Annotated in this window: 51 protein-coding genes (1 of these 51 only partly in view); 32 read left to right on the top strand and 19 right to left on the bottom strand. The window is 60.2% G+C overall.

The genetic code is table 11. The annotated features are described in order from the left end of the window. The first annotated feature begins 71 nt into the window (after positions 1 to 71). The 3 genes from CAL20_RS11580 (at position 72) to CAL20_RS25615 (ending at position 1,365) form a co-directional block, all read left to right on the top strand. Positions 72 to 455 (top strand): DUF6152 family protein, encoded by a 384-nt coding sequence (locus CAL20_RS11580; RefSeq protein WP_094838374.1) that lies wholly within the window; start codon positions 72 to 74, stop codon positions 453 to 455. After that, positions 455 to 919 carry a DUF6644 family protein gene (locus tag CAL20_RS11575; protein ID WP_094837937.1) on the top strand — a complete coding sequence of 155 codons (465 nt, stop codon included), beginning with the start codon at positions 455 to 457 and terminating at the stop codon, positions 917 to 919. Before CAL20_RS11580 ends, CAL20_RS11575 begins: the two co-directional genes overlap by 1 nt. Before the next feature lie 278 nt (positions 920 to 1,197). Further along, entirely contained in the window at positions 1,198 to 1,365 is a 168-nt protein-coding gene (locus CAL20_RS25615; protein ID WP_176456495.1) for a hypothetical protein, read from the top strand. Positions 1,366 to 1,593: 228 nt separating this feature from the next. On the opposite strand, the gene CAL20_RS11570 is transcribed toward CAL20_RS25615, so the two are convergent. Then, entirely contained in the window at positions 1,594 to 2,388 is a 795-nt protein-coding gene (locus CAL20_RS11570) for an AraC family transcriptional regulator (protein ID WP_094837936.1), read from the bottom strand. Positions 2,389 to 2,539: 151 nt separating this feature from the next. Here CAL20_RS11570 and CAL20_RS11565 point away from each other — a divergent pair, with 151 nt between their 5' ends. From CAL20_RS11565 to arsH, 6 genes are all read left to right on the top strand, one after another. Next, positions 2,540 to 3,667 (top strand): MFS transporter, encoded by a 1,128-nt coding sequence (locus CAL20_RS11565; RefSeq protein WP_256981454.1) that lies wholly within the window; start codon positions 2,540 to 2,542, stop codon positions 3,665 to 3,667. Positions 3,668 to 3,785: 118 nt separating this feature from the next. After that, positions 3,786 to 4,112 (top strand): ArsR/SmtB family transcription factor, encoded by a 327-nt coding sequence (locus tag CAL20_RS11560; RefSeq protein ID WP_440898647.1) that lies wholly within the window; start codon positions 3,786 to 3,788, stop codon positions 4,110 to 4,112. 13 nt (positions 4,113 to 4,125) lie between these two features. After that, positions 4,126 to 4,671 (top strand): ArsI/CadI family heavy metal resistance metalloenzyme, encoded by a 546-nt coding sequence (locus tag CAL20_RS11555; protein ID WP_256981453.1) that lies wholly within the window; start codon positions 4,126 to 4,128, stop codon positions 4,669 to 4,671. A gap of 5 nt (positions 4,672 to 4,676) precedes the next feature. After that, on the top strand, positions 4,677 to 5,756 hold the full coding sequence (gene arsB / locus CAL20_RS11550) for an ACR3 family arsenite efflux transporter (RefSeq protein WP_094821143.1): 1,080 nt from the start codon (positions 4,677 to 4,679) through the stop codon (positions 5,754 to 5,756). 97 nt (positions 5,757 to 5,853) lie between these two features. Then, entirely contained in the window at positions 5,854 to 6,276 is a 423-nt protein-coding gene (gene arsC / locus CAL20_RS11545) for an arsenate reductase (glutaredoxin) (RefSeq protein ID WP_094821142.1), read from the top strand. Next, positions 6,269 to 6,994, top strand: coding sequence for an arsenical resistance protein ArsH (gene arsH / locus CAL20_RS11540; RefSeq protein ID WP_094821141.1), 726 nt, complete (start codon positions 6,269 to 6,271; stop codon positions 6,992 to 6,994). Before arsC ends, arsH begins: the two co-directional genes overlap by 8 nt. Positions 6,995 to 7,035: 41 nt before the next feature. Here the strand turns inward: arsH and CAL20_RS11535 are convergent, their stop codons facing one another. Continuing rightward, positions 7,036 to 7,617 (bottom strand): SMI1/KNR4 family protein, encoded by a 582-nt coding sequence (locus tag CAL20_RS11535; protein WP_094821140.1) that lies wholly within the window; start codon positions 7,615 to 7,617, stop codon positions 7,036 to 7,038. Between the two features lie 76 nt (positions 7,618 to 7,693). Further along, positions 7,694 to 8,296: a hypothetical protein gene (locus tag CAL20_RS11530; RefSeq protein WP_141217675.1), complete on the bottom strand. Its 603-nt coding sequence runs from the start codon at positions 8,294 to 8,296 to the stop codon at positions 7,694 to 7,696. A 65-nt stretch (positions 8,297 to 8,361) separates the two neighbouring features. Here CAL20_RS11530 and CAL20_RS11525 point away from each other — a divergent pair, with 65 nt between their 5' ends. Then, positions 8,362 to 8,547: a hypothetical protein gene (locus tag CAL20_RS11525; RefSeq protein ID WP_094821138.1), complete on the top strand. Its 186-nt coding sequence runs from the start codon at positions 8,362 to 8,364 to the stop codon at positions 8,545 to 8,547. Positions 8,548 to 8,734: 187 nt separating this feature from the next. Then, entirely contained in the window at positions 8,735 to 9,103 is a 369-nt protein-coding gene (locus tag CAL20_RS11520; protein ID WP_141217674.1) for a hypothetical protein, read from the top strand. 18 nt (positions 9,104 to 9,121) lie between these two features. On the opposite strand, the gene CAL20_RS11515 is transcribed toward CAL20_RS11520, so the two are convergent. From CAL20_RS11515 to CAL20_RS11460, 12 genes are all read right to left on the bottom strand, one after another. Beyond that, on the bottom strand, positions 9,122 to 9,829 hold the full coding sequence (locus CAL20_RS11515; protein WP_143277060.1) for a lytic transglycosylase domain-containing protein: 708 nt from the start codon (positions 9,827 to 9,829) through the stop codon (positions 9,122 to 9,124). Between the two features lie 214 nt (positions 9,830 to 10,043). Then, positions 10,044 to 10,514 carry a hypothetical protein gene (locus CAL20_RS11510; protein ID WP_094837933.1) on the bottom strand — a complete coding sequence of 157 codons (471 nt, stop codon included), beginning with the start codon at positions 10,512 to 10,514 and terminating at the stop codon, positions 10,044 to 10,046. Between the two features lie 158 nt (positions 10,515 to 10,672). Beyond that, positions 10,673 to 11,296, bottom strand: coding sequence for an isochorismatase family protein (locus CAL20_RS11505; protein ID WP_094821134.1), 624 nt, complete (start codon positions 11,294 to 11,296; stop codon positions 10,673 to 10,675). Continuing rightward, positions 11,293 to 12,348 (bottom strand): 2,5-dihydroxypyridine 5,6-dioxygenase, encoded by a 1,056-nt coding sequence (locus CAL20_RS11500; protein ID WP_094837932.1) that lies wholly within the window; start codon positions 12,346 to 12,348, stop codon positions 11,293 to 11,295. The genes CAL20_RS11505 and CAL20_RS11500 overlap by 4 nt, the downstream gene beginning before the upstream one ends. Positions 12,349 to 12,357: 9 nt before the next feature. Next, positions 12,358 to 13,188 (bottom strand): alpha/beta fold hydrolase, encoded by an 831-nt coding sequence (locus CAL20_RS11495; protein ID WP_094837931.1) that lies wholly within the window; start codon positions 13,186 to 13,188, stop codon positions 12,358 to 12,360. 38 nt (positions 13,189 to 13,226) lie between these two features. Further along, the gene (locus tag CAL20_RS11490) at positions 13,227 to 14,180 is read right to left on the bottom strand and encodes an amidohydrolase family protein (protein WP_094837930.1); all 954 of its coding nucleotides are present in this window, start codon (positions 14,178 to 14,180) and stop codon (positions 13,227 to 13,229) included. A 97-nt stretch (positions 14,181 to 14,277) separates the two neighbouring features. After that, positions 14,278 to 15,939, bottom strand: a complete 1,662-nt coding sequence (locus tag CAL20_RS11485; RefSeq protein WP_094837929.1) for a TRAP transporter large permease — start codon at positions 15,937 to 15,939, stop codon at positions 14,278 to 14,280. Between the two features lies 1 nt (position 15,940). Next, complete coding sequence (locus tag CAL20_RS11480) at positions 15,941 to 16,492, bottom strand: TRAP transporter small permease subunit (protein WP_094837928.1); 552 nt, start codon at positions 16,490 to 16,492, stop codon at positions 15,941 to 15,943. A 63-nt stretch (positions 16,493 to 16,555) separates the two neighbouring features. Further along, complete coding sequence (locus CAL20_RS11475; RefSeq protein WP_094837927.1) at positions 16,556 to 17,746, bottom strand: xanthine dehydrogenase family Fe-S subunit; 1,191 nt, start codon at positions 17,744 to 17,746, stop codon at positions 16,556 to 16,558. Next, a complete protein-coding gene (locus CAL20_RS11470; RefSeq protein WP_094837926.1) occupies positions 17,743 to 18,630 on the bottom strand; it encodes an FAD binding domain-containing protein in 888 nt (295 codons plus the stop codon). Before CAL20_RS11470 ends, CAL20_RS11475 begins: the two co-directional genes overlap by 4 nt. Further along, positions 18,627 to 21,059 (bottom strand): xanthine dehydrogenase family protein molybdopterin-binding subunit, encoded by a 2,433-nt coding sequence (locus CAL20_RS11465; protein WP_094837925.1) that lies wholly within the window; start codon positions 21,057 to 21,059, stop codon positions 18,627 to 18,629. The genes CAL20_RS11470 and CAL20_RS11465 overlap by 4 nt, the downstream gene beginning before the upstream one ends. Positions 21,060 to 21,100: 41 nt before the next feature. Then, positions 21,101 to 22,186, bottom strand: coding sequence for a TRAP transporter substrate-binding protein (locus tag CAL20_RS11460; RefSeq protein ID WP_094837924.1), 1,086 nt, complete (start codon positions 22,184 to 22,186; stop codon positions 21,101 to 21,103). Between the two features lie 381 nt (positions 22,187 to 22,567). Here CAL20_RS11460 and CAL20_RS11455 point away from each other — a divergent pair, with 381 nt between their 5' ends. The 7 genes from CAL20_RS11455 (at position 22,568) to CAL20_RS11425 (ending at position 28,476) form a co-directional block, all read left to right on the top strand. Next, a complete protein-coding gene (locus tag CAL20_RS11455; protein WP_094821124.1) occupies positions 22,568 to 22,879 on the top strand; it encodes a non-heme iron oxygenase ferredoxin subunit in 312 nt (103 codons plus the stop codon). A 3-nt stretch (positions 22,880 to 22,882) separates the two neighbouring features. Next, on the top strand, positions 22,883 to 24,154 hold the full coding sequence (locus tag CAL20_RS11450) for an NAD(P)/FAD-dependent oxidoreductase (RefSeq protein ID WP_094837923.1): 1,272 nt from the start codon (positions 22,883 to 22,885) through the stop codon (positions 24,152 to 24,154). A gap of 28 nt (positions 24,155 to 24,182) precedes the next feature. Further along, positions 24,183 to 25,472, top strand: coding sequence for an aromatic ring-hydroxylating dioxygenase subunit alpha (locus CAL20_RS11445; RefSeq protein ID WP_094837922.1), 1,290 nt, complete (start codon positions 24,183 to 24,185; stop codon positions 25,470 to 25,472). A gap of 13 nt (positions 25,473 to 25,485) precedes the next feature. Next, positions 25,486 to 26,001: an aromatic-ring-hydroxylating dioxygenase subunit beta gene (locus CAL20_RS11440; RefSeq protein WP_094837921.1), complete on the top strand. Its 516-nt coding sequence runs from the start codon at positions 25,486 to 25,488 to the stop codon at positions 25,999 to 26,001. Positions 26,002 to 26,048: 47 nt separating this feature from the next. Next, the gene (locus CAL20_RS11435) at positions 26,049 to 26,591 is read left to right on the top strand and encodes a MarR family winged helix-turn-helix transcriptional regulator (RefSeq protein WP_094837920.1); all 543 of its coding nucleotides are present in this window, start codon (positions 26,049 to 26,051) and stop codon (positions 26,589 to 26,591) included. A 78-nt stretch (positions 26,592 to 26,669) separates the two neighbouring features. Beyond that, positions 26,670 to 27,374 (top strand): SDR family oxidoreductase, encoded by a 705-nt coding sequence (locus tag CAL20_RS11430; RefSeq protein ID WP_094821119.1) that lies wholly within the window; start codon positions 26,670 to 26,672, stop codon positions 27,372 to 27,374. Positions 27,375 to 27,477: 103 nt separating this feature from the next. Next, positions 27,478 to 28,476, top strand: coding sequence for an SDR family oxidoreductase (locus tag CAL20_RS11425; RefSeq protein ID WP_094821118.1), 999 nt, complete (start codon positions 27,478 to 27,480; stop codon positions 28,474 to 28,476). On the opposite strand, the gene CAL20_RS11420 is transcribed toward CAL20_RS11425, so the two are convergent. Further along, positions 28,473 to 30,194 carry a hypothetical protein gene (locus CAL20_RS11420; RefSeq protein ID WP_094837919.1) on the bottom strand — a complete coding sequence of 574 codons (1,722 nt, stop codon included), beginning with the start codon at positions 30,192 to 30,194 and terminating at the stop codon, positions 28,473 to 28,475. The genes CAL20_RS11425 and CAL20_RS11420 overlap by 4 nt on opposite strands. A gap of 149 nt (positions 30,195 to 30,343) precedes the next feature. Between CAL20_RS11420 and CAL20_RS11415 the strand changes: the two genes are divergently transcribed. From CAL20_RS11415 to CAL20_RS11360, 12 genes are all read left to right on the top strand, one after another. Further along, complete coding sequence (locus CAL20_RS11415; protein WP_094837918.1) at positions 30,344 to 30,859, top strand: CinA family protein; 516 nt, start codon at positions 30,344 to 30,346, stop codon at positions 30,857 to 30,859. Beyond that, on the top strand, positions 30,852 to 31,919 hold the full coding sequence (locus CAL20_RS11410) for a mechanosensitive ion channel family protein (RefSeq protein ID WP_094837917.1): 1,068 nt from the start codon (positions 30,852 to 30,854) through the stop codon (positions 31,917 to 31,919). The genes CAL20_RS11415 and CAL20_RS11410 overlap by 8 nt, the downstream gene beginning before the upstream one ends. A gap of 53 nt (positions 31,920 to 31,972) precedes the next feature. Continuing rightward, positions 31,973 to 33,511, top strand: a complete 1,539-nt coding sequence (gene glgA, locus CAL20_RS11405) for a glycogen synthase GlgA (RefSeq protein ID WP_094837916.1) — start codon at positions 31,973 to 31,975, stop codon at positions 33,509 to 33,511. Positions 33,512 to 33,518: 7 nt separating this feature from the next. Then, positions 33,519 to 36,617 carry an alpha-1,4-glucan--maltose-1-phosphate maltosyltransferase gene (locus CAL20_RS11400; protein ID WP_094837915.1) on the top strand — a complete coding sequence of 1,033 codons (3,099 nt, stop codon included), beginning with the start codon at positions 33,519 to 33,521 and terminating at the stop codon, positions 36,615 to 36,617. After that, positions 36,614 to 39,895, top strand: a complete 3,282-nt coding sequence (gene treS, locus CAL20_RS11395) for a maltose alpha-D-glucosyltransferase (RefSeq protein WP_094837914.1) — start codon at positions 36,614 to 36,616, stop codon at positions 39,893 to 39,895. Before CAL20_RS11400 ends, treS begins: the two co-directional genes overlap by 4 nt. Further along, positions 39,892 to 42,039 (top strand): 1,4-alpha-glucan branching protein GlgB, encoded by a 2,148-nt coding sequence (glgB, locus tag CAL20_RS11390; protein WP_094837913.1) that lies wholly within the window; start codon positions 39,892 to 39,894, stop codon positions 42,037 to 42,039. Before treS ends, glgB begins: the two co-directional genes overlap by 4 nt. An 18-nt stretch (positions 42,040 to 42,057) precedes the next feature. Further along, complete coding sequence (glgX, locus tag CAL20_RS11385) at positions 42,058 to 44,154, top strand: glycogen debranching protein GlgX (RefSeq protein WP_094821111.1); 2,097 nt, start codon at positions 42,058 to 42,060, stop codon at positions 44,152 to 44,154. Then, entirely contained in the window at positions 44,151 to 45,905 is a 1,755-nt protein-coding gene (gene treZ, locus CAL20_RS11380) for a malto-oligosyltrehalose trehalohydrolase (RefSeq protein WP_094821110.1), read from the top strand. Before glgX ends, treZ begins: the two co-directional genes overlap by 4 nt. Then, positions 45,902 to 47,989 (top strand): 4-alpha-glucanotransferase, encoded by a 2,088-nt coding sequence (gene malQ, locus CAL20_RS11375; RefSeq protein WP_094837912.1) that lies wholly within the window; start codon positions 45,902 to 45,904, stop codon positions 47,987 to 47,989. The genes treZ and malQ overlap by 4 nt, the downstream gene beginning before the upstream one ends. A 41-nt stretch (positions 47,990 to 48,030) precedes the next feature. Beyond that, positions 48,031 to 49,077: a DNA topoisomerase IB gene (locus tag CAL20_RS11370; protein WP_094821413.1), complete on the top strand. Its 1,047-nt coding sequence runs from the start codon at positions 48,031 to 48,033 to the stop codon at positions 49,075 to 49,077. A 51-nt stretch (positions 49,078 to 49,128) separates the two neighbouring features. Beyond that, a complete protein-coding gene (locus CAL20_RS11365) occupies positions 49,129 to 49,416 on the top strand; it encodes a hypothetical protein (RefSeq protein ID WP_094821108.1) in 288 nt (95 codons plus the stop codon). A 299-nt stretch (positions 49,417 to 49,715) separates the two neighbouring features. Beyond that, entirely contained in the window at positions 49,716 to 50,819 is a 1,104-nt protein-coding gene (locus CAL20_RS11360; RefSeq protein ID WP_256981447.1) for an FUSC family protein, read from the top strand. A gap of 32 nt (positions 50,820 to 50,851) precedes the next feature. On the opposite strand, the gene CAL20_RS11355 is transcribed toward CAL20_RS11360, so the two are convergent. The 3 genes from CAL20_RS11355 to ku are packed head-to-tail and all read right to left on the bottom strand — an operon-like array spanning position 50,852 to position 54,636. Continuing rightward, positions 50,852 to 51,109, bottom strand: coding sequence for a DUF1488 family protein (locus CAL20_RS11355; RefSeq protein WP_094837911.1), 258 nt, complete (start codon positions 51,107 to 51,109; stop codon positions 50,852 to 50,854). Positions 51,110 to 51,148: 39 nt separating this feature from the next. Next, positions 51,149 to 53,698 (bottom strand): DNA ligase D, encoded by a 2,550-nt coding sequence (gene ligD / locus CAL20_RS11350; RefSeq protein WP_094837910.1) that lies wholly within the window; start codon positions 53,696 to 53,698, stop codon positions 51,149 to 51,151. A gap of 2 nt (positions 53,699 to 53,700) precedes the next feature. Further along, positions 53,701 to 54,636 (bottom strand): non-homologous end joining protein Ku, encoded by a 936-nt coding sequence (gene ku, locus CAL20_RS11345; RefSeq protein WP_094837909.1) that lies wholly within the window; start codon positions 54,634 to 54,636, stop codon positions 53,701 to 53,703. An 89-nt stretch (positions 54,637 to 54,725) separates the two neighbouring features. Between ku and CAL20_RS11340 the strand changes: the two genes are divergently transcribed. Both CAL20_RS11340 and CAL20_RS11335 read left to right on the top strand, forming a co-directional pair. Further along, entirely contained in the window at positions 54,726 to 55,127 is a 402-nt protein-coding gene (locus tag CAL20_RS11340) for a YkvA family protein (RefSeq protein ID WP_094837908.1), read from the top strand. A gap of 340 nt (positions 55,128 to 55,467) precedes the next feature. Then, positions 55,468 to 57,671, top strand: partial view of an NADP-dependent isocitrate dehydrogenase gene (locus CAL20_RS11335; RefSeq protein WP_094838372.1) — the 5' portion only. Its footprint extends 25 nt past the window's final position; the window shows 2,204 of its 2,229 coding nt (coding positions 1-2,204); its start codon is at positions 55,468 to 55,470; its stop codon lies off the right edge, out of view.

Below are 57,671 nucleotides of genomic sequence, written 5' to 3'. Positions count from 1 at the left end.
GTTCACACGCCGGCTGGCGCCGATTCATTGCCAGTTGATGAATAGTGAAGCACAACGTCAAAGGTGTCGTCATGTCTCACCGCCTCATCGCAGCCAGCACGCTATGCGCGGCCGCTTCCGTCTTCATTGCCATGCCCCAGGCGCTCGCGCACCACGGCTGGTCATGGGCCGACGCCGAGCAAATCAAGCTCACGGGCACGGTCAAGCAAGTGCAGGTCGCGCCGCCACATCCTTGGCTGGATGTCGAAACTCAGGATGGTCTGTGGCGCGTAGAGCTGGGCAATCCCAACCAGACCAGCCGCGCCGGGTTTGATGAGTCATCCGCCAAACCGGGCGATACGATTACTGCGACAGGTAACCGCGCGCAGGATCATGCGGAGAAACGCATGAAGGCCGTGCAAATCACCGTAGGCGGCAAAACCTACGATATTTATCCGGACCGTATTAAAAAATAATGCTGGACTGGATCGCTGGCTGGCCTCTGGCCGCTATGCTGCGGCGTTCCGGCACCGCCTATTTGCTGGTCAACGCAGGGCATGTCGCGTCGATCGGTCTGCTTTTTGGGGCTATTGCGGCGCTGGATTTGCGCCTGTTGGGGGCCGCACGCACCTTGCCATTGGCCACGGCAGGGCCTTATCTGTCGCGCCTGGCAGCTGCTGGACTGCTAGCGGCGCTGTTAACAGGAATGTGCCTGTTCGCCGTCAATCCTCAGAACTACCTGGATAACTCTGCGTTTCTCGCCAAACTGGGATTGCTGGCCTTGGGAATCGCGAATGCTCTGTGGCTGCATTACGGGGGACCATGGCGCCAGGCCATGCAGAGCGAATCGATACCAACGAGAGTTAAGCTGCACGCGGCGATGTCGCTGTTTGTCTGGCTGGGTGCCATCGTTGCGGGACGGTGGATCGGTTTTTTATAGTGCGCCAGGTATCAATCAGGGCATATACAAACGCGGGCCGAAAAGGACGTGGCCAATGATTTCACAGGATCGAGATGAGGCCTGCCCGATACCTATCCAATAACCGCATAATGTATATTATGTAAAGTAATGGATTTAGCAAAATCGCGTGGCCGCCCGGGCGGTACCCCGTCTGTTCAAAGCAAACCACAATTTCCACTGTCTGCTCCCTGCTTCGCAAGAAAAAACTAAGTGAATGTGGAACAATACCGGGTTTAACCAAACCAGAGAGATTTTCCATGGGCAACAAGATCGTTACGGAAGCCGACCGCAAGCGCACTCCCGCTCCCGTCGCTCCCAAGGGCGTGACCTTTAAGAAACAAGGCGGCGGCCAGCGTTGCAGCCTGGAGCGTGGCTCGCATACCCACCACAAGAAAAATCCCGGTAAGCGCCCGCACTCGGGTTAATTTCCGGCTGCAGTTCGCCTCCAGCATCCTTCAGCCCGCCTAATGGCGGCGCTGAACCGGCTTGACCCGGGATAGGCCCACCGTACTCGCTGGGCCTAACATCGGCCCAAGTTGCTACCAATCTCCCGCCTGCGTCGTCTGTTCAAGACAATCAATACGCACTGCAAAGCCCGACTAAATAGTCGTACGGCCACCAAATGGACCCTGACGCAGCCACGCACCCTGCTTTTACCGCAACGTAGAAAAGTACTGCGCCGGCGGTTGCCCTAGAGCCTTCTTGAACATCGTAATAAACGCCGTGACCGAGTCGTAGCCGAGATTCCCGGCAACTTGCTGGACGGTCGTTCCTGCCGCCAACTGACGCAACGCAACGATGAGATGGAGCTGTTGTCGCCAGCGCCCGAACGTCAGTCCAGTCTCTCGCATGACCAGACGCGCCAAGGTTCGTTCGCTCATCGCCAATCGATCACCCCAATCTGCCAAGGTAGTCCGATCAGACGGATCTGCAGCCAGCGCATCGGTAATGCGACGAATCTTTGGATGTTGGGAAATCGGCAAATTCAACTGCTCAATAGGCGCCGCCGAAACCTGGTCAAGCAGCACTGCTGCCAATCTGGCGGTCGGCCCGTTGTCTGGGTAATCGGGCCCTAGATCCGCAAGATACTTGATCATTTCCCGCAGCATCGGCGAGATCGCGACCGTGCAGCATTCCTGCGGCATTCGGGCAGCTGTCGGCTCAATGAATAGAAAGTAGATCCGAGCATTGTCGGTCGCCCGATTGCTGTGCGGCATTCCGCCCGGTATCCAGACGGCATGATGCGGCGGAACCATCCACATTGCTTTTGGCACCTCGCACGTAACGCCGCCGTGCAGCGCCATAATGAGCTGGCCTTTTCGATGCGTATGCACGGGTTGTTCGGCTTCGTTTTGCTCGACTTCGATACGCCAGGCAATGACAGGCCGGTCGATCTCATCCGGATCGAAATGGCACAGCGTCTGGTCCAACGGGGCACGTGTTGTCATTTTTTAGAGATTAATTGTCATTCATTCTCTATTATGATCGCCGTCTTGAGGCGTAGAGTTAGGGAATTCCCTAATACTCCCTCAGAACTTCATGACGACATCAACACACGGTCGAGCCTCAACGTACCCTATTCTGTTCATCGGAATCCTCTTGATTGCCGCAAATCTGCGCGCGCCGATCACGGGATTGCCCCCGCTCCTGGACGCTATTCGCGCCGATCTGGGGCTGAGCACCGCGGCCGCTGGCGCTCTCACCACCCTTCCCTTGCTCGCATTCGCCCTGCTTTCCCCCTTCAGCGCACTTTTTGCCCGTGAGTACGGGTTAGAGCGCACGTTGTTCGGGGCAATGATCGCCATCGCTGCCGGCATCGCGATCCGGTCAGCCGAATCGATCTGGAGCCTGTATCTCGGCACGTGGATCATCGGGATGGGTATTGCGGTAGGAAACGTGCTGCTGCCAAGCCTGGTCAAACGCGATTTTCCGCACAATGTCACGGCGATTACGAGCGCGTATGCGCTCGCGATGGGCGTTGCTGCTGCGTTAGGATCCGCCGCTATTGCTCCCCTCGCACATGCATGGGGATGGACCACGGCTCTGTTGGCTTTCCTCATCCTGCCGGCGGCGGCGATCGCCGTGTGGTCCACGCAATTGGCGGGGCATTCGCGGCCCGCCCCAGGTACAGCCACCCCACCCCACGGCGGCACGGTCTGGCGTTCCCGTCTGGCGTGGCAGGTCACGCTGTTCCTTGGCCTGATCTCGACGATTTACTACGTGGCGATTGGATGGCTGCCCACCATCCTGACCGAATCAGGAATGTCGCCAAACCAGGCAGGATCGCTGCATGGCGTATTGCAGTTGGCCACGGCAATACCGGGTTTTCTGCTCACACCGATCATGCGCCGAATGCGGGACCAGCGCTTGGCGGCGGCGGTCGTCGCGCTATGCTCGGCGACCGCGCTTGGCGGGTTTATGGTAGCCCCTGGAATCGCGCTCGTTTGGTCGATTCTCTTCGGTATAGGCACCGGGGCTGGCATCATTCTTGGCTTGGCCTTTATCAGTCTGCGTACGACGAACGCGCAGCAAGCGGCAGCTTTGTCTGGAATGGCGCAGTGCATCGGCTATTTGCTGGCCGCAGCGGGCCCGATGGCCATGGGTGCGCTGCACGACTCTCTGGGCGGGTGGGACGTTCCCCTCGGGCTGTGCACCATCTTGGCGGTACTGGCCGCGGTCATAGGCATGCGAGCCGGTCGAGCTCAGAAAATCAGCCACGCCGCGTGATTGGCATAGCCCTCCGTCAACAATGTGTCGCGGCGTGCGAGCGCCGCGAACTCAGATGTGGAGCATCGTTGGCAGGCTCATCTATCCAATGATTCAATATTTGTTGTATTATCGAATCATGAAAGAAGACCAAATCATTTCGGCGCTCGGCGCCCTGGCACACGCTCAACGATTGCGCGTCTTTCGCGCTTTGGTTGTTGCCGGGCCTTCGGGCCTCACTCCGAGCGTTCTGGCCGAGCGATTGGATGTGGCCAGGAATACCCTTTCCTTTCACCTGAAAGAGCTATCACATGCCGGCCTGGTCAGTATCGAACAGCACGGCCGCAACCTGATCTACCGAGCCGACTTTTCTCAGATGAATGGGCTGCTGGGCTATCTCACAGAACACTGTTGCGAAGGTGCCGCCTGCGAAGTTTCCAGTCCCGAACGTTGCACCACCTGCTGATCCGGAGTTATCCATGAAGCGCTTTCACGTTCATTTACACGTCGATGATTTAGCCAAGAATATTGGTTTCTACTCGCAGCTTTTTGCCCAGGCGCCGGCCCGCATCGAGTCGGACTATGCAAAATGGATGCTCGACGATCCGCCTGTGAACTTCGCGATATCCACCCGTGGCGTCAGCCATGGCGTCGATCATTTCGGTATTCAGACAGAGGATGCCGAGGAACTCGCCGCATTGAAGTCCAGGGCAGAGGCTGCCAGCTTGCTATTGGACGACCAGGGAGAAACGGTCTGCTGCTACGCCCGTAGCGAAAAATACTGGGTCACTGATCCGCAGGGACTTGCCTGGGAGCACTTTCACACTCTCGGCACCATTCCGGTTTATGGTGTTTCGCGTGGCACGACTGCCATCCCATCTGCAGTGACTGGCTGCTGTGCGCCGTCGCCTCAAACGCCGGCCCCGTCCAGTGGTTGCGCGCCGAGTACCAATTTGCCGCCTGACTGCCTGGATGCTATGTCGCACCAGAACGAGCGTCGCGGTATTAGCAAGCCTCACGAGTAAAGACGATGCTGTCCAATGTAGAGTCGGCGCAGATCCCGCGCCAGCGCCCTGCGATGAGCGTTTTTGAGCGCTACCTCACGCTGTGGGTCTTTCTGTGCATCGTGTTGGGAGTAGCCGTCGGCAGGCTCCTGCCTGCGCTATCGCAGGCGATCGGACGTTTAGAGATCGCGCAGGTCAACCTGCCGCTCGGGATCCTTATCTGGGTCATGATCATCCCGATGCTGTTGAAGGTGGATTTCGGTGCGCTGGGCCAGGTCAAGCAGCATTGGCGCGGCATCGGGGTAACGTTGTTCATCAATTGGGCGGTGAAACCGTTCTCGATGGCGTTGCTGGGCTGGTTATTTATTCGCCAGATATTTTCTCCCTGGCTGCCCGCTGACCAATTGGATAGCTACATCGCGGGGTTGATCCTTCTAGCGGCCGCGCCATGCACGGCCATGGTCTTTGTGTGGAGTCGATTGACCGGTGGCGATCCGGTGTTTACGTTGTCTCAGGTAGCGTTGAACGACACGATCATGGTGTTCGCGTTCGCGCCGATTGTGGGGCTGTTGCTGGGCCTGTCGGCCATCACGGTGCCGTGGGATACGCTGCTGGTATCTGTCGGTCTGTACATTGTGATTCCGGTCGTCGTTGCGCAGCTCTGGCGGCGTGCGCTGCTGCGTCGCGGACAGGCCACGTTTGATGCCGCATTGACACGCATCGGGCCGTTCTCGATGGCTGCTTTGCTGTTGACCTTGGTGCTGCTGTTCGCGTTTCAGGGCGAGGCCATCATTAGCCAGCCATTGGTCATTGCGATGTTGGCTGTGCCTATTCTCATCCAGGTGTTTTTTAATTCCGGCCTGGCATACTGGCTCAATCGCCGTGTTGGCGAACAGCACAGTATTGCGTGCCCCTCTGCGCTGATCGGTGCGTCAAACTTCTTTGAACTGGCCGTCGCCGCGGCGATCAGCCTGTTTGGATTCCACTCTGGGGCTGCGCTGGCGACAGTCGTGGGCGTACTCATCGAGGTGCCCATCATGTTGCTCGTTGTACGAATCGTCAATCGCAGCAAAGGTTGGTACGACGCAGGCGTCAAGCGGAATTGATCCGTACCGGGCGTGCCCGTTCGTGCAGCCGGTAAATGCCGCTGCACGCGAAACCTTCGACCCATTGATGGGGATTTTGTCTCAATAAAGGTGCTCCATGAGTTCCATCACGATCTATCACAACCCTGCTTGCGGCACCTCTCGAAACGTGCTTGCACTTATCCGGAATAGCGGCGAAGAACCACACGTTATCGAGTATCTGAAGACCCCGCCCGATAGAGAAACGCTGAAAACGCTGATCTCTGCAATGGGCAATCCGGTGCGCGATCTGCTTCGCCAAAAAGGCACCCCGTATGATGAGCTGGGACTGTCCGATGAAAAATGGACTGACGATCAACTGATTGACTTCATGCTCGAGTATCCGATTCTCATCAACCGCCCTATTGTTGTCACGCCGTTAGGAACCCGTCTGTGCCGGCCCTCGGAGGCTGTGTTGGATATCCTGCCCCAGCCACAACGGGGAAGCTTTAACAAGGAAGACGGCGAGCCTGTCGTCGATGCGGAGGGTCGACGTGTCTGACGCGCTGAAGGATATGCCGAACATCGATAGTTCGCTGTTTCAATTGCCGGATACAGCGCAATTATTTTCTCCGCGCCGAGCGACTCATGCACCGCGCTTTCTCTTGTTGTACGGCTCGCTGCGCGAGCGCTCGTACAGCCGGCTGGTCGCGGAAGAAGCCGCGCGACTACTTCGAGCGCTGGGCGGAGAAACCCGGCTGTTCAATCCCTCCGGGCTGCCATTGGTAGACGACGTCGCCAGCGCAGGACATCCCAAGGTGCGCGAACTGCATGAACTGGCTCAATGGGCCGAGGGAATGGTTTGGTGCTCGCCAGAGCGACATGGCGCAATGACTGGCCTCATGAAAACACAGATCGACTGGATACCATTGTCGGCCGGCGCCGTGCGTCCAACTCAAGGCAAGACACTCGCGGTCATGCAGGTATCCGGTGGCTCGCAATCATTCAATGCCGTGAACCAGATGCGAGTGCTGGGCCGCTGGATGCGGATGTTGACGATCCCGAATCAATCCTCCGTGGCCAAGGCCTATCAAGAGTTCGATGACAGCGGACGGATGAAGCCGTCCCCGTACTATGACCGGATCGTCGACGTCGTCGAGGAATTGATGAAGTTCACCTTGCTCACACGCGATATCGGACCGTATTTGTTGGACCGTTATAGCGAACGTAAAGAAACGTCCGCTGAACTCTCAAAGCGGCTGAATCAACAATCCATCTGAGCAGGCGATCTATAACTGTAGACCACCCACTTGCTGTCCGCCTAGCCGGGCAACCTGGGCTTCTTGCGCGCCGCACGCTCGGCCAATCGCAGCGCCATATCCTGCTGGCGTTGCACCAGTTCGGCGATCTGCTCGGCGTAGAGATCGGTGAGGTCACCGCTGAGTGGCTCTGGATCGGTCAAGTCATCAATCACGACGACTGTTCCCTCTTGATCCACGCCCCAGATCCGGCTGCCGTCGCCGACGATCTTCAGCACGGGTAGGATGCCGGGTAAACCAGCCTCGGCCAGCTGGCGCTGATGCGCAGAAATGCTGGCCCATTCGGGCAACTCCGGCGTGTCGATACCCAGGAGCACCAGGCCGCGCCAGAACGTCCAGGCGGGGCCAACGTCGAATTCCTGCGCATGCGGCCAGACGTCTTCACGCGCTATCACGGACAGACCGTTGCTGCGCTGGCAGAACGCGGCAAACGCCGCAGGCAGCGGAAAGCCGACAGCGGCCTCCAGGCTAGCGATCGCTTTTGCTTCGGGCGCGGGTGCGGACAGGGCCTCGAAATAGTCAGTGTCCACGATTTCCAGAATCTCCCACATGCGTTGGTGAAACTGTTCGGCGGTCATGGTCATACAAGCTTCCTGAATCAAAGACAAATCGTGGTTCGCGGCAAAGGCGTGAACCTTGAGGGCGCAACACTATACCTCCTCAGACGCTAGCACCAGCACGCGACATGCGCACGCTGCGCATTTCCTTGCGACTTAGCGCGAGTGCTTTGCACGCGGCCTTGAGGTGGTGCCTGCCGCCCGGCTGAGGAGTGCCAGGCACATAAGAGTCATACCCCAGCCAGATTACCAACAGGTTCAGCGCAAACAGCAAGGCTGCCATGGGCACGATGACAGCCTCGCCCCGGCCGTTTGCTGCAGTCATAGCGTAGGCGCCTACACCGCCAAGTCCCACGAGCAGCAAGGCCATGCAGAGGGCGGCGAAAGGAGTAACGGGTTTGGCCGCAGCCGCCAGATGGACGGTTTGCCGAGTTCGGTTGCGCAGACCGTAGATCTTTCTGTGCCCGGGATAGTCGATGTAGGCAATTTCCAGCAAGTCGCCAATTGCGGCAGGCACCTGATTCCCGGAGGCCGGGAGCGTGAATGCGAGTTGGGATTTTCCGGCTACGTCCACACGTAGATGCAGCAATGGCGCGCCCTGCTCGCGCCGGCGAGCCCTGCCCGGCGTCTGCGGTTCGATTGAGCGCAGGTGCCCCGAGGCGACCTGCATCGGGATGGAGACGAGTTGTATGGGACGTCGGCTCATGAATGTCTTGTTCCTGGCGGTGCAGGAGGCAAGGCCAGACGGTACTCGTGTGCTAAAGTCGTTCGATGCATCTTTACGTTTTGAGTTTCCTGGCTGTGGTTGCCTTGGCTGCGAGTCTGTTCATCGGCTACACCCAGCCGTTTCAGTTCAAGGACAACGGCACGGGGCCGGATTACCGGCCGTCCGCCGGCATTTCAGGCGCCCTGATGATGGTAGCCATTGTCGCATTGTCTCTGGTCATTGCCACATAAGGTCATGACTCAACTGATCGGAAACAAAGCAATAATCGCCATCGAATATGTGGTGGCCGATCCAGCATCGCGTATGGGCCATGGCAGACTTTGGTTTGAGGGGTAGCCACTGGGTAGCCTCGAAGACCTGATTTACTTCGACGGTTACTTACTTGGCTGCTTGCAAGATCTCCAAAAGAAGCCACGCTTGACCGATCGATATCGGGGCACTGACAAACACCGCCTGTTTCATGCGCTGTACGATGATCTGTGCTCTTATGACGAAGAAGACGGCAAGGACTTCAGCGAAGCGGCGTGGCCCTACAACCTGACCTGCGGGACCTTGTTCGACTGTTATTCCGTGTTTGCCTATCGCCAGGACGACGAGCAGGGCCGGATCCTGTGGCGGCTAGAAGGCGACGAGGAAAACTTGTTCAACGATCTGAAGCACGCCAGCCGTGATGTGCATGTGGCCGCTTTCAGCTATGAGCGACTCAGTGTCCTCGCCAGCGAGTTTGAGAATGTGTTGCGCGAAGCCGGTACTCCGGGACCATACGGCCGCCCTGCCGGGCTTTGATTCGAGGTCTGAGGCTTTTCAATAGCGTGCACGCAGCAAGGCCGTCAGTTCAGCCTGACGGTACAGATCCAACACGGACCTGACGTACTTGCTCGTTTCGGGATAATTGGACAGCACCTGGTTCCGCGTCACAGCCCCTATGCCGGCGTTGTAGGCCGCGAGCGCCAGACTCAGATCGCCGTCGAACTGGTCTTTCAACCATGCCAGGTAACGGGTTCCCGCATCGATGTTATTGGCAGGAATCAATAGATCCCGTCGCGGGTTGGCGAAACCCAGTTCCATGCCGGTGGCGGGCATGATCTGCATCAGACCCGTCGCACCTTTAGGTGAAACAGCATGGGGGTTGTAATTCGATTCGACTTTGATGACGGCGTGAAGTAGATCGGGATCCATGCCGTAGCGCCAGGCCGCTTCGCGAATCACGGGATCGTAGTGCTGCGCTGGGTCGGATATCGCCGGCGCTTGAAGTTGCCTGGGCGCAGCTTTGGCGACTATAGGCGCAGGAAAGGACAAGACCAGCTCACCACCGCGGACGTTGATCTCGGCAACGACAATGCCGTTTTCGATGATCTGCATGGCCGATGGCGCGGGTGCACGGTGTTTAGTAGCAGTTTTTGTCTTCGCCTTGGCTTTCCCCGTTTGGGCAAACGAGGTGGGCAGCAATACCAGCAAGCTCAGGGCGACGAGGAAAAGTCTGGCGGTACTGCGCCATGATTTCCTTTTCAATGTGCCCTCCCCGGCTGTCGTGTCGAAACGGTCCCACGCCACGAGCGCACCCTGTAGCGTTGGATGCGGATGCTACGACAGAAAGATGACAGTTATTTGACCGGCGTGATTTGCATTGATCCGTACCACGGCATGGATCAATGCCTATCGACCGCTGTTGTCTTCAGCGTAGGTCAACGGCTGCTGGTCGCTGCAACATGCAGCCGCTGAGCGATCACGACCGTCGAACCACGTACGTCAAACTGCCAGGCAGTACCTCATCGATTTCGATCTTCAGATCGCGGATGACAATGGTCTTTTGATCAGCAGGAAACTCGATGGTCTGGCCGCTTTCGGGCAAGTCCAGGTCCTCGGCCGAAAAGCCACGGATTTCGAACTGCATATTTCCGTCTTCGATGCCCAGGAAGCAGACGTCGTAGATGATGCCGACCGTCCGGGGATCGTAGTCCTGCGGCTGGGGGACCTCGATGCCTTTGCTGTAGTCGCGCGGCGGCACGCTCGGGTCGCCGGAGAGTACAAACTGCGGCTGCCCAAATGTGTCGGTACCTGGCGCCGGATGGCCCGTGGACGAGAGAGTCTGGGCGACCTGAGCGCCTGCCGCCTCCTGCGCGCGGCTCTGGAATGGAGCCCCCACCAAGGCTAAACCAATACTGAACAGGCCCGCGCCTATCGCAAATTTCGACATCAAAGGGAACTTGGGGTTACGGATAGCCGACATCGTCAAATAAAAATCACAGAGCGTCTGAGGTGAATAGGGAACACTGACCGTGCGGTAGTGTATTTGAATTCTCTACCTTGCACGCGGGCGCAGCACCCGGGCGCAGCGCCCTATCCCGTGCCCTGCTAGGCGCTTATCGCCAGCGCCTCGTCTCTCGACATCAACGTGGCGTATTTTTGCTCCATATCGAACAAGTTCGCCTCATGCGGCGCAATCGCCCGGTCCCCTACGCAGTCAGTGACCACCAGGGGCCGAAAGCCGTATTGCATGGCATCGACGACACTGGCCCGCACACAGCCGCTGGTGACCGCGCCGGCCACCAACAGGGTTTGCACGCCATGAAACGATAGCCATGCCGCGAGCCCTGTGCCAAAGAACGCCGACGGCACGTTCTTGCGCACGACCAACTCCCCTGCGATCGGTGTCAGTTCGGGCACGATGGCGCTATTGGACTCGTGCTCCTTCAGCCCAAGCATGCCGGGCACTTTCAACGAGAAAACATTGGCGTCGGCGCCATCATCGGCATAGACGATACGCGAATGCGCTACCGGCCATTTACGTGATCGAGCCGCATCCAGCAATGCCACGGTGCGATCGATGGCGGGGCGAATATTGCCTCCGCCGAAAACGGCGGGATCGGCGAATCCGTTGACAAAATCGACGATCAACAGGCCATACGGCGCTTTGGGCGCCATGGCCGTGCCGAAGCTTTGGCGGCTGTAGGTCTCGACATCCTGCTGTCGTGTCATTGCTTCGCTCCTGATGGTGGGGGAAATAAGACCTTGCCGTGTTCGACGACAATCTGGTCATCCAGGCGAACCGTGCAGCCACGCAACGGAATGTCGATATGGCAGGCAGTCGTGCGATTGCCGCCAGCCTCGTTATTGGGACCTAGTGAAAACAAGAAATTCCCCTCGAATGCACGGGCATCCATGCCAATAGAGGCCTCACGGTCATAGAGCGACAACGTGCTCCAATGTGCGCGCGGCTGCAGGCCCCAGCCTATATGCGAGATCGCATAGCCTTCCGGATCGTTAAAGGAAGCCATGTAGCTGCTCAGCAGCTCGGCGTCGACACCGCCCTCGATATGCGTGGCATACCCACCGGACACGGTTATTCTGATCGCGTCATTCGCGTAGCATTTCTGCGGCAGCAGAATGTCGCCACGGTCGATGACAATCACCCCTTCGGCACTGCCTTCGTCAGGCCAGGTCAGTGCAAATCCGCTGGGCCAATGATCCCACCTGCCGGGTTCGTCCACGTATCCGTACTCACTGATCGCAGGAAACTCCCCAAGCGCGAAGCGTACGTCGGTCCCTGCCGGCGAAGTCACGTGCATGGTCTTGGCTGCCTCGATGCAGGCAGATGCCTGTTTGACGCGTTCGCGGTCCGCTGCCGTGGGCACCATGCGGACGAGGATTTCGGGCGGTTCCACTGCCAGCAGGATCTTGGTGCCGCTTTTGAGTATCTCGTGCTGTTCGGGCGAGAACAGCAGCGTCATCAGATCGAGCACGAGATCACTGGCCTTTAGCGCGGCGATGGCGGCCTGGTTGCCCGTCAAGGGTGTCGTCCCCAGGTATGCGAGCGGGTCGCGGCTGAGCGCCTTGTCGCCATTGACCGGGGGCAAGTCCAGGCGATTGACGATGGCGCCCATCGACTGCGCCGCGATAAGAGCGGTGGAAAGGGTCTGGGCGTGTGTCGTTGCCCCCGTCAGGATGGTGACGGTTTGTCCCGGTTGCAGTTGGGACAGCGTCAATACCTGCTGCCAGGCGTTGACCATTGCGTAATCACTTACCGGCATCGTGTCACCTCAACGTGGATTCGGGCCCGGCAGGGCCGCACCAAGAAATGTGCCGAACGCGGCATAAAAGCCTTCCTCGTTGTCCCACGGAATCATGTGGCCAGCGTCCGGCACTCGAACATGCAGCAACCCGGGCACCAAGGCCTGCAGCTCATTGACATCGTCATCGCGCACCACGTCTCCGCGCTCGGCAGTGATGAGCAGGCTCGGGATTTTCAGATGGGTCAGGTCGGCATGAATGTCGTCCATATGAAAGCCGTCAAAGCTCGCCAGGATGGCGCGTTCGTCGCACGTATGCAGCCATTGCGCCCGCAATTGCCGTTGTTCTTCCGTCCAGGTCGGGCAAAATACGGACATGTCTGCTGCGCTCATTCCCGCGCGCGCCTGAGCCATGGATCCGACATACCAGGGCAACTGCGCCGGATACGGGCGACGTCCGGGACCAGACACGGGCGGATCCACCATCACGAGACGGTGGAGCGCCGACGCTTGGCTGCGTGCGGCGCGAATGCCGATGCGTGCTCCCATGGAATGCCCCACGATGCTGTATCGCTCGAGGCCCAGCGCCTGCGCAAAGGCCAGGACATCCGCCGCCTGTGCGTCCAGGCTGTAATCGAGAGACGCATCCGCCTGGGACAATCCCCTGCCCCGCACATCCAGGACGTAAGTATCGAACGTCGATCCGAAACGCTCGGCCACAAAACCCCATGTCACCGCCGGGCTGGTAATCCCGGGAATGATGATGATGGGATCTCGTCCCGGTTTCGTCCCGCCATAACGCAAATAATGCTGGCGTATGCCATTGGCATGAACATGACCGCCGTATTGATAGGTGCTCATAGGAAATCCTTGCTGAGAAGAATCCGCGTCGGGATCGATCAGAGTTTGAATAGTCTCTCGGCATTGCCATGGCACACCAATGCGCGGGTGGCCTCATCGAGCGGTGCGGTTTCGATGAACTCGGCGGCGATCGCGCTGGACTCGTAGGGATAGTCCACCGAAAACATGACGGCCTCTGCGCCCATTTCGGCAATGGCAGCCACCAGCGTCGGATGCGAGCAGACACCCGAGGTGGTGATCAAGATGTTGGACCCGAAATATGCCGAAGGCGCCCGTTCGAGCCTCACACCATGGGGATACACCGCAAATCGGCTATCAAAGCGCCAGCGCAGAAATGGCAGCCCCTCTCCCATATGTCCCAAGATCAAGCGCACACCGGGGAATCGATCGAACACTCCCCCAAACAGCAAGCGCAGCGCATGCGTACCTGTCTCGACGCCCCACCCCCAAGTCGCGCGTTCGATCACGGGATGGCCGCCATAGGCATGGGGCATTACGTACGCATCGGCAGGATGCAAGTAGATCGGCGCCTGCAGCGCCTGCACACGTTCCCAGAATACGTCGTACTCGCGTCCATCGTAATAGGTGCCATTCGTATGGCCATTGATCAATGCGCCTTTGAAACCATAGTCGCGCACCGTGCGTTCGAGCTCATCGGCCGCGATTTCGGGATCATGCATCGGGATGACGGCAAAGCCGCCGTATCTGCGGTTGTTCTTGGCGACGCGCTCGGCCAGGAAGTCATTATTCTCCCGTGCGCGTCGCAACGCCGTCGCGGGATCCGGTTCGGCCTGCACCCCTGGTCCCGTCTGCGACAGGATGACATAGTCAATGCCATTCTGGTCCATATCCGCGAGCCGCAGCTCGTCGAAGTCGGCGAGACGGCGTCCGGTCTCTGCATAGGTGGCGGCGTCGATATGCTGCGCGAATACTTTGGAGTATTCCTGAAAGCCTGGGGCGGTGTAATGCTCTTCAAATGCAATCTTTCGCATGGCGCTGTTTCCTGGTGATTAAATGCTGGACGGCAGACCGTCCGCTAGCTCTGGCCGAAAGTATTCAGCACACTGATGAATGGTTCTAAAAAAAATCCTACTTGCCGAAAGGATTGCTCATGTTGGCGCCGTAGTTGGTGTCAAAGCCCCCTCCTTGCATCTCTATGCGCACATTGGAAGAATCGATTTCTTTCACGCCATCGCGGTAGTGCGTCACTAACGAGGGAATACACAGAACGATGGCCACCATGAGCAACTGAATGGCGATGAACGGCAAGGAACCCCAATAGATCTGGCCTGTGGTGACCTTTGGAATCATGGCGCCCGTCACCCTGTCTGGATAATCCTCGCGCGGCGCAACCGATCGCAGGTAAAACAAGGCCAGGCCGAATGGCGGATGCATGAATGACGTTTGCATGTTCAGCGCCAGCAGCACGCCAAACCAGATCAGGTCGATACCCAGTTTGTCCGCCACCGGCCCCAACAAGGGCACGATAATGAAAGCCAGCTCGAAAAAATCCAGGAAGAATGCGGCGACGAACACGAAGGCCATGACGAAAATCAGAAAGCCGGTTTCGCCTCCTGGTACGGACACCAGCAGATGTTCCACCCAAAGATCGCCATTCACAGCGCGAAACGTGAGACCGAACACCGTGGAACCGATCAGGATGAACAGTGCAAAACACGTCAACCGGGCGCTGGAGTCCATGGCTTGTTTCAACAGGGGCAAGCTGAGCCGACGCTTGAAGAGCGCCATGACGATTGCGCCCAGCGCTCCCATTGCTCCTCCTTCCGTGGGCGTGGCCAGCCCGATGAATATCGTGCCCAGCACCAGAAAGATGAGCGCCAGCGGAGGGATCAATGCAAACGTGACGCGCTCGGCAATCGTTGAAAGCCATCCCAGACGCAACATCCGGTTGAGCGAGGCCAACAGAAACGCAACGGAGCCCCAACAGATGATGGCGATCACGACCGTCTCGTCGATCGGTGCGTTCGGATCAATGACATTGACGGTCAGGAAATAGGCGCAAAGGCTGGAGATCAGCATCAACACCACCAAGGACCGAATCCCCGATGATCCATTGGCCTGACCGAAATCTCTCGCAGCGACCGGCATGGCCGGCCCCGCGGCCGGTCGAATCCAGGTGAGCACGAGGGCGTAGATCAGGTACGCGACGATCATCAATATGCCTGGCAAGATCGCGCCGCGATACATGTCTCCCACGGAGCGGCCCAGTTGATCGGCCAGGATGATCAAGGTCAACGAGGGAGGAATAATCTGAGATAGCGTGCCAGAGGCGGCGATCACCCCGGTGGCCAGTCGGCGGTCATAGCCATACCGCAGCATGATGGGCAAGGAAATCAGCCCCATCGAAATGATGGACGCCGACACGACCCCGGTCGTTGCAGACAGAACGGCGCCGACCGCCACCACTGCCACCGCCAGGCCGCCACGCACTGGACCAAAGAGCTGCCCTACGGTTTCCAGCAGTTCCTCTGCCATGCCGGATCGTTCCAGTACCAGGCCCATGAACGTAAAGAACGGCAAGGCCAGCAAGGTATCGTTGGATACGACGCCAAATACGCGTTGCGGCAATGCCTGGAACAGCGACGGCGAAAGCAGGCCCAGTTCCATGCCAATCACGCCGAACAGGATGCCGTTGGCCATCAATGCGAACGCTACCGGAAACCCAGTCAAGAGCAGAAAAATCAGCGTGGCGAACATAATCGGCGCCATATTGCCGATAAAGAATTCCATGTCAGTCTGCCTCTTTTGCCGAATTCGTTTCGCGTTCGCGCGGATCGCCGCGCAGGCCTTTCAGAAATCCCACGCACTTGATGAGGTGCGACAGGGCCGCCACGATCAATAAGGTGAAACCCAACGGCACCAGCAATTTCGCGGGCCAGCGGATCAGGCCACCTGAATTGGAAGACATCTCGCCACTGACATAGGATTCCCAAAACATGGGCCACGCCAGCCACATGATCAGACCGCAACCGGGCAAGAGGAAAAACAGCACGCCCACAATTTCCATGCGTACTTGGGCCCGGCGCGAGAATTGCTGAGCGATGATATCGACGCGCACGTGATCATTGCGCAGCAATGCATAGCCTGCTGTCAGCAGGAACAGTGCGCCGAACATATACCACTGGATTTCCAGCCACGCATTCGAGCTGGTATGAAAAAGCTTGCGCCCAAAGGCGTTGGCCGTGCTGATCAGCACCATGGCCAGGATAAGCCAAGCCACAATGCGGCCTACAAAAGTGCTCATTGCGTCTATGACATGGGATACCCTAAGCAAGGCTTGCATTGGCAGTCTCTTGATGTCGATAAAGTGCGGTTGATGGGAAAGCGTCACGCCGTGCGTACCGGGCTATCGCCGGCGTCGCTGGAACAAGCGCAGAATCCGGTCTTTGAGTACGCCGAAGAACAGCGCGACGGGATTCAAGGCCTTGACTGGCTCGTCCGCCGAGCTCGGATTCTCGATGCGGCGCGTGACGTTGCGCCCGAATTCGGCGATCATGCGGCGCACGAAGTCCTGCACCAGGCCTGAGCGCGAGAACTGTGCCAATGGACCCTGCAGCGCATAGTCCATATCAATCTCGACTCGCGTGCCCTGCCCTGCGGCCAATATCCGGTACTGGATATCGCCCTGTGCGCGAGACTGGCTGACGGTATCGCGCCCCGTGCCATGCAACACGGCGAGGCGCTTTTCGTTGTCGAGCTCGAGTTGCGCAGTCCCCTGGAACGCGGCCTGCATCGGACCGAATTTGATGCCGATGTGACCCTGGACTTCGTTGCCCTGTTGGGACGTTATCTGCGCACCGGGCAGGCAGCCCGCCACCATGGGGAGATCCACCATGAATGACCAGACCTGTTCGGGCGGAAAGGGCAATGTGAACTCACCGTTGATATGCTGCCCTTTTCCTTTGCTCTCGCCTCTTCCGGGCGAGGCAGGCGCCGAGGGTTGTTCCCGTTCCACAGCGCCGTTCATGGGCTCTGCCGGCTCGAAAACCGGCATCGTCTTTTCGTGGACGATAGGAATGATCGCTGGCGTGGATAGCGCGGCGCGCAAGGCCGTGACCGCGGGATCGGGCATCTCGCGCAACTCGTCGAGGACCGACCGTATTGCCGCGACTATCCCCATATACCCCGTGCAGCGGCACAGATTGCCGGAGAGTTCGATACGAATCCGCTTTTCGTCCGCATCCGGCAGGCGCAACACGATGTCGCGGGCGGTCGCCAACATGCCTGGTGTACAAAACCCGCACTGCAGGGCGTGATTTGCGCGAAAAGCCAGGCGCAAACGCTGCATGACCGGGTCATCGTCGTAGCCTTCGACCGTGGTGATGTTGCGCGACTCGCAAGCAACCGAGAACGTTATGCAGGATCTGACGGGCTTGCCGTCGAGCAGCACCGTACAGGCTCCGCACACGCCGTGTTCGCACCCCAGGTGCGTACCGGTGAGATGCTCTTTGTCGCGCAGATAATCCGCCAGATGCATCCGCGGGGGAACGTCATGGCACACCTGTTGGCCATTGACTGTCATGGAAACTCTATTCATGGCGCTATCTCGCTCGCCTTGCGTTCAAAGGAGGGTTCTGCCGCCAGCGACGCGCCGTTGAGCGCTTGATCAAGGCAGCGGGTCACCGCGGTTTCGTAAAGATGGCGCTCGACGTCGTCTTTCTCGGGCAGTGCGTGTGCTACCGCCGAACGTATCGACGCTGCCGTGACGGCTGATCTGCCTGTCTTGGCACAAGCATGCGCCAATGCCGTCAGCGAGCGGGGCGTGGCGTCAATGGCGCCCAGCACTATCCGGGCGGTGCGACTGGCGGGGTCAAACCACGCCACACAACTGGCCTCGGCAAACTCCCCGGTCTTTCTGCAGAATTTGTAGTAGCCAAATCGCGAGTCAGCGCTGAAGGCAGGAACATCGACGGCGACGATGAGTTCGCCTTCCTGGAGTGAGGTTGTGTAGGTGCCAGCCATGAATTGCTGAACGCTCTCGTGGCGCACCGCCTGCTGCGGCCCGGCGATTTCTATCCTGGCATCCAGCCCGGCACAGACGACGACCCAGTCGGCCGCGGGGTCGGCGTGTGCAAGGCTGCCGCCTAGCGTCCCGCGATTGCGGACTGCACGATAGGCAATGCGCTGCGCGACGTGCTGCATGGGGTGGCCGCGCAGCAATTCATGCACGCCATCCTCGATTTCCGCATGCGTCACCGCCGCGCCCACCCGCAGGCGATCACCACGGCGCTCGACCTGGCGCATTTCCGCTACACGAGAGACATCCACCACGGCGGGAGGGCGCGCCAAACGCAGGTTCAACATAGGGCCCAGGGATTGGCTGCCCGCCATGGGCTTGGCGACGGCTTCGGCGCCTTGCAGGCTCGCGAGCGCGTCGCTCAGCGTCACGGGACATGAGTAAACAAAACGTGCTGCCTTCATGATTGAGCCTCCACCTCGGCTTGCACCGTCGCAGATGGTGCCGGGTGCGTCGCGACCGCGTCCGCGGCTGCGCTATTCGCACCCGCCAAGGCATGCCGCAATCTGGCGGGCGTCAGCGGCGTACGGTTTACTACCGGCGCATTCAACCGCCGAAGCACGTCGTTCACCGCGTTGTAGATCACAGCGGGCGGCGCAATGGCTCCTCCCTCCCCCATGCCTTTGGCGCCGAACTCGGTATGCGGCGACGGGGTTTCAAAATGATCGATGCGGATATGGGGAACCTCCGTGGCGCCTGGCATCACATAGTCGGCAAAGGTCGAGGCTAAGGGCTGCGCATTTTCGTCATAGGGAGTTTCCTCGTACAGTGCCGTTCCCAAGCCCTGCGCAATTCCCCCAAAGGTCTGCCCCTCGACGACCATGGGGTTCACCATGGTGCCGCAGTCTTCGACCACGACATAGTCCAGAATCTCGACTTCGCCTGTGCCAGGGTCCACCGCGACCACGGCGGCATGGGTGGCGTAGGTAAATGCGCCAGTGTCGACCTTGGGCTTGTATCCCACGGTGGTCTCGAGGCCGCCGACAGGCGCGTCCGCCGGCAGGGTTTGGGGATTGATGTACCACGCTTGGGCGACGTCACGAATCCCGACAGAACTGTCCCCCGCCCATACCGCACCAGCGCGCAGTTCGGCCGTGGAAGGCTCGGCCTTCAACAAGTGCGCGCCGATATGCAGAATGCGCGGCGCCAGCGCTTTACACGCCTGAGCGACCGCCCCGCCCGACATCACCAGCGAGCGCGACGCGTAGGTTCCGGTGGAGAATGGCGTTTGGCCCGTATCGCCGTGTATGACCCTGATGTTCTCGACATCGACACCCAGAATTTCGTTGGCGATCTGGGCAAACGTCGTTTCCATTCCCTGTCCATGAGAATGCACGCCCACGCGTATCTCCAGACCACCGTCGGGAGTGACCTTGACGCCGGCCTGGTCGTAGCCCGGTATCACTGGCGTTCCCCATGCTGCGAACACCGAGGTGCCGTGCGCGGACTGCTCGGTATAGGTCGCTACGCCGAGGCCAATCAAACGTCCATCCCGTTCCGCATGCGCCTGCCGAGCGCGTATCGCGGGTGCGTCAATCATTTCCAGCGCTCGGCGCAGGCTGGCGGGATAGTCGCCGCTGTCGAAGTGTTTGTTCGCGACGTTGACATAGGGCATCTGCTCTGGCTTGACCAGGTTCAGCAGTCTGATGTCCCAGGGCTCGCGGCCGACCTCGTAGGCGATTGCATCCATCATCAATTCGATGGCAAAACACACCCCGGTGCGCGCCACCCCGCGGTATGGGACGAAACCAGGTTTGTTTGTCGCCACGCACTGCGTCAGGCAGCGGTATCGCTGAAAATCATACGGACCGGGAAGATTGCCGGTCGCCTGGCCAGGCTCCAGACCGATGGTGAACGGCCAGACCGAATAGGCGCCGCCGTCGATCACGATGTGCGCGTCGAGCGCCAACAGCCGTCCGTCGCGATCGGCGTAGGCCGTCATATCGTAGTAGTGCTCTCGCGTGTTAGCGCCGGCGATGAGATGCTCTCGACGGTCTTCGAGGTAGCGAAAAGGCCGTTTATACGTCTTTGCCAGCCATGCGATACAGACCTCTTCCTGCTGCAGCACGCATTTGTATCCGAAGGCGCCGCCCACATCCGGGGAGATGACCCGAATTTTGGTCTGATCCATCTCCAGGCATTCAGCCAACCCCGTACGTATCATGTGCGGAACTTGAGTAGCGCTGACCACAACCAGTTGATCATCACGATGGTCCCAATAGGCCAGCACAGCCTTGCCCTCCATGGGCACCATGCATTGACGCGCCAGCTCGACCCGCCGCCGCACGACCACCGGCGCATCGAGCGCCGCCACGTCGAAATCGCGATCCGCCTTCAAGGTGACGAATACGTTGTCGCGCCATTCTTCATGGACCAGGTGGTCCGTGGCCGCGAGCGCCGATTCCGTATTGGCGTAGACGGGCAACTCGCCATAGTCGACATTGAGCTCCTCGATCAGGTCTTCGGCCTCCGCGCGAGAGGCCGCAATGGCCATGGCGATGGGTTCACCGACGAATCGCACTTTCCCGCTGGCCAGGGGCGGCTGTGCGGAACGCTGATAGGTAGGCAGGGTCGAATCCGCGACGATGTCTCGCACCTGCATATGCTCGCGGGTGAATACTTTTCCCGCGAGCGATTGCGGCAAGTGGATCCGGTCCAGGCTGGCATGAGCCAAGGGGCTGCGAAGAAACGCGACTTCGCATAGGCCTGGCATGGACATGTCTCCAACAAACTGGCCTTTGCCCATGAGGTGCCGGATGTCCTCTTTGCGAGGGACGCGTGCGCCGACACCTTGCGGTGCCGCACTCTTCGAAGCGAGAGGCTTGTCGTGCATAAATACCTCAGGAAATCGGCGGCGGCTCGCCGCCACATGGTTCAACGGCGGGTCACTGCCTGGAATGTGTAGTTATCAAGTGCGCTCTCGGCCACACGGAACCAACTCGCCTCGTCGCGCTGGAACTCGGCCCATTGCGGATACAGCGCGGCGAAATCGGGATTGGACGCGCCCAGTTCTTTCCAGAGTTCTTGCGAGGCCTTGTAAGCGGCATCCATGACATCGCGGGGAAAGAACGACAGCTTTGCGCCGCCGGCGATCAGCGATTTCAAGGCGCCGGGGTTGCCGGCATCGTATTTGGCGAGCATCTTCATGGTCTGCTCGGAGCTGGCGCATTCGAAGGCCGCCTTGAAAAGGGGCGGCAACGCATTCCAGGCTTCGGCATTGACCATGGTGGTGATCGAGGCACTGCCCTCGAACCAGCCGGGCGAGTAATAGTATGGTGCGACTTTGTTCAGGCCGAGCTTCAGATCATCATAGGGGCCGATCCATTCAGCCGCGTCAATCGTGCCTTTTTCCAGCGAGGGATAGATATCGCCAGGCGGAATCTGTTGAGGGATTGCGCCCAGTTTCGAGAGCACCATTCCCCCAATGCCGCCGATGCGCATTTTGAGCCCCTTGAGATCTTCCACGGTTTTAATCTCGCGGCGGAACCATCCTCCCATCTGGACACCCACGTTGCCACAGACATGATTGACGATGTTGTATTTCTTGTAGAGCGCGCGCAGCTTTTCCAGGCCGCCACCGTAGTGAATCCATGCGTTATGTTGGCGCGCGCTCAATCCGAACGATAAACCGGTATCGAAAGCCAACGCCGTGTTCTTTCCGATATGAAAGGTGGCGAGAACGTGGTTGCACTCTACGGTGCCATTGCTGACAGCGTCCATGTTCTGTGCGGGAGGCACGAGCTCCCCGGCGGGAAAGGCGCGGATTTCAAATTTCCCGTCGGTCAACTCGGCGACGCGTTTGGTGAGCGCCTCGGCCGAGCCGTACATGGCATCGAGGCTTTTGGGCCAACTGGTGGACATGCGCCAGCGGACGGTTGTAGCGCTCTGCGCCACGGCAGGCGCCGCTACGGCCACTGCACTGATCCCTGCGGCGTGGGTCAAGAAACGACGACGTTGCATAGCTATTTCCCTTGTTATGAATGGCCGTATTCGGCCCTTTGCTGTGGAGTATCCGGCGCGCTGCGCAGAGACCGTGCCACCGGACCATGACACGACCAAACCAAAACTCAAGCTGATTTATGATCAGTATGCTGACTATTTATGGAATCAGTCAATAGGTTTTTTTCCGAAGCTGACGCGCGCGATTTTCGATAATTCGACGCAGCGACATTTCCGCAAATGTTCCTATATATATGCATTAATTAACCGATTAAAGCCGGAAGCGACAAGACAATCAGGGCATTCCCCAATGCCTGAAAAATGCGCGATTCAGAACTGGATAAGAAAAAAATTCACTGCTAGAATTTATTCAGTGTGCTGATCATTTTCAAAGGAAAACCCATGAATTGGACTCGCATTGCCTCGGTGCAGGATATCGACGACGACAGCGCCATTTCAATCACGGCAGGCCAGGCTCAGTTGGCGTTATACAAATGCGGCGGCGAGTTCTTTCTTTCCGACGGCATCTGTACGCACGGCCATGCCATGTTGGCCGAGGGGTATGTGGAAGACGGCTGTGTGGAATGCCCGCTGCATCAAGCACAGTTCGATTTGCGTACGGGCATTCCCCAATGCGGACCCGCCACGGTACCTATCCGGGTTTACCCGGTTCGCGTCGAGGACGGCGCCGTCTATGCCCAACTGGACACCTGAACCATGCTCACGCCGAAAACCATTCTGATCATCGGCGCCGGCCAGACAGGTGCGGTCGCGGCACGCACGCTGCGCGATCTGGGCTATGACGGACGCATCACGATAATCGGCAATGAGCCTCATCTGCCATACGAGCGCCCTCCCCTGTCCAAGGCCGCCCTGGAGCAGAGCGTCGATCCCGCCATAGGCAGGTTGTATCCGGCTGAGTTTTATTCGGAACAGGACATCGAGGTGATCAACGGCGTCAGCGCTCAATCGCTTGATACCCAACGACGAGAGGTCGGCCTGTCGGATGGCAGAACGTTGACATACGACGCCTGTCTGCTGGCCACGGGAGGACGAGCCAAGCAATTGCCCATGTTGCCGCGCTCGTCGGCCGTGCACACGCTGCGGACCCTCGACGACGCAATGACCTTGGGTTCGGCCCTGAAGCCTGGTGTGCGATTGGTAGTGATCGGCGGCGGTTTCCTCGGTCTGGAGGCCGGCTGGAGCGCCAAGCAGCGCGGCGCCCACGTGACAGTGCTCGAAGGCGGACCTGCATTATTGGGCCGGGTGTTGCCCGCGCAGGTCAGCGATTGGCTATCGCAGCGCGCCCAGGCCATGGGGCTGGACGTGCGCCTGGGTGTCGCGGTGACCAGCGTGCTCGCCGACACCTCTGCTGAGGGGAAGATGGCCATCACGTTAGGCGACGGCAGTGTCGTCGACGCTGACCACGTGTTGGTCTCTGTGGGCCTGACGCCAGATACCACGCTTGCCCGCGCCGCCAATCTGTCGATTTGCGCCAAGACTGGCGGCGTGCTGGTGGACAGGCACTGCAGGACATCGAACGAGTACATATGGGCAGCAGGTGACTGCGCCAGCCAGTATCAGTCCCCGGGCGACTCCCCTGTGCGGATCGAGTCGTGGCAGAACGCGAACACCCAAGCCGCCATCGCCGCGGCTGCCATCCTGAATGCGCCTAGGCCCGCAGTCCCCTACCCCTGGTTCTGGACTGATCAGCTGGGCTGCAATATCCAGATATTGGGCGCCCCGTCCCCCGGCCTCGAGTATGTCCTGCGCGGCGACGCCGCACCCGATGACACTGTTCCCAAATGCTTGTATCTGGGGTTGCGCGACGGCGTCCCGGTACACGGCGTGGCCATCAACGCGGGAGGCGACTTGCGAGTATTGCGTCCGCTGTTCGAGCAATCGGTTCGCATTCGCGCAGAGGTCTTTGCAGACACGGCCACTGGCTTGAAACCATTCGTTAAATCGTGCATGGCGCAACCAGCCTGACAGCGCACATCATTCAGGAGCTTTATCCATGTATCAATCACAAACCGTGATCGGCATTACGCCCGCCCGAAAAGACCCTCCGCTGGCCGACTGTGTGTGGCCAGAGGACGCGTTGCATTATGTGCCTGACTGGGTCTATACCAGCCAGGATGTCTACGAGCGCGAACAGGACCGGATCTTTCGCGGAAAGACATGGAATTTCGTCGGCTTGGAGGCGGAAGTACCGGAGCCCGGTAGTTATAAACGTTCTTATGTTGGCGCCGTTCCCGTGGTGGTTTCACGCGCGGAAGACGGCAGCCTGCATGTCTTTGAAAATCGCTGCGCGCATCGTGGTGCGGAATTTTGCCGGCATGGGCAAGGCAAGACCGCAGAGTTCGTTTGTCCGTATCACCAGTGGTCTTATGACCTGAAGGGCAACTTGCAGGGCGTCCCCTTCAAGCGCGGGGTCAACAAGGCAGGCGGCATGCCGCGGGATTTCCGCAACGAAGAGCACGGCCTGCGCAAGCTGAACGTGACCACCCGTCATGGCGTGATTTTTGCGTCGTACTCACACGACGTCGAACCGCTGGAGGACTATCTCACGCCCGAGATGCTCTTGGATTTCGACGCGGTATTTCCAGGGCGTCCGCTGAAAATACTGGGCTATTACCGCAACGAGTTGCCCTGCAACTGGAAGATGTATCACGAAAACCTGAAGGATCCCTATCACGCCACGCTGCTGCATTCATTCCTGGTCGTGTTCGGACTGCTCGTGGCGGGCAATAAATCGGCGATGACGGTCGATACTGCCCATGGCCGCCATGGCACGATGGCATCGGCCAAGAGCGAGGATAAGTACGCGACGGTGAGCGAGGAAAACAAGAAAGAGATGCGCTCTTTCCACGATGGCCTGCGCCTGCGCGATGATCGGTTTCTGGAGTACATCAAGGAATTTGACTCGCCTTGGTCAGTGACGATGCAGACCATTTGGCCGAATCTGATCGTGCAGCGCGAGATGAATACCCTGGGCGTGCGTCACATTATTCCCAACGGCCCTAACAGCATGATCATGCAATGGACCATGTTCGGCTATGAGGATGACACCGACGAGATGCAGCGCCATCGCTTGCGCCAAGGCAATTTGATGGGACCGGCGGGCTTTCTGGGCCTGGAAGACAACGAAGCCATGAAGTTCGTTCAAGAAGGCGTACGCCGTTCCAGCACGGATCTCAACGTGCTCAAGCTGGAGAGCGGCAAAGTAGGAACCTCCGACACGCTGATTTCCGAAGCCGCCATTCGCGCCATGTATCAGTACTACCGCCAAGTCATGGAATTTTGAAGAGCCCGACGACATGAACGAAAAGAACACTTACGTGCCTAGCCGGTTGGCCATTGAGAAAGCGGTATTGCTGAAAGCCGAAATAGAACTGTTCCATGCGGAGTATTGTGCGGCGCTGGATGGCGGCGATGTAGAACGATGGCCTGATTTTTTTACGCCCGACGCGCTCTATCGAATCACCTCTCGCGAAAATGCAGAATTGAATCTGCCCGTCGGCCTGGTCTACGCAGAGGGCCGCGACATGATGCATGATCGCGCGGTGGCGATCTCCCGTACCCAAATGTTCGCACCCCGTTATTTGCTGCACATCGTCAGCAATGTGCGCGTGATCGACGACAAGGGCAGCGAGGTCGAGGCGCACGCCACCTTCCTATTGATGCAGACGCTCGTGGAAGGCCCCACGACGGTGCACCTGGCCGGCAGCTATCACGACGTGTTTGTCCGGGAGCATGGGCGTTTGCTGCTAAAACGACGCGACGTCATTTACGATACCAACATTCTGGCGAATGATCTGGTCCATCCTGTATAAAACCTCAGTATTTCCTCGCCACTGGCGGGGATTGGAAACTTGGCCGCATGACACTATCAAAGAAGCAGACTCCAGTCACACGAAAAACAGCCTCCCCAAAGGCATCCGCAGGCGCGAACGAGGCAGCGGACGTCGCCCGCGAGGTACTGTGGGAACGGCCCGGGTTCCTTGTACGGCGTTTGAACCAGATCCACTACGCCATGTTCTTTGAGGAATGTCATGCTCACAACATCACGCCAGTCCAGTACGGCATCCTGACGGCCCTGTCGCTCGTGCCGTGGATGGACCAGACAGAAATAGGCATGGATGTGGGGCTGGACCGCACCACCACCGCCGACGTGGTCAAGCGGCTGCAAGAACGCGGCCTGATCGAACGCCGCACCAACCCCGAAGACAAGCGCTCGCGGCAGGCCAAGCTGACCAAAGAAGGCGCCAGAGTGGTCGAGGAACTCCATGCCGGGATGGCTCGCGCCCAGGAGCGCCTGCTGGAACCGCTGAACGCGCGCAGCCGTGAGGTGTTCATGCGCTTGCTCGCGACGCTGGTAGAGGGCAACAACCAGTATGGCCGCACGGTTCTGCGAGGTTTCTGACGGTCGCCGAGGACCAGCCGGGCTGGATACTGCTACCCTCTCGTTCACCATATATCTTTTTTGTTTGCAGGAGTCATGATGAAAACAGAAAAAGTCGCACTGATCATTGCAGGCGGCAGCGGCATGGGCGCAGCGGCAGCCAAGCGGCTGGCTGCAGACGGTTTCAAGGTAGGAATTCTGTCGTCGTCCGGCAAGGGCGAGGCACTGGCCAACGAACTGGGCGGCATCGGCGTCACGGGCAGCAATCAGTCCAACGACGATCTGCGCCGCCTGGTCGATGCGGCCGTCGCGAAATGGGACCGGATCGACGTGCTGGTCAATAGCGCCGGGCACGGGCCGCGCGCGCAGATTCTGGAAATCAGCGACGATGACTGGCACAAGGGGATGGATACCTATCTGATGAACGTGATCCGCCCGACCCGTCTGGTGACCCCCGTCATGCAGAAACAGAAAGGCGGCGCGATCATCAATATTTCCACCGCGTGGGCGTTCGAACCCAGCGATATGTTTCCGACGTCGGCAGTGTTTCGCGCCGGCTTGGCCGCATTCAGCAAGATTTTTGCCGATACGTATGCCCAGGACAATATCCGCATCAACAACGTCTTGCCCGGATGGATCGACAGCCTGCCGCAGCGTGATGAGCGTCGTGACAACGTGCCAATGAAGCGTTACGGCACGAGTGACGAAATTGCCGCCACAGTTGCCTTTCTGGCCAGCGAAGGCGCAGCGTATATCACCGGCCAGAACATTCGGGTCGACGGCGGGCTGACACGATCTGTATGACGACAGACTGAGCGCCCTCCTCTGGCCTGCGCTTTTGCGGCAGCGGCGGGCCCATTCAGGCACGTGACTTGCAGCGATTTTCTGCTTTCACAGGGAGGTCGCGATGCGTAAATTGAACTTGAAACCGTTGGCTGAACAGGTGCTCGTCATCACCGGCGGCAGCAGCGGTATAGGGGCGGCCACAGGCCGCGCCGCTGCCCGGGCGGGCGCTCGGGTTGTCTTGGCCGGCCGCGATGCGGCTGAGTTGGACAAGGTAGCGGAATCGATCCGGACCGAAGGCGGTCAGGTCACCACCGTAACGATGGACGTAGGGATCGAGGAAGATCATCACCGGCTGCTGCAGGCAGCGCTGGAGGCCTACGGTTCGGTCGATACGTGGGTGAACAACGCTGGTGTGTCTATTTTTGGGCCATTGCAGAGCGTGCCGATTGAAGATCAGCGCAAGCTCTTCGAGACGGACTACTGGGGCGTGGTGTACGGATCGCTCACGGCCGTACCCTATCTGCGAGAGCGAGGCGGCGCGCTGATCAACGTGGGCAGCGAAGTCTCGGACCGGGCAATTCCGATGCAAGGCGCATATTCTGCCGCCAAGCATGCAGTGAAAGGGTTTACCGACGCCTTGCGCATGGAACTGATGCAAGAGAACCTGCCCGTGAGCGTCACACTGATCAAGCCCGGGTCCATCGATACGGATTACACACGCCGCGCTCGCAACTATATGGATGTCGAGCCCGTCTTGCCTCCTCCGATTTATTCGCCGGAGGCGGTGGCGCAGGCCATTCTGTATGCAGCCCAGAAGCCGCAGCGCGATCTGTATGTCGGCTCGGCAGCCAAGATAATGTCCTCGTTAGGGCATCGCGCACCGGGTCTGATGGACGCGCTGGGGGGCTGGCTGACGCGGCATCAACGCAGCAACGTGCCTGCCACAGAGGGCGGCGACGGGTTATACGAGCCTGGTGTCCGCGCAGCAACGCCATCGCCTTCGAAGGTTCGGCGCCACAGCTATTACACGGAAGTCAACACACGTGGTAAAGGGATGTTCTGGCTGGGGACAGGCGCAGTACTGCTGGTCGGCACTGCGCTCGCCCGACGCCGCCACTAGGTCAAGGCGGCATCTGCGGCGCTGGCGCTTGTAACGCTCAGCGCCTGCTCCAACAGCGCGCCTAGATCGCGCATACCCTGGACGGCATCCGCCGTGAACCAGACGGCGGCGCAGCGTCTGCCGCGAGCACGTAATTCTGCCAAATCGGCTTGCGCCTGGGCGGCTTGGCACCTGCCCAGTTCGTTGGTGTCGCAAGCCTGGCGGCCGATGAATAGATACGCGCCGCCCGCGGGGCCGCCCTTGTGCAGTTGACCGCTGGCATGGAGATAACGTGGTCCGAATCCCGCAGTAGCGGCTGTGCCGAACAGGTCGCGTAGGTGGCCTTGCCAATACGAGAGCCACGCGCGGTTGCGCGAATTGCACGGAACGTAGGCTAGCAACGCGAAATAGCGCGCCGCCTGTGTCTGCAGCCATTCGCCCAGATCCTGATTACCGCCGGTATCGACGATCAGGCTGCCGTAACGTTGCCCGTCCGCCGGCGTCACCGGGGCCCCCAGCAATTGACGCGTGCGCCACTTGCTGGCCTCTACATCCGGTTGGTCAAAGGGATTGACCTGCAGGATCGAGCCCGCCACGGCGGTGGCAAACTGCCAGCGATAGAATTCCTGAGCCAGCGCGGCGCCGTCGCCGATCTCCACATCGATCACGGCTTGGCCTGCTGCTCTCAAGGCGTCTCGCTGCCGCTCCATCGCGGCGCCATGGCGCAGTATGACGAACAGGCGGTCTGACGAATAACGGTCTGCTTGCGCTATCGGTTCTTGATTGACGGGGATGAGTCCACCGCCAAACTTTCCTGTCGATTCGGCTAACAGTTGCTCAATCCACTCGCCGAGGCCCTCCAGTTCGGGCTCAGCCCAGATAGTGACCTTGTCGCGGTGAGCCAGGGCCGCTTCGCCTAGCGTTGCCCCTAACAACGCCGCAGGGTTGTTGTTCAATGGAACCCGTGGGCCGCAGTGATTACGCAGCAGCTTGGCGTGACGTAGAAAGTCTATCGGATCGTGTCCCATCAGAACCAGTGGCACCAGGCCAAAGGGCGAAAGCACCGAGTAGCGTCCGCCTACCGTGCGATCACCGGTAAAAATGGCGGCATACCCTTGTTGCTCGGCGAGCGCCTGCAACGGCGAGCCGGGATCGGTAATGGCGCAGAAGTGCCGGCCCGCATTGGCGCCGATTCTGTCGCGCGCGCTCTCATAGAAGTGCTGGGCGAGCAGTGTCGATTCCATCGTAGTGCCCGATTTGCTGGCGACGATGTGCAGACAGGTTTCCGGTGCAACGCGGCGCTGCAGTGCTGCCACCTGATCCGGGTCAGTCGAGTCCAGCACATGCAGCCGTAAACCGCCGGCCGCGCTGCCCAAAGCATTTTGCAGGACATGGGCGCCCAGCGCCGCTCCGCCCATGCCCATGAGGATAGCGTTGACGCAGCCGTTATCGCGCAACCGTGCGCATTGCCCCAGATAACGGCGTATCACCGGCTCCTGGCGCGACGGGTCGACCCATCCCATCCAATGGCTTTCGTCAGTATCGGTCCACAGTTTGGCGTCGCCCGCCCACAATCGCGACACCCAGCGCTGCGCTCGTATGGTCTGCAAACGTTCGGTGACGCGTCGTCCTAATTCCGCAGGCAGATACACGTGTTGACGATTGATCGCCGCCGGGTAGGTATGGCGCGCAACGGATGTCGCTTGCGTGGCTGGGTACTGAGAGAGCGATTCGAGCATGGGAATGTCCCTGAGGGGTGATGAATGGGATAGACACTGCAAGTCGCGTACCCAAGCGGGAACGGGGCTTGCTGCGGCGCCGGCATGAATATTTCCCCTGCCCTATTCCCCGATTCGAACTGCATGGACTGCAGCCGGAGGACCATCAAATGACGGAGATCGAGAACGTTGCCAACTACCTGCGCCGTCGCAGTTTGACGCTGGCAACCGCTGAGAGCTGCACGGCCGGCCTCATTGCATCGCAGCTGGCCGAGGTGCCGGGTGCGGGCGGTTTGCTGGAGTGTGAGTTCGTGGTGTATTCGCCGGCTGCCAAACGTAGTTGCCTGGGCGTCTCCGACGAGATTTTGCGCCAGTACAACCTGACTAGCACGGAAGTCTCGTGCGCGATGGCGAAAGGTGCCGCTGAACGTTGCAGCGCATCAGTGATCATCGCCAATACCGGTGTGGCCGATGATGGCGGCGAAGGCGTCGAGGCTGGAACCCAATGCTATGCCTGGTTATTACGCACGCCCGGCATTCCAACCAGGATTTACACCGAGACGCGCCAGTTTTCCGGCAGCCGCAACGAGGTGAGGCAGATGGCCGCTGAGTATGCGCTGCAGCGCATTCAGCATTATCACGCCCAATGGTTGGCATCTCGAGAGCGCGGAAACGACGATGATTAGTTTGCCTGATTTGTATGCAGAATACGGCGCGATATGGGGCGCCTGGTTTGGGACCCTGGCACTGGCTGTTGTGCTGTTCATTGGGTTTATCTCGGTATTGAATGTCGTGCGTCGCCAAGCGACCTCTCGGATGGCCGAGGGCGACCATCCCTACGCATCGGCATTGCTGGCAGTAGTCACACGCACTAATCGCCTTATCGTCGCGCTGCTGGCGCTGATGATCGGCATGCGTTTGACTCAAGCGGTATTCCCTTGGCAAAGCTGGGTATCCGATCATCTATGGTTCGTGTTGCTGGCGTTACAACTGGCCTTATGGCTGGACGTCGCTTGCCGCAGCGTGCTGACCATCGTGGGTGAACGGCTGCGTGCCGGACGCGTGACCATCACGCTGCTTTCTTTCCTGGTGCGCACGGTGGTGTGGGTCGTGGCGTTGCTGGCAATCCTGGACAATTTGGGTGTGAATATCACGGCACTCGTCACGAGCCTGGGGATAGGCGGCGTCGCAGTGGCGTTGGCGGTGCAAACCATACTGAGCGACCTGTTCGCCTCCATCTCGATCGGGCTGGACAAGCCCTTTGAGGTCGGCGATTTTATTGTGTTTGGCTCGGTGGCCGGGTCGATCGAACATATCGGATTGAAAACGACGCGCATCCGCAGTCTGGGCGGAGAGCAGATCGTCTGCTCGAATACAGAACTGCTGAAGCAGACCATTCAAAACTACAAACGGATGGAACAGCGGCGAATCATTTTCACATTACGCGTGCCTTATGACACGCCGGCCGACACGCTGCTCGAACTGCCCGCCGACATCAAGGCGCAGATCGAAGCGCAGGCAGCAACGCGTTTTGACCGCGCTCACGTAGCCAGATTCGGCGACTATGGTCTGGAAATTGAAGCGGTCTATTACGTATTGAGCGCCGATTACAACCGGTATATGGACATTCAGCAGGCGATCAACTTGGGGATTGTGCGTGCTTTTGCGGCGCGCGATGTGACCTTGCGTCCCCAAGAACGCACCCTGCACCTGCGCGAGGATGCGGTTCAAAGCGCGGAGATATAGCCAGGCACGCGACTTGCTCCTGTAGGAAGGAAGGGCCAAAACAAGGAGCCAATATGTCGAGCACAGTACTGATTGTCGCTGGGGAAGCGTATCCGCTGGTAAAGACCGGGGGGTTGGCAGATGCTGTAACGGGCTTGGCGCAGGCGTTGGACCAATCGGGTGCTCAGGTACGGATATTGTTACCGGCCTACCGGGGCGTGCTGGACAAGGTCCGTATCGATGCCAGTTGGCCGATCGAGGGTTTGCCCGGAGGCCCTGCCCGCCTGGTGTCTGGCCACTGCCGTTCTACCGGATTGGCATGCCTGCTATTGGACAATCCGGCGCTCTTTGACCGGCCGGGATGTTATATCGACGAGACCGGCCGCGACTATGCCGATAACGCCTGCCGCTTTGCCGCGCTCGCGCATGCGGCCGCTGCCGTCGCTGCGGGCTTGCCGGGCCTGGAACGGCCTGCGATCGTACATGCTCACGATTGGCATGCGGCGCTGACACCGCTACTCATCAAGGGCGCGGGTCTGCGATCGGTAAAAACGGTACTCACTATCCACAATCTGGCATTCCAGGGGGCATTCGATCCGGGTGAAGTGCAACAGCTCGGCTTGCCGTCCAATGTGCGCGAAGCGGCCGGGCTTTATGCCTGGGGCAGACTGAATTTTTTGCAAGCCGGCATTCTGCATGCCGATCGCGTGACCACAGTCAGTCATACCTATGCGCGCGAAATTCTGGATCCCGAGCGCGGTTGCGGATTGGACGGCGCGCTGCGTTTTCGGGCAGACGCGCTGGTGGCGTTGCCTAATGGGATTGACGATGAACTGTGGAATCCCGCGACCAATGTGCACCTGCAGCCCAATGGATTCAGTGTCAATAATCTGGGTAATAAGGCCCGCTGGAAAGAACATGTACAGCGCGCATTCGGCCTCGCACAGGATCCGGGCGCATTGCTGACGGTGTCATGTTGCCGTCTGACTGAACAGAAGATGGCCGATCTCACCGCCGATACCTTGATAGATGCGCTAGCCGCCCACCCGCGGCTGCAGTTCGCCCTGCTCGGCAAGGGCGAGCAAAGATTCGAAGAGGCGTTCAGACAGATCGCGGCAAAACATCCAGGACGTTGCGGGGTGCATATTGGATATGACGAGGCAGTCGCTCATCGCTTGCTGGCGGGCGCGGACGTGCTGTGGCACCCCAGCCGCTTCGAGCCATTCGGATTGACCCCGCTCTACGCGATGCGTTATGGCACGCTGCCCATCGTGACCGCCGTGGGCGGACTGGCAGACTCGGTCCGCGATCCCGGCGCGCACGCGGGTGAAGCCGCCATGATGCACGCTAATGGCCTGATGTTGAATAGCCCAGACACGAACGGGGTGATGGCGGTTCTGGCGCGTGCGGCGCATTTGAAGGCGCATGACGCGGTATGGCGAGCCATGCAGCGCAATGCCATGACAGGCACCCACGGATGGTCGCATGCTGTTCAGAGTTATCTGGACTTGTTTGCCGAGCTGACGGGCAGACGTTTGACGGTCGCACAGCGGCGTGCGGAACGCATACGGCTGAGCAAGTCGGCGCAAACGCAGTCGGCCGCGTCGGCGTAGAACGAGGATGGTGTTGGTTCACTCCCCTGCCCTGCGGCTGTTGCGCACGACGCAATGCGAGCGCGACGCGCTCGCTCCCTGGGCGCGCGCTGGTATCAATGCTGTTCTGCTGCCCGCGCCTTGGCGCGGAGCCGGCGTGCAGAACGTTCCCTACGATGCTGACCTGGCGGCTGACGGTAAGGAGCCGGCCGTTGACGCCATTGCGCGCTACGCCGAATCGGCACATGCGGTGGGCTTGGCTTGCTATGTCGATGTGATCCTGGATCGCGTCGCCCGGGATGCTGTGGCCACGACGGCGCAGGCCGACTGGCTCGCAGTGGATCGGGACCTGCCGGAGCTCGACCCCCGGCAGCCCCTGGACGCATTGTCGTCGCGGCAGGTGCGAGGCGATGGCGAGGATTTCCTGCGTTGTTGGAGTGAACGTCTCGGCCAATGGCTGAATGCGGGCGTCGATGGCTACTACCTTCAACGGCCTCAAGGCCTGCCGCCCGCGACGTGGGACGAGTTGTTGAGCGGACTGCGTCAGAGGCATCCCGAGGTACGCTTCATCGCCGCCACACAAGGCATGACACCGCACGATCTGCAGCAACGCACACACGTCGGTTTCGATTGGACGGTCAATTCGCTGCCGTGGTGGGATGGCCGGGCAGATTGGCTGGCGCAGGAAGACGCCCGTCTGCGCGCCTTGGCGCCTGTACTGGCACCGTTGGATGGGCGTTCAGAAGCCCGCGCCGCGTGGCTGGCTGCGTTTTGCGGCGACGGATTGATGGTGGATGTGCGCGATGGCGATGCGCCCACGAGTGACGTGGTCGCGGCGCTGCAATGGCACGCTAGCGTTGCACTGTCAGGTCCATTGACGATCATTGGTGGACAGGCTGGCAGAGCAACGTTGCTGTTGCGTCAGACACAAGACGATACGACACTGGGCTTGGCCGTCGCCCCGCAGGGCGAGTCGTCCAGCTGCATCGATCTGCCACCGTTGGCCGGGGTCTTGCCGGCGGGTCCATTGACTGACCAGGACGTGCCGCCAGCGCTGCGCCCTCGCCATGGCATTGTCGGCGAGAGCGGTTGTTCCCTACTGGTCTGGCAAGAGTCCACAGAGGTGAAATCAGACGCACGGGCGCCGGCCGACGAGCGCCAGCCACAGGCGCCACGGCTCGCGATCGAATCCGTACAGCCGGCTCTGGGGCCTGAGCGCCTGCCTGTCAAATGTATTGCTCACGAGCAGCTTACTGTGCAGGCCACGCTGATCATGGACGGTCACGAGCAGCTGGCTGCCGATTTATGCTGGCGGGCATGTGACGAACGTCATTGGCATCGCGTGCCCATGCGTCTGCTCGGCAACGACCGGTGGGAGGCCGCGTTTGCGCCGCAACGGATTGGCGCGCACGAGTATCGGGTGCAGGCCTGGCAAGATATCTGGGCAGGCTACTGCCATGAATGGCACAGCAAACACACGGCAGGACAGTCTGTGGATATGCCTTTGCGCGAGGGCGCGCAATGGTTGACGCGTACGATTGCCAAGGCCGAGCGCGACAATGCTCCGCCCCGGGTCTGCAACGGGCTCAAACGCGCGCTGAAAACACTGCAGCAGGTCTTTGACGGTGGCGTGACCGTGGATCGCGCTTTACAGCAGCTATGTGATCCGGCGCTCGCCGCGTCGATACGGGAAACGGCTCAGCGGCCGCATGCCCGCGCCAGCGCCGTCTATCCGCTGTGGGTGGATCGCAACCGTGCCCGCCATGCAGCCTGGTACGAGCTATTCCCGCGCTCTCAGGCCGCGAGCGGTCATGGATGCTTTGACGACGTCATCAACCGGTTGCCCGATATCCGCGCAATGGGCTTTGACGTGTTGTATCTGCCCCCGATCCATCCCATAGGTCAACGCAACCGCAAGGGCCGCAACAACAGTTTGAAGGCCGGTCCTGACGATGTCGGCAGTCCTTATGCGATCGGGTCGGCCGCAGGCGGACACGATGCCGTGGCGCCGGAACTGGGTACGTTGGAAGACTTCGATCGTCTGCTGGCAGCCACCCACGCAGAGGGAATGGAAATGGCGCTGGATTTCGCTATCCAGTGCTCGCCCGATCATCCATGGCTCAAGTCCCATCCGAACTGGTTTTCATGGCTGGCAGACGGCAGTCTGCGTTACGCGGAAAATCCACCGAAGAAATACGAAGACATCGTCAACGTCGCGTTCTACGAGAACACGCCGCCATGGCGCCGCAAATCGCCGGTCTGGCGGGCTTTACGCGACATTGTGCTGTTCTGGGCGCAGCGTGGCGTTCGCATCTTTCGCGTGGATAACCCCCACACGAAGCCCCTGCCGTTTTGGGAATGGTTGATCGCCGAGGTTCGTGCCAAATACCCTGACACGCTATTTCTGTCAGAGGCATTCACGCGGCCGGCGATGATGTACCGGCTCGCGAAAATCGGATTCACGCAGTCGTACACCTATTTCACGTGGCGTAACCACCGGCAGGAACTGGTGGAGTATTTCACTGAGCTGTCAGGCGAGCCGGTAGCCAGTTTTTTCCGGCCTCATTTCTTTGTGAACACCCCGGATATCAATCCGTACTATTTGCAATCGCATGGCCGCCCAGGTTTTCTGGCGCGTGCCGCGCTCGCGGCAACGGGATCGGGTCTCTGGGGCGTTTACAGCGGATTCGAACTGTGTGAATCGGCCGCGCTGCCTGGGCGCGAGGAATATCTCGACTCCGAAAAGTACGAACTACGCCCTCGCGACTGGCACATGCCTGGCAACATCCGCTCGGAAATCGCGCAGCTCAATGCCATCCGGCGCGCCAACCCCGCCCTGCAAACGCATCGCGGTTTCCAACCCTTGAATGCGGGGCCCGACACAGTGATGGCCTATATCAAACGCGCATCTGGCGGCGCCAATGTAATTCTGGTCGTCATCAACCTCGACCCGCAGCACAGTACAGAGGCCGAAGTGCGGCTGCCTGAGCCCGTCGCGCACGCCGACGATCTATTAACGGGTGCGCACAGCGCCTGGCATGACAGCGTCGCACGAATCAGGCTCACACCCGAAGCCCCCTACTCTATCTGGAGATTACCGGCCGACCCTTGCAGGAGCGCAACATGACTCAGACCCCAAGCGAAGATCTGCTCTGGTTCAAGGACGCCGTCGTGTATCAGTTGCATGTGAAGTCGTTCTTTGATTCGAACGACGACGGCGTAGGAGATCTGCCTGGTCTTTTGGCGAAGCTGGATTATGTGGCGAGCCTGGGCGTGACCGCGATCTGGCTGTTGCCGTTCTACCCGTCGCCACGCCGCGATGACGGATATGACATCGCAGACTATCGGACTGTCCATCCCGACTACGGCACGGTCAGCGACGTGCGCCGATTGATTCGCGCTGCACATGAGCGTGGCCTGCGCGTGATTACCGAGCTGGTCGTCAACCATACCTCGGATCAACATCCGTGGTTCCAACGCGCCCGGCGCGCCAAGCCTGGTTCGGCAGCACGCAACTACTATGTCTGGTCCGACTCGGACCGCGATTACGCCGGCACCCGCATCATATTTTGCGATACCGAGACATCGAACTGGAGCTGGGACCCCGTCGCGCAAGCCTATTACTGGCATCGTTTTTACAGCCATCAACCGGACCTGAATTATGACAATCCGCGCGTGCTGCGGGAGGTCATCAGTGTCATGCGCTACTGGCTCGATATGGGCGTGGACGGGCTACGCCTGGATGCGGTGCCCTATCTGGTCGAACGCGAGGGGACTAATAACGAGAACCTGCCGGAGACCCATGCAGTGCTTAAACAAATACGGGCCGTCATCGAGCGCGAGTATCCGGGACGTATGTTGCTGGCCGAAGCCAATCAATGGCCGGAGGATGCGCAGGAATACTTTGGCCAGGGCGACGAATGCCACATGTCTTTTCATTTCCCGCTGATGCCACGCATGTATATGGCCATCGCGCAGGAGGATCGGTTTCCCATCATCGACATCATGCGCCAGACGCCGGACATCCCTGAGAACTGCCAATGGGCCATCTTTCTGCGCAATCACGATGAGTTGACGCTGGAAATGGTGACGAGCCGGGAACGGGACTATTTGTGGAAGGTCTACGCGGCGGACACGCGAGCCCGCATCAATCTGGGCATCCGCAGGCGACTGGCGCCGCTGCTTGAGCGCGATCGCCGTCGGGTTGAGTTGATGAACAGCCTGTTGCTGTCCATGCCCGGTACGCCTGTGCTCTATTACGGTGACGAGCTGGGGATGGGCGACAACATTCACTTGGGCGACCGCGATGGTGTGCGTACGCCGATGCAGTGGTCCGCCGACCGCAATGGCGGGTTCTCGCGCGCCGATCCGGAACGGTTGCAGTTGCCGCCGATCATGAGCCCGCTGTATGGCTACGAGGCCGTCAATGTGGAGGCGCAGCAGCGCGACCCCCATTCGCTATTGAACTGGACACGCCGCATGCTGGCGCAACGCCGCCAGACTCAGGCGTTCGGTCGCGGCACGCTGCGCTTTCTCTCGCCGGGCAATCGCAGAATATTGGCCTATCTGCGCGAATGGCAGGACACAAGCATCCTGTGTGTCGCCAATCTGTCGGCTGCCGCCCAGCCCGTCGAGTTGCCCTTGCAGGCATACGCCGGCACAGTGCCGGTCGAGTTGTTGGGCGGCACGGCGTTTCCGGCGATCGGAGAACTGCCTTATCTGTTGACGCTGCCGCCTTATGGTTTCTATTGGTTCGAGCTGAGCCGCGACGCCAGTGTCCCGGCCTGGCATGCTCAGGCGCCAGAACAGATGCCCGAACTGATTACGCTGGTGCTGAAGCCGCGTGGCGATCTGGCCCTGACCGACGGTGCACGGCGCGCATTCGAAAACGAGGTCTTGCCCGAGTATCTGGCGCGTCAGCGATGGTATCCAGGCAGCACGGCACGCAATCTGAGCGTGAGTGCGGTCTTGCCGCTGCCAGGCCATGAGGGGCAGTACTACTGGTTGGCGGTTCATCACGCCGCCGACAAGCCTGATCTGCAGTTGCCGCTCGCATTGGTGTGGGACGACTCGAGCGACGTCAGCTATCCGGCGGCGCGGTTGCGGCGTGGCGCGGTCACAGGCTATCTCGCTGATGCTTTTCTGCAGGAGGCTTTCGTGCGGGCGTTAGTCGACGGATTGCGTCAAGGCGCTGGCGACGACGGGCCGTTGGTTTTCAATGCAGAGCCCGCAGCTGAGGAACTGGCTGCAGCCGAGACGCCTACCGTGCGCTGGCTTAGCGTTGAACAAAGCAACAGTTCTGCGATCGTGGACGAGCAGGTGATGGTCAAGGTGTTGCGCGCACCGCCAGACGGCCCCTCTCTCGAGGCGGAGATGGGACGCAGGCTGGCAGCCGGCGGCTTTCACAATACGCCGGCATTGCTAGGAACGCTGCAGTGCCAGCGCGATGGCAAGAGTACAACGCTGGCGATATTTCATCGTTACGTGCCCAATGAAGGCGATGCGTGGACATGGACGCTCGATTATCTGCGGCGCGTATTGGATGCGGCCTTGGTCGCCGACGAAGACGCCAATGCCTTCGAAGAGCGCTTGGCCGGATATAACGCGTTCGTTCGTGTCATCGGGCAACGGCTGGCACAAATGCACGCTGCCCTGCATGAGACCAGCGATCGCCCCGGCGACAGCGATGAAACGGCGATGCGCGTCCTGACACAGTTGCGGATGGCACTGGACGTGATTCAGCGACATCATGCCAACCTGCCTCCTGCGCTGCAATCCAGCGGCCAGTGGCTGGCTGAACATGCTCCGCGCCTGGAAGCATGCATTCGGGAATTGGCGGTTATTGAACACGGCGTGCCATGTCAATCGGTGCATGGGGATTTCCATCTGGGCCAGGTGCTCGTCGTGCAGACCGATGCCTATTTGATCGATTTCGAAGGCGAACCGCTGCGCGATGCAGAACAACGCCAGGCGCCGAGCACGGTGTACAAGGATCTGGCGGGCATGCTGCGGTCCTTTGACTATGCCGCGAGTGTGGCGGCCCGCGCCACCGCGTTGGCGCCCATATCGCCTGAGGGCCCGGGTGCTCCGCCGGCGGACGCGTTGGCCGGCACAGTGTCCAGCCATCACGATGTGCTGCTGGGACGTTTCCGCGCATTGGCTGCAACCGCTTTTTTAGATGGCTATCGCGAAGCGCGATCCGATGGCACAGCATTGCCGTCCGACCAGGAGCAATCGCTGCTGGCGCTGGCGCAACTGGAGAAAGCTGCTTATGAAGTGTGTTACGAGGCGGCGCATCGCCCCGACTGGTTGCCGGTGCCATTGGCGGCGCTGGCCGAACTGGGGCGTGAGCTGCTGCTGTCCGCTGCCCTGCGCAAAGAAGGCCCAGTGGAGGATCAGCGATGAGCAATGACAGTCTTTCCGACACTGACCGCCGCGCATTGCTGGAGGGGTCTCACAGTGATCCGTTCTCCGTGCTCGGCCCGCATGGAGATATCCTGCGGGTGCTGATGCCGGGCGCAGTGGGCGTGCAGGCTCAGTTGGCAGACGGTGAAACCATAGAGCTGTCAGGACAGGATGGTTTGTTCCACGCCCGCGTGCCTGGGCTGCGATCCCGCGGGCCGCTAGGCTACAGGTTACGCGTGCGATGGCCCGACAGCGAAGAGGAACTATTCGACCCGTATGCGTTTGATTCGTGCTTGTCGGACGGAACGCTGGCGGCGTTTTCGCAGAGCGACTGGCGCGCAGTATTCGACATGTTGCCCAGGCTGGAAGAATGCCAGGGTGTCCCCGGATTGCGTTGCAGCGTATGGGCACCAAACGCCCGGCGTGTATCGCTGGCAGGCGACTTCAATGGCTGGGACGTGCGGCGTCATGGTATGAGGTTGCGCCATCAAGCTGGCGTGTGGGAATTCTTTCTGCCGCATGCCCAGCCCGGCCAGCGCTATAAGTTCGCCGTGCTAGACCATCAGGGGCAATTACGTTGGAAAGCGGATCCGCTCGCGCAGCAGACCGAATGTCCGCCGGATACTGCGTCTGTGATCACCGACCCGCAACCGTACGAGTGGCAGGACGACGCCTGGATGAATGCGCGCAACGCTTCGCCAGAACAACCCGTCGCCATTTACGAAGTACATGCGGGCTCGTGGAGCAACGAGAAAGACTGGGACAGCCTGAGCGACCGTTTGCCCGCGTATGTCAGCGCCATGGGATTCACTCATGTGGAATTAATGCCGGTCGCCGAGTATCCGTTCGGCGGTTCCTGGGGTTACCAACCGCTCGGGCAATTCGCGCCCACCGCGCGTTACGGGTCACCAGCGGCATTGGCAAAATTCATCGATCGTTGCCATGCCGTCGGGCTGGGCGTGATCATGGACTGGGTGCCGGCACATTTCCCCGATGACCCGCACGGATTGGCGCGCTTTGACGGCACCGCGTTGTACGAATATGCCGACCCGCGCGAGGGCTATCACCCGGATTGGCACAGCTGCGTCTATAACCTGGGACGCAACGAAGTCCGCGCCATGCTGTTGGCCAGCGCCCATCAATGGCTAGACCGTTTTCACATCGATGGGCTGCGTGTGGACGCCGTCGCATCGATGCTGTATCGCGATTACAGCCGGGCGCCGGGCGAATGGCTGCCCAACCGCTATGGCGGACGAGAGAATCTGGAGGCGATCGATTTTCTGCGGGCGCTCAATGACAGTGTGCACGCTCGCGAGGACGGTAGCATCACGGTGGCCGAGGAATCCACGGCATGGCCTGGCGTGACGGGTTCCACCGCGGGCGGTGGGCTGGGCTTTGACTATAAGTGGAACATGGGCTGGATGAACGACACGCTGCGATATATGAAAGAAGACCCCGTGCATCGCCGCTATCATCATCGCGATATGACGTTCGGCCTGGTGTATGCGTACTCCGAGCATTTCATTCTGCCCCTGTCGCATGACGAAGTCGTCCATGGCAAGGGCTCGCTGCTGGCCAGGATGCCCGGCGATCACGAGGCACGTATCGCCAATTTGCGCGCCTATTTTGGCTATATGTGGATGCATCCCGGCAAGAAGCTGCTCTTCATGGGCGGCGAACTGGCTCAACCGCACGAATGGCATCATGACCACGTGCTCGATTGGAATCTGCTGGATCAGCCCGCGCATCGTGGCGTGCAGCGGCTGGTGCGCGCATTGAATCAGTTTTACCGCAACGAGCCTGTGCTGTACCGGGCAGACAGCGACCCGGCGGGGTTCGCCTGGACAATCGGTGACGATGCCGACAACAGCGTGCTGGCCTTTGAACGGCGCAGCGGCGACGCGCCGCCATTATTGGTGATCTGCAATCTGACACCCGTGGCGCGTCACGGTTACCGTGTGGGCGTCTCGCGTGGCGGCAACTGGCGCGAGCGGCTGAACACCAGCGACGCGGCATACGGCGGGCACCTGGAGTCCGACGGCCAGAGCTGGCGAACTGAGGATATCCCGGCTCACGGTCATTCCCATAGCCTGAGCCTCACCTTGCCTGGCCTGACTACGCTGGTGCTCAAACCTGTCGATTGACGAGGAGACCCGCTCATCATGGATGCCACACTCTCCGCGCCTTTGCTGCCTGGATCCCCCTACCCGCTGGGTGCTACCAGCGATGGTTTAGGCATCAACTTCGCGGTTTTCTCCGCCAACGCGACGCAGATCGAGCTGTGTCTGTTCGACGCCAAAGCGCGCAAGGAATTGCGGCGCGTGCGATTGCCCGAATGCACCGACGAAATCTGGCATGGCTACTTGCCGGATGCACAGCCCGGCCTGATCTACGGCTATCGGGCGCATGGCCCCTATGATCCGCAACATGGCCATCGCTTTAATCCGAACAAATTATTGATTGATCCTTATGCACGCCAGCTACACGCGCCGCTGCGCTGGGGAGACGCGCTGTTCGGCTATCGCATGGGCCATCCTCGAGGGGACCTGACACTGGACCGCCGTGACAGTGCGCCGCTGATGCCCAAAGGCATTGTCACTGCCGACGTGCCGTTCAACTGGGGCAACTCACGTGCGCCCACAATTGGGTGGCAGGATACCGTCGTCTACGAAGTGCATCTGCGCGGGGCGTCGATGCAGCGAGACGATTTGCGTGTACCCATACGGGGGACGGCTGCCGCGCTCGGCGACGCGCGCTTTATCGATCATCTGCTGCGTCTGGGTATCACGACGCTCGAAATCATGCCGGTGCACGCCTTTTTGCAGGATCGATTCTTGATCGAAAAAGACCTGCGTAACTACTGGGGCTACAGCACCTTGTCATATTTCGCGCCCGAGCCAGCCTATACGCCACAAGGCGCCAACGAGCTGCGTCAAGCCGTGCGACGCCTGCATGCGGCCGGGATTCAAGTCTGGCTCGATGTGGTCTACAACCATACCTGCGAAGGCAACGAATGGGGGCCAACTCTGTCCTGGCGAGGCCTGGACAATGCGAGCTACTACCGGCTCATCCCCGGCGAGGAACGGCACTATATCAACGACACCGGTTGCGGCAATACCCTGAATCTCTCGCATCCTCGCGTGCTACAGATGGTGATGGATTCCTTGCGCTACTGGGCCGAGTCATATGGCATCGACGGATTCCGTTTTGATCTCGGCGTGACGCTGGGCAGGGAAGGAACCGGTTTTGATCCGGGGTCTGGATTTTTTGACGCCATTCTGCAGGATCCCGTGCTGGCGCGCTGCAAACTGATATCAGAGCCATGGGACATCGGCCCCGATGGCTATCAATTGGGCAATCATCCGCCGGGCTTTGCAGAGTGGAACGGAGTGTTCCGCGATACATCGCGTCGCTACTGGCGCGGCGACGAAGGCCAGCGCGGCGCGATGATGGATGCGCTCACCGGCTCGCGGTCGCTATTCGACCGCCGTCATCGCAGGCCTTGGGCCAGTGTGAATTTCATCACTTCGCACGATGGGTTCACGCTGGCGGACCTGGTGAGCTATGCCGAGCGGCATAACGAGGCGAATGGCGAAGACGGCCAGGATGGCCACCCGGACAATCTCAGCCATAACTGGGGAGCGGAAGGCCCTACCGATGATCCTGAAATCCGCGAGACCCGATTGCGCGTGACCCGGGCATTATTGACGACGCTGCTATGCGCCGACGGCACGCCGATGATTTTGGCCGGAGATGATTTCGGTAATAGCCAGTCCGGCAACAACAATGCCTATTGCCAGGATAATCCGCTGTCGTGGTTGGACTGGACACAGGCAGACAGCGCGGAGGGACGCGAGCTCAGCGAATTCGTTTCGCGCCTGACGGCGTTACGCCGGGCTCATCCGAGCCTGCGCGCGGAACGTTACGGCGATCCTGGCGCGGAACTGGCGCCCTCCTTGCGACGTATCGGCTGGTTCGAGCCCAGCGGTGCGCCGTTGGGACACCCGGACGATGGCGCCGCATTGGCACTGCGCCGATGCGCGGCTCGCGCTGACGGCACACTGGACATCACGCTGCTGATGATGAACCCCACCGCCGAGCCAATGGCCTTTACGCTGCCCGCGCCCGATCTGGCTTGGACGCAAGAGTTGGATACCTCGGCGTTGTCATCTGCCGGCGGACCGCCAGACGGCGAGGTGCAGGTCCAGCAGCACAGTGCGGTGCTGCTGTCGGCCACCCATCCAGGAGGCGTGGCATGAGTCCGTACTATGGGGCCAATGTGCAGTCTGACGGCAGCACAGTGTTCAGACTCTGGGCGCCTACCGCGGGGCCTGGCCTGCGTCTGGAGATCTCGGGCCGCGCACCGATTGATCTGCAGCCAGGGCCGGATGGACTGGTAGAACATCGTGTGCCCGCCTGCCCTCCCGGCACGCGCTACCGCTACCGGCTGGCCGATGGCACCGAGATTCCGGACCCCGCATCGCGCCTGCAGGATGGCGATGTGCACGACTGCAGCATTGTGATGGGGCAGGACGACTATGCGTGGCAGCACCCGTCCTGGCAGCCGCCGCCATGGGAACGCACCGTTCTTTACGAGGTCCACGCAGGGCTGGCCGGCGGTTACAACGGCTTGCGAGAACGGCTGCCCGAATTGGCTGCGCTGGGGATTACCGCCATTGAACTGATGCCGATAGCTGACTTTCCCGGTCCGCGTAATTGGGGCTATGACGGCGTGCTGCCTTACGCGCCCGACACCGCGTACGGTACGCCCGCAGAGCTGAAATCCCTGATCGATTGCGCACATGGACTGGGGCTGGCCGTGATGCTGGACGTGGTCTATAACCACTTTGGCCCGGATGGCAACTATCTGCCTCGCCTCGCGCAGCCCTTTTTTCGCGAGGATGTGGCCACGCCCTGGGGCGCCGCAATCGACTTTCGCCGCTCTGAAGTCAGGCGTTTTTTCGAAGATTGCGCATGTTATTGGCTGGATGAATATCGTTTTGATGGCCTGCGGCTGGACGCTGTGCACGCCATCGAGGACGAGGACTGGCTGCTGGAGTTACCGCAGCGACTGCGGCAGCGCTTCGCACCACGCCGCATCTATCTCGTGATCGAGGACGATAAAAATAGATCCAGACTGCTGCGCGCCGGCTTTGATGCGCAGTGGAACGACGACGGCCATCATGTCTTGCATCACCTGCTGACCGGCGAGAAGGCGAGCTATTACAGCGATTATTCCGACTCCCCTGCCCGCATGCTGAGCCGCTGTCTGGCACAAGGCTGGCAATATCAGGGCCAGGCCTCACGTTTTCGAAAAGGTGAACGCCGTGGCGAGCCCAGCGGCGATTTGCCCCCCTCTTCTTTCGTCTGGTTCCTGCAGAATCATGATCAAACCGGCAACCGCGCATTCGGCGAGCGCTTGAATCAATTGTGCGACGAGCAGGCTTTGCGGGCCGCGATTGCGCTGCAACTCTTGTCGCCGGGCGTGCCGATGATTTTCATGGGCGAAGAAATCGGATCGAATTCACCCTTTCTCTACTTCACCAGCCACACCGATGAGGCGCTGGCCGACGCGGTACGGCAAGGCCGTCAACGTGAATTCGAGGCATTGGCGGCAGTTGCCGATCTGCCTGATCCTAATTCGCCTGACACTTATCAGCGTAGCTGCCCGTGGCAGGACAACGCGGGCGGACAAGCATGGACAGACTACTACCAGCATCTGCTCGATCTACGTCACCGGTGTCTGGCGCCCCGTCTCATTGGCGCACGTAGCGGACCGGCCATGGTCCTAGGCCCTGCTGCGGTTCGGGCGCAATGGCGACTAGGCGATGGCGCCGGGCTCACTGTGTGGACCAATCTAGGCTCGGCACCATGCGTCCTGCCCCATCCTCTGTCCGCCACGCCCTGCCAATCCTTGCGCTATGAAAGCGTTGACGGCGGTTTGACCCACGCCTGCGCCGGCGAGTTGCCTGCCGGCAGCACACTCTGCGTGCTGGAGGAGCCCCAATGAGCGAGGCTGTCGCGCCCGACCTGTCTGCGCTGGCCCGCCGCTGTGGCCTGCAAGAGCATTGGATAGACGCCCATCGGCAGGCACGGCGCGTCGGCCCCGAGCAACTGCGCCGGCTGCTTCAAGCGCTGGGCGTGCCGTGCGAGACTGCCGACGACGTGGCGGCCGCTCATGCGGCCCTGGACACGACGCAACAACACACGCCGGCCCTGCTCGTCGAACGGGCTGGCCACGTCCTGCCCTTGCCCCAATGGCGTGAGGGACCGGCCGACCTGGTATCCGAAGACGACCATAACGCGCATGCGGTTAGCCTTGAGCCGCATGCGCAAGGTGCGCAGTTGCGCTTGCCCGTCAAACCAGGCTACTACGAACTGCGGCAGGCGGGGCAAACTGCGCAGCGACTGGCCGTCACCCCGCGCGCACCCGATATGGCCGCCTTGCTGGGACGCACTCAGCCGCGCAGCTGGGGCGTCATGGCGCAGGTCTATAGCCTGCGCGAAGCGCATCTCGATCCCGTACACCGCACATGGGGCCATGGCGATCTCGCGACCGTAGCGAGTCTGGCGCAACGCCTGGGCGACGCAGGCGCGGATGTGCTGGCCTTGAATCCGCTGCATGCCATGTTCAGCGCGGATCCTGCTGCGTGCAGTCCTTATTCTCCGTCCAACCGGCTGTTTCTCAATGTGCTCTACGCTGCCCCTGCCCAGGTGCTGGGCGAGGCCGCCGTGCGTCATGCCTTGGACTCATTGCCGCCTACGGACTGGGCAGCATTGGACCAAGGCGCCCAGATCAACTGGCCCCGCGCCGCAGAGGCCCGGCTGCAGTTGCTGCGCCGCCTGCACGACCAATTTGTGATGATGGCCCCATCGCTGCAGCGTGACTATCGGTCTTTCTGCAGCCAACAGGGCCAGCCCCTGCGGGACCACGCCATATTCGAAACCCTGCATGCGGCTCATATTGCCGCGCCGGGTCGAATACAGCCTTGGACGGCATGGGACAAAACGTGGCGTGATCCGCGATCTCGCCATGTACAGGATTTCGCCGCTCATCATGCCAAAGAGGTCGATTTCCATTGCTTTGCCCAATGGCTGACAACGGCGAGCCTGGCTCACGCTCAAGCCACCGCGCGCCAGGCGGGAATGGGAATCGGCTTGTTGAGCGACCTGGCGGTAGGCGTCAGCCCGGCAGGCAGCCAAGTCTGGAGCGATCCCGGCAGTTTTCTGCATGGCGTATCAATTGGCGCTCCGCCGGACGTCCATCAGCCACGCGGTCAATCGTGGGCGCTGGCCGCGCTGTCCCCGTCCGCTTTGCAACGCCGCGGTTATGACGCGTTTATCGGCGTACTGCGAGCAGCCTTGGCCCACACCGGCGGTACGCGCATAGACCATATTCTCGGTATGGAGCGCCTATGGTTAGTGCCCGATAACGGCGATCCGGCCGACGGCGCCTATCTGCGCCTGCCTGCCGACGCTTTGCTCGGCCTGATCGCGCTGGAGGCCTGGCGCCATCGCTGTCTGGTGATTGGCGAAAATCTCGGCACTGTACCGGCCGGCTTTGACGAGCGGCTGCGTGATCATGGTATCGGCGGAATGAATGTGCTGTGGTTCATGCGGGATTCAGAATCGGAGTCAGCGCCATTTATGCCCCCGGAGCAGTGGCCAAGCGATGCGGCGGCGCTGACGACCACGCATGATTTACCGACCCTGATGGGGTGGTGGCATGGTAAGGATATCCGCCAGCGCCAGGATGCCGGCCGGCTGACTCAAGAGAAGACAGCAACACAGCTGCTGCAGGAACGCCAGGCCGACAAGGTCGCGCTATGGAGCCAACTGGGCGATGGCGGCTCGTTGCCAGCCAGTGCCCCCTTGCCCGCAATGCTCGCCTTTGTCGCGAGCGCGCCTTGTGCGCTGGCGCTGGCATCGCTGGAAGATATTGCCGGATTGGATGAAAGCCCCAACGTGCCAGGTACCACCGTCGAGTTTCCCAACTGGCGGCGGCGCTTGCCGGGAAACACTATTACCGCGATGGACTCGCCGCCGTGGCGCGATCGGCTGCAGGCCCTGCGTCAGACCCGGGGACGCCCATGACGCGCCGCGCGGCTTTACGTCAGCAACTCGATGCCGGCACCATGTCGGCAGATCGCGCTCGGTCGAACGCGCCGACTCAACCCAGGGAAAGCGCGACGCCTTCGGGCCTGATCTACTACGACGACAACGAGCCCGGATTACGGCGCAAACGCGGCAAAGACGGCGAATTCCGTTACTACGACGTCAATGGCCACCTGATTCGCGATGAGGAGACCTTAGCCCGCATCCGAGCGCTGGCGATACCACCGGCTTACGAAGAGGTATGGATCTGTCCGTCGCCCGTGGGGCACCTGCAGGCCACCGGTCGCGACGCGCGTGGGCGTAAACAATACCGCTATCACGCGGACTGGACTGCCGAGCGCAATGCCGGCAAATTCCAGCAGTTGGCGCTTTTTGGGGCATCCCTGCCGAAAATTCGCCGGCAGGTTGAGGCGGATCTGGCACGCCCCGGCTTGCCGCCGGAACGCGTACTGGCGTTGATCGTGACCTTGCTCGAGCGGACGCTCATCCGTATTGGTTCAGACGAGTACGCGCGTGAAAACCGGTCGTATGGGCTGACTACCTTGTCGCGGCGCCACACGACCGTAGCGGGCAGCCAAATACGCCTGGCCTTTACCGGCAAAAGCGGCGTCGTGCACGATGTCACCCTGCGCGATCGGCGATTGGCGCGCCTGATACGGCGCTGCATGGAAATCCCAGGCCAGCGTTTATTCAAGTACCAGGATGAATCGGGCATGCGCCATGCCGTTGATTCGAGCATGGTGAACGACTACCTGCGCGCGGCGGGCGCGGGCGATTTCACCACCAAGCACTACCGGACATGGGCGGCCTCGGTGTTGGCCTATGAGCTGCTGCGTAACGATCCGTCGGCCTCACCACCCGATGTGATCAAGACCGTAGCGCGCACCTTGGCCAACACGCCGGCCGTCTGCCGCAACTGTTACGTGCACCCTGCGGTGATACAGGCACATGAGGCGTCTGCATTGAGCAGCAACGGACCCGCCCCGCGTTCACCCAAGGGCTTGAGCCCGGCGGAGCGGCGTTTCCTGGCGTTCTTGCGAGACCAGGACACGTCAAGCTCATCGTAGGAATGACGCTTGCGGCGAGCGGGATTTTCAATCTCATGTTGGAGATAGACCATGAACGCACCAGCCACGTCTCGAGACCCTTACGGACCTAGTGATTCATCGGACTCAGCCAATGACCGGCCCACGGAAACGGCCGATAGTGATGCTGCGGGTACTGGCGAGCGCGCCTCCGCCGAACCTCCCAGCCTTCAGGACGATGATGTGGGCCGCGATATAGACACCGATCAAGAGGTCAATGCCGATCATGCCGGCATATCACGCGCGCCGGCCGATCCAACGCGCAACGGCGGGCTGCCCCCGGCATCCGGCCGTTCTTTAGGAGGCGAGGACGAAGACTGATCACGTGCGGTTTTCTACCAGGGTACCAATGACACCAATACTGCGAACGCGACAACGATTGCGGTGATAGTAAGCACACGTTTAGTCTTTGGACCCATGACATTCTCCAATCCGTTATCGGTGGTGCGTCGCAGTCTGCCGCGCGGCGCACCGCCCCTCGAAAGGCCTCAGCACAGCGGGCAAGATCCCGGCACGATGAATAAATCAGCGCAAGCGTTGTGCCTGGCCCGATAGGACCGAACGCGGCATGAATATTGCGGAAATGAAGCCTTGACCTGATTTGCTTGTTCCGGTGACCCGTGCCTATCCCCTTGCCCCGCAACTGGATTCAATCATGCTCCCGCATCCTCACCTATGCCAACGCCGGCCGCTCGGCCCTCACACGCGACGGCATTCGTCTGCCGTTGCAGAATATCGCCGCGGTACTGTTGGCCTACGCCTGGATGACCTGGAAAGGCTATCCCGAAATCGCGTGGGGCGCATTTTCCGCACTGTTCGTGGTCCGCGCCAGCGTCGAAGGTACGGTGAGCGAAGCGGCGGCGCGCCTCATGGGCGCATTCATCGGGGTGGCGTTGGGCGTTTCACTCGTGCTCATATCGCGCAGCACATCGATGTCGCCGCTCGGAAGCATTCTGATCGGCGTCGGCATTGGGGCCTACTTGTCGGCGCGTTGGAACACGCTCAGTTACAGCCTGGTCACGGTCACTATTCTCACCGTGGCGCCCGACAACGATATCCTCAGCGGCGCCTATAACAAGTCCTTGGCGATTGTCATCGGTTCGCTGTCCGGCGTTGTCGCGTCCGTCGCCGTGCTGCCCTTGTCTGCCCATCTCAGTATGCGATCCAATCTGGCGAAATCGATCGAGATATACGGCGACCTGCTTGTCGATTGGGCAGCCGCCATGAACGAGGGGCGGTTGCGTCCCGATGTGAGCGACAGGCCCGCCATGGAGCACGCGCGTTGGCGCGCCAACGATATGGCGTATCAATCGCACGCATTCCCCATGTCTTTCTGGAAACGCCATACGGCGCACCCGCTGATCAATGACCTCGAGGGATTATGGCGTACGGTTCCACTGATGAAGCGCGTGGGCGGGCTGGAGCTGTCCGACAATATCTGTCAACGCCTCGGTCCGGCGCTGGACCAGTTGGCCGCGGCAGCAAAGGATCAAATCGCCGGCTTGGCCCGCGCGGTGCGCGACCGGGACGCCGAACCCCCCGCCTGTCATACCAGCGAGCCCTTCAACCGCCTGAACCGGATCGTGGAAAGCGCCATGCGGGAGAACGCTTTTGATGCCGCGGAACTGGAGGCCGTCGAGCTGATCCGCTGGGTATGGCATGAAGTAGCGCTGGAGCTGGATAGACTGTGCAGTTGCTTAGAAGCAGCCGAAAAGGATGCATAGGCCTGCCGCATGGCACATGCCCCACCTGGCCCTTAGTCGAAATCCCCTGCTCCCAATAGCACGCGGCCATCTGTGGGTGTTGAGCGAACGCGGTGAGTTGCCTCTCGTATGGCATCTGCCCCGCGCTCAAAGGCTTGTAGCAGCTCGATCGCGTTGTCGTCGACCGCGCCGAATTTTCGACGCAATACGTCTCCCGATATCTCGAACTGCCGCGTGACGCCAGAGATTTCCATATTGAATGTCACGGCATCGCCTTGCGCTTTCGCACCGGTAGCTTTTGTGAATTTCATCGTGAACGCTCCTTATATCGTGTTGCCTTGCCCGTATCCCTATCGTGACGGATCGAAACCGAGCGCCTTCATCGCCTGGGCGATGCCTTGCGGGGCATAGTCGGCCCAGGGATCATTTCCCACATCCAGCCGTTCATGGACGGTAGCGATCGTCCATTGCGCCGAGCTTTTCAGCGAGCTCAGTTCGTCCCACGTCACAGGCACCGAAATCGGCAGTCCCGGCCTGCCTCGCGCGGACCATGCCGCCACGGTCGTGCTGCCAAAGCCGTTTCGCAGATAGTCCGCAAAGATCTTTCCTACCCGATTGCGCGGGCCGCTCTTGGCGACAAACAGCTGGGGTATCGTGCGGGCCAGATGACGCACGATCGCTGCCGAGAAATCCTTTACCGTGTCCCAGTCGTACTGCCTGCGGATCGGTACAACAATGTGCAGGCCCTTTCCTCCGCTGGTTTTCAGCCAGCTCTGCAGACCCAGTTCGTGCATCAGGACGCGGACCAATTCTGCGCCCTGCTGCACGCCTTTCCATGACATTCCTTCTCCTGGATCCAGGTCCAATACCATGCGATCCGGTTTGGTGATGGCGGTTTTAATCGCGTTCCAGGTGTGAAACTCGACGACGTTCAATTGCGCCGCTGCCAGAATGCCCTCGGCCTTGGCGATCTCCATCAGCGGAGGATGTCCGGGTTGCAATCGCTCGGGCAGCATCGTCACGCCCGTAATGTCCGCATCGGAATGCTTCTGAAAAAATTGCTCTCCCTGTATGCCTGCCGGCATCCTCATGAACGACACAGGCCGCCGCTGCAGATGTTCCATCATCAAAGGCGCCACCAGCGCGTAATAGCGTGCCAGGTCCAGTTTTGTCAGGCCGGACGACGGGTCGATCACCCGTTCAGGGTGCGATAGTTTCAGTGCTTTGGCAGAGGGGGCATCGCTCTGCGCCCGCCTGGTGCGTCGTCCGTCTGGTTTGTTGGCGACTTTCTCTGCCGGTACAGGTTTTTCTCGCACGATCTCATCAGCCGGCTTGTCCGTACGCAATCCCTTGAACGTCGCATGGCGCACATGACCGCCATGGGTCCATTGGGCAAACGATACTTCGCAGACCAGCTTGGGCTGCACCCACCGGATATCTCTGCCCCCTGGAGGCCGTCCTTCGGTAATTGCGGGGCTCGACTGTTCGATACGCTCGAGTTTCTGATGCAGCTCGCGCAACAGATGATCGTCGAACCCCGTTCCTACCTTGCCGGCATACCGCAGGCCTCCATCACGGCCGTGGACGGCCAGCAGCAGCGCACCGAATCCCGCTCGTCCGCCCTTTGGCAAGGTATAGCCGACGATCACGAACTCCTGCCGCCGCCCGCACTTGACCTTGATCCAATCGTCCGAGCGCCGCGAGACATACGGCGCCGACGGCCGCTTGCCAATCACACCTTCGAGGCCAAGCTTGCAGGCCGAGGCGACCAAATCCGACACTGGCTTTTCAAAAGCCTCACTGAATCGCAGAGGAGAGCCTTTTTTGGATTTGCTGACTAACTGATGCAGCAACTGACGGCGCAGCGTGAGCGGCTCGCTGCTGATGTCGCGGCCTGCGATATAAGGCAGGTCAAATGCATAGAAGACGATGTCCTTGGTACGCTCTGTGTCAAAGGCGTTCTGCAGGGATTGAAAACTGGGAATGCCCTCGCTGGACAACACAACGATCTCACCATCCACCCATGCGTTGCCAAAACCGGTATCGCGCTGCAGCTCGCTGAACTCGCGCACCAGATGCGGCATTTTGGCGCTCCAGTCGTGTCCGTTGCGCGTGAATAGCTTTACCTCTGCACCCTCTATCCTGGCCAGAATCCGGTATCCGTCGAATTTCATCTCATACAGCCAATCCTGCGCACCGCGTGGCACGGCGTCCACCAGCGTGGCCAGTTGCGGTTTCATCTGCGTGGGGAGTTTCGCTGCCCTGCCGGGCAAGGCGGTTTCGTCAGACGCAGAAGAGACATCACTTTTGGAATTCCGCTTGCCTGATGATGCTGCGGCCGGTTTCTGGTCACGCAACGGCACCACACTGTCCGGCATTTCGTCCACCACACTGAACTCGGATTCGGATCGGGCGTACTCGTCTTTTTCTTTGATCAATAGCCACGGTGGCTGCCGCTCTGACGCTTTGTTTTTGAATCGCACGAGCGCCCATCGGCCGCGCATCTTCTTGCCTAGCAGCTCGAACTTCAGGTGTCCTGACTGGTAACCCCGCCGAGGATCGCCGATCGGGCTCCAATGTCCCTCGTCCCAGATGATGACTTTGCCGGCGCCGTATTGGCCTTTCGGTATGGTCCCCTCGAACTGGTTGTACGCAATGGGGTGATCCTCGACTTGTACCGCCATGCGCTTTACCGAGGGATCAAAAGAAGGCCCTTTGGGAACCGCCCAGCTTTTCATGGTGCCGTTGAGTTCCAGCCGGAAATCGTAGTGCAGACGGCTTGCCCAGTGTTTCTGAATGACGAATACCAGCCCCTCGTCGTTGGAATCTCCACCGCCGGAGGGCTCCGGGGTCACCGAGAAATTTCGTTTCTCGCGGTATTTTTTCAGACTGTCCACCATGATCAGGCTGCCTTTCGCGCCGGTTTGCCGCGTTTTTTAGCCGTCGCAGTTTTGCTCGCCGAGGCTTTCTTTGCCGGGGATTTGCGGGTTGTTTTTTTTGCCCCGCCAGAGGCAGCCTTGCCGCGCGATGTTTTCGCAGAGCCGCCCCGCCCCAGACTGCGTTGCAGCAACTCCGTCAAGTCAATGACATTATCTGCATAGGCGGGCGCCTCCTCTTGCGGCTCGATGACGGTCTCAGTTTTGCCGGCCTTCACCTTTTGTTGCACCAGATGCATGATGGCCGACTTGAACTCATCCTGGTATTGCTCCGGATTCCATTCCTCGGACATCTCGTCGACCAGCATTTTCGCCATCTTCAGTTCGGATGCACTGGGCGACATGCTTTTGGCTCCGGTCTTTGGCAGATCCAGCCCGTCCGGCGATTTCACCTCGTCGCCCCAGCGCATCAGGTTCAACACCAGCGCATCCCCGGATGGGATCAGCGCCGCCAGATGCTGTTTTGTCTGGATCACCACTTTGGCGATCCCGATCTTTCCTGTCTTGACCAATGTGTCGCGCAATAGCGCATACACCTTATGGCCTTTGTTGATAGGCGCGACGTAGTACGGACGCTCCAGAAAGACGAACGACACCTCCTCTGCTCGGACGAACTGCTGAATTTCTATGGTCTGCGTCGTGCGCGGATAGGCTTCCGAGATCTCGTCAGGCGAGACGATGACGTATTGACCATCCTCGTACTCGACGCCCTTCACGATATCTTTGGATTGGATCTCTTTTCCGGTTCGTTTGTTGATGCGCTTGTATCCCACAGGATCCATCGAACGCCGGTCCAGCCAGTCGAAGTCCACGCCCGATTCGGTGGTCGCCGTATGCAAGCCGACCGGAATATGGACGAGACCGAACGTGATGGCACCCTTCCAGATGGTGCGTGTGGCCATAAGCGATTCTCCAAGGCAGTGAAACCAGTAAACTGTCCAACCCATCTACCGAATGCCCTCAGGGTTTGCACCAAGGCCAAGCAAGTATCATGCCTGCCCCGGCTCCCCCTTTGAATACTGGTCTGAGAGCATGGGCCAAGCGTATCAAGCGCGACGGCTTGACGCTATGGTTTGCCGCCCGGCATCCGCACACGCCCTGGTATGCCAAGGCTTTGGGCGTATTTGCCGTCGCCTATGCGCTCAGCCCCATCGACCTGATCCCGGATTTCATCCCTGTGCTGGGATATCTCGACGATGTGATCTTATTACCGGGCCTGATTTGGCTGGCAGTCAAGCTTTTGCCGAGTGATGTGCTGCATGAATGCCGGGCTCAGGCAGACGCTCGAATGCAGGCAAACGAGCCCAAGCCTCGCAATTGGACCGCAGCGGTGGTCATCGTGGCAGTATGGATCGTCCTATTGATCGCAGCATGGCAGTGGTGGGCGGCCTGAATGCAAAATCGAAGATATGCCGCCATCTCGCGTATTAGGGTCTCATTCGCCCACACCTAGCCGAGCGGGAGCCGGTCAGCCTTGGTCTTATATAAGACTCAAACTCAAAAATATGCAAGTCTTCTATAAGACTTTCACCACTTTTGCCCTTGTCGGGATTACAATAGAGTCTTCATGGCGGCAATACCTACCCAAAGCAGTCCATAACGGGGGGATTACCGGCATGACGGGCAGACGCCTGGTGCGCCCTCCCGTTTCACCCACCCTACGATGACATCGGCAACGGTGTCCGGCAACGCATGTCCGGATGGCGCCTGGCGCCCGGGCAAAAACGAAGACTATGGCTCTAACTCCGAAGATTATCTATACCCTCACTGACGAAGCTCCGGCGCTCGCTACCCGTTCGTTGCTGCCCATCGTTCAGTCTTTCGCTAAATCCGCAGGCATTACGGTCGAAACCCGCGATATTTCGCTGGCTGGCCGCATTATTGCCGTGTTCCCCGACTATCTGGACGATAGCCAGAAAATCGGTGACGCATTGGCCGAGCTGGGTGCGCTGGCCGTCACCCCCGACGCCAACATCATCAAATTGCCCAATATCAGCGCCTCGATGCCCCAGTTGAAAGCTGCCATCAAGGAACTGCAAGCCCAAGGCTACAAGCTGCCGGATTATCCGGACGAGCCCGCCAACGACACCGAGCGCGACGTGAAAGCGCGCTACGACAAGGTCAAGGGCAGTGCCGTGAACCCGGTGCTGCGCGAGGGCAACTCCGACCGCCGCGCCCCCCTGTCGGTCAAGAACTACGCACGCAAGCATCCCCACAAGATGGGCGCGTGGACCGCTGATTCCAAATCGCACGTCAGCCATATGGATGACGGCGACTTCTACGGCAGCGAAAAGTCGACCACCGTGGCGACCGCTGGCGACGTCAAGATCGAGCTGACCGCCGCCGATGGCACCAAAACGGTGCTCAAGGACAAGACCCCGGTCAAGGTCGGTGAAATCATCGACGCGTCGGTGCTGTCCACCGCCAAGCTGCGCAGCTTCCTGCAAGCCCAGATCGCCGACGCCAAGGCCAAGGGCGTGCTGTTCTCGGTCCACCTGAAAGCCACCATGATGAAGGTCTCCGACCCCGTCATCTTTGGCCACGTGGTGTCCGTGTTCTACCAAGACGTGCTGGCTCGCCATGCCGACGCGCTGAAACAAGTCGGTTTCGACCCCAACAACGGGATCGGCGACCTGTACGCGAAGATCACCGCCCTGCCCGAGGCTCAACAAGCCGCCATCAAGGCCGACATCGACGCCGCCTACAAGGATCTGCCCGCCTTGGCCATGGTGAACTCCGATCGCGGCATCACCAACCTGCACGTGCCCAGCGATGTGATCGTCGACGCATCGATGCCGGCCATGATCCGTGATTCCGGCAAAATGTGGAACGCCGCCGGCGAACTGCAAGACGCCAAGGCTGTCATTCCGGACCGCTGCTACGCCGGTGTCTACCAAGCCGTCATCGACGACTGCAAGGCCCGCGGCGCTTTCGATCCCGTGACCATGGGCAGCGTGCCCAACGTCGGCCTGATGGCTCAGGCTGCCGAGGAATACGGTTCGCACAACAAGACGTTCGTGATTCCCGCCGACGGCACCGTGCGCGTGACTGACACAGCCGGCACCGTGTTGCTCGAGCATGCCGTTCAGGCCGGCGATCTCTGGCGCATGTGCCAGACCAAGGACGCCGCGGTACAAGACTGGGTCAAGCTGGCCGTCACCCGCGCCCGCCTGACCAAGACGCCCGCGGTCTTCTGGCTGGACGAAAAGCGCGCCCACGACGCCCAACTGATCGTCAAGGTCAAGAAATACCTGGCCGACCACGACACCAAGGGCCTGGAACTGCATATTTTCGACCCGGTCCAAGCGACCCGTTTTTCGCTGGAACGCATCCGCGCCGGCAAGGACACCATCTCGGTGACCGGCAACGTGCTGCGCGACTACCTGACCGACTTGTTCCCCATCATGGAACTGGGCACCAGCGCCAAGATGTTGTCCATCGTGCCGTTGATGGCCGGCGGCCAGCTGTTCGAAACCGGTGCAGGCGGCTCTGCGCCCAAGCACGTGCAGCAGTTCGTCGAAGAAGGCTTCCTGCGTTGGGATTCGCTGGGCGAATTCATGGCGCTGGCCGAATCGCTGGATCACCTGGGCCGCGCCTATAACAACCCGCGCGCCAGCGTGTTGGCTCGTGCGTTGGACCAGGCCACGTCGAAGTTCCTCGACAACAACAAGTCGCCGGCACGCAAAGTCGGTGGCCTGGACAACCGTGGCAGCCACTTCTACCTGGCGATGTACTGGGCTGAAGCCCTGGCCTCGCAGACCGAGGATGCCGAGTTGGCCCAGCAGTTCAAGGCTCCGGCGGCCGCGTTTGGCGAGTTCGAAACCAAGATCCTGAACGAGCTGAAAGCCGCTCAAGGCAAGCCCGTGGACATCGGCGGCTATTACCAGCCCAACGAAGCCAAGGCCAGCGCCGCGATGCGCCCCAGCGCCACGCTGAA

The organism is Bordetella genomosp. 4 (assembly GCF_002261185.1).
In the GTDB taxonomy this organism is placed as follows: Bacteria; Pseudomonadota; Gammaproteobacteria; order Burkholderiales; family Burkholderiaceae_B; genus Bordetella_A.
Note: the sequence above shows the minus strand (reverse complement) of the source record. Positions and strands in the feature narration are given on the sequence as shown.

Bases quoted from the DNA above. Each gene is read 5' to 3' on its own strand.
- CAL20_RS11570 (WP_094837936.1), bottom strand. From the start codon at position 2,388: ATGACAACACGTGCCCCGTTGGACCAGACGCTGTGCCATTTCGATCCG.
- treS (WP_094837914.1), top strand. From the start codon at position 36,614: ATGACTCAGACCCCAAGCGAAGATCTGCTCTGGTTCAAGGACGCCGTC.
- arsC (WP_094821142.1), top strand. From the start codon at position 5,854: ATGAGTTCCATCACGATCTATCACAACCCTGCTTGCGGCACCTCTCGA.
- CAL20_RS11415 (WP_094837918.1), top strand. From the start codon at position 30,344: ATGACGGAGATCGAGAACGTTGCCAACTACCTGCGCCGTCGCAGTTTG.
- CAL20_RS11495 (WP_094837931.1), bottom strand. From the start codon at position 13,188: ATGAGCACCTATCAATACGGCGGTCATGTTCATGCCAATGGCATACGC.
- CAL20_RS11485 (WP_094837929.1), bottom strand. From the start codon at position 15,939: ATGGAATTCTTTATCGGCAATATGGCGCCGATTATGTTCGCCACGCTG.
- CAL20_RS11465 (WP_094837925.1), bottom strand. From the start codon at position 21,059: ATGCACGACAAGCCTCTCGCTTCGAAGAGTGCGGCACCGCAAGGTGTC.
- CAL20_RS11460 (WP_094837924.1), bottom strand. From the start codon at position 22,186: ATGCAACGTCGTCGTTTCTTGACCCACGCCGCAGGGATCAGTGCAGTG.
- CAL20_RS11440 (WP_094837921.1), top strand. From the start codon at position 25,486: ATGAACGAAAAGAACACTTACGTGCCTAGCCGGTTGGCCATTGAGAAA.
- CAL20_RS11355 (WP_094837911.1), bottom strand. From the start codon at position 51,109: ATGAAATTCACAAAAGCTACCGGTGCGAAAGCGCAAGGCGATGCCGTG.
- CAL20_RS11555 (WP_256981453.1), top strand. From the start codon at position 4,126: ATGAAGCGCTTTCACGTTCATTTACACGTCGATGATTTAGCCAAGAAT.
- CAL20_RS11435 (WP_094837920.1), top strand. From the start codon at position 26,049: ATGACACTATCAAAGAAGCAGACTCCAGTCACACGAAAAACAGCCTCC.
- CAL20_RS11575 (WP_094837937.1), top strand. From the start codon at position 455: ATGCTGGACTGGATCGCTGGCTGGCCTCTGGCCGCTATGCTGCGGCGT.
- CAL20_RS11475 (WP_094837927.1), bottom strand. From the start codon at position 17,746: ATGAATAGAGTTTCCATGACAGTCAATGGCCAACAGGTGTGCCATGAC.
- CAL20_RS11580 (WP_094838374.1), top strand. From the start codon at position 72: ATGTCTCACCGCCTCATCGCAGCCAGCACGCTATGCGCGGCCGCTTCC.
- CAL20_RS11500 (WP_094837932.1), bottom strand. From the start codon at position 12,348: ATGCCGGTAAGTGATTACGCAATGGTCAACGCCTGGCAGCAGGTATTG.
- CAL20_RS25615 (WP_176456495.1), top strand. From the start codon at position 1,198: ATGGGCAACAAGATCGTTACGGAAGCCGACCGCAAGCGCACTCCCGCT.
- CAL20_RS11505 (WP_094821134.1), bottom strand. From the start codon at position 11,296: ATGACACGACAGCAGGATGTCGAGACCTACAGCCGCCAAAGCTTCGGC.
- glgB (WP_094837913.1), top strand. From the start codon at position 39,892: ATGAGCAATGACAGTCTTTCCGACACTGACCGCCGCGCATTGCTGGAG.
- arsB (WP_094821143.1), top strand. From the start codon at position 4,677: ATGCTGTCCAATGTAGAGTCGGCGCAGATCCCGCGCCAGCGCCCTGCG.
- CAL20_RS11370 (WP_094821413.1), top strand. From the start codon at position 48,031: ATGTCGGCAGATCGCGCTCGGTCGAACGCGCCGACTCAACCCAGGGAA.
- CAL20_RS11510 (WP_094837933.1), bottom strand. From the start codon at position 10,514: ATGTCGAAATTTGCGATAGGCGCGGGCCTGTTCAGTATTGGTTTAGCC.
- CAL20_RS11430 (WP_094821119.1), top strand. From the start codon at position 26,670: ATGAAAACAGAAAAAGTCGCACTGATCATTGCAGGCGGCAGCGGCATG.
- CAL20_RS11340 (WP_094837908.1), top strand. From the start codon at position 54,726: ATGCCTGCCCCGGCTCCCCCTTTGAATACTGGTCTGAGAGCATGGGCC.
- glgX (WP_094821111.1), top strand. From the start codon at position 42,058: ATGGATGCCACACTCTCCGCGCCTTTGCTGCCTGGATCCCCCTACCCG.
- CAL20_RS11535 (WP_094821140.1), bottom strand. From the start codon at position 7,617: ATGACCATGACCGCCGAACAGTTTCACCAACGCATGTGGGAGATTCTG.
- ligD (WP_094837910.1), bottom strand. From the start codon at position 53,698: ATGGTGGACAGTCTGAAAAAATACCGCGAGAAACGAAATTTCTCGGTG.
- CAL20_RS11410 (WP_094837917.1), top strand. From the start codon at position 30,852: ATGATTAGTTTGCCTGATTTGTATGCAGAATACGGCGCGATATGGGGC.
- CAL20_RS11425 (WP_094821118.1), top strand. From the start codon at position 27,478: ATGCGTAAATTGAACTTGAAACCGTTGGCTGAACAGGTGCTCGTCATC.
- CAL20_RS11365 (WP_094821108.1), top strand. From the start codon at position 49,129: ATGAACGCACCAGCCACGTCTCGAGACCCTTACGGACCTAGTGATTCA.
- CAL20_RS11470 (WP_094837926.1), bottom strand. From the start codon at position 18,630: ATGAAGGCAGCACGTTTTGTTTACTCATGTCCCGTGACGCTGAGCGAC.
- CAL20_RS11445 (WP_094837922.1), top strand. From the start codon at position 24,183: ATGTATCAATCACAAACCGTGATCGGCATTACGCCCGCCCGAAAAGAC.
- CAL20_RS11455 (WP_094821124.1), top strand. From the start codon at position 22,568: ATGAATTGGACTCGCATTGCCTCGGTGCAGGATATCGACGACGACAGC.
- CAL20_RS11450 (WP_094837923.1), top strand. From the start codon at position 22,883: ATGCTCACGCCGAAAACCATTCTGATCATCGGCGCCGGCCAGACAGGT.
- CAL20_RS11530 (WP_141217675.1), bottom strand. From the start codon at position 8,296: ATGAGCCGACGTCCCATACAACTCGTCTCCATCCCGATGCAGGTCGCC.
- CAL20_RS11525 (WP_094821138.1), top strand. From the start codon at position 8,362: ATGCATCTTTACGTTTTGAGTTTCCTGGCTGTGGTTGCCTTGGCTGCG.
- CAL20_RS11490 (WP_094837930.1), bottom strand. From the start codon at position 14,180: ATGCGAAAGATTGCATTTGAAGAGCATTACACCGCCCCAGGCTTTCAG.
- treZ (WP_094821110.1), top strand. From the start codon at position 44,151: ATGAGTCCGTACTATGGGGCCAATGTGCAGTCTGACGGCAGCACAGTG.
- malQ (WP_094837912.1), top strand. From the start codon at position 45,902: ATGAGCGAGGCTGTCGCGCCCGACCTGTCTGCGCTGGCCCGCCGCTGT.
- CAL20_RS11480 (WP_094837928.1), bottom strand. From the start codon at position 16,492: ATGCAAGCCTTGCTTAGGGTATCCCATGTCATAGACGCAATGAGCACT.
- CAL20_RS11400 (WP_094837915.1), top strand. From the start codon at position 33,519: ATGGTGTTGGTTCACTCCCCTGCCCTGCGGCTGTTGCGCACGACGCAA.
- glgA (WP_094837916.1), top strand. From the start codon at position 31,973: ATGTCGAGCACAGTACTGATTGTCGCTGGGGAAGCGTATCCGCTGGTA.
- CAL20_RS11420 (WP_094837919.1), bottom strand. From the start codon at position 30,194: ATGCTCGAATCGCTCTCTCAGTACCCAGCCACGCAAGCGACATCCGTT.
- ku (WP_094837909.1), bottom strand. From the start codon at position 54,636: ATGGCCACACGCACCATCTGGAAGGGTGCCATCACGTTCGGTCTCGTC.
- CAL20_RS11560 (WP_440898647.1), top strand. From the start codon at position 3,786: ATGAAAGAAGACCAAATCATTTCGGCGCTCGGCGCCCTGGCACACGCT.